This window comes from Streptomyces hygroscopicus subsp. hygroscopicus (assembly GCF_001553455.1).
GTDB classification, from domain to species: domain Bacteria; phylum Actinomycetota; class Actinomycetes; order Streptomycetales; family Streptomycetaceae; genus Streptomyces; species Streptomyces hygroscopicus.
This window is the reverse complement of sequence record NZ_BBOX01000042.1, coordinates 1-56,808: the sequence shown is the minus strand read 5'-3', so window position 1 is coordinate 56,808 and position 56,808 is coordinate 1. Positions and strand designations below refer to the sequence as shown.

Below are 56,808 nucleotides of genomic sequence, written 5' to 3'. Positions count from 1 at the left end.
TGGCCTTCAACACGCGTCGTCATAGCGACTCCTTTCGGGTTGGGGTACATGGAGCTGCGCCCGAGGAACGATCCAACACCTTCTCCCGGAATGACACACAGCTTTGTCAGTCTCTGGGGACATCTGAGGGATGGTCCAATGCCAACCGCCCTGTCTAGGGGCAACACCAGTGAGATATGTCAAGGTCATGACAACCCCGCCACCTCGACCGCGGTGTGCTCAGCGGGGGCGGCGGCCGGGCAGGGCCGGGCCGTCGTCGTGGCCCGCTCGCGGTGTGCCGCCGCCCGGCGGGGCGGACGCCGGAAGGTCCCGGGAGTGCCGGATGGGGGAGAAGAACAGGATCAGCCCGGCGAGCGGAATCCCCGCCGTGGTGATCCACATGGCGGTGCGGAGGCCCAGTGCGGTGCCGAGCGCACCGCCGAGCAGGGCGCCGAGGGGCAGTGTGCCGTAGCTGACGAACGATGAGGTGGCGGTGAGCCGGCCGAGGAGGTGCGGTGGGCAGTAGCGCTGCTGGAAGCCGGCCTTGAGTACATTGCCGGCCACCACGCCGGCGGTGACGCAGAAACCGCCCGCCGCGAAGAGCGCGACCCCGGGGCCGTCGGTGGTCATCGGCATGAGCAGGGCGGTTACCGCCAGCCCCAGTTCGAACAGGAGGGTGGCCCGGGCGTCGCCGACCCGGCCGGCGACGTGGCGGGCGCACAGCGCCCCGGCGACGCCTCCGAGGCTGACGGCCGCGAGGAGGCCACCGACCAGCCCGGGGGCAAGGCCGACGGTCCGGACCAGGAAGACCACCTGGATCGATTGATACCCCATCAGGGCCAGGTTGGAGGCGGCGGCGAAGAGTGTCAGGGTGCGCAGCCACCGGTCGCCGGCGATCAGCCGCAGCCCCTCGGCCACCTCGGCGGCCAGGGCGCGGGGCGGGCGTTCGGCCCGGGGGAGGCGCGGTTCGCGGAAGCGGATGCCGGTCAGGCACAGCAGGGAGACCAGGAACGTCGCGGCGTTGACGAACATCCCGTTGACCGCGCCCGCCAGCTGGGCGATCAGACCGCCGGAGCCCTGGCCGGCGATCTGCGCGGCGGACGCGCTGCCGTGGAGTTTGGCGTTGCCCTCGGGCTGGTCGGCGGGGTCCAGGAGGCCGGGGAGGTAGGCGCCGTAGGCGGTCTGGAAGAACACCGCCGCGGTGCCCGTCAGCAGGGCGACGGCCAGCAGCAGTCCGATGCTCAGCAGCCCGGCCCGGGCGGCCGCCGGGACGGCCGCGAACAGCGCCAGGGAGACCGCCGCGGCGGTCAGCATGACCGGCCTCCGGGGCAGCCGGTCCACCCAGGCCCCCGCGGGGAGGCCGATGACCAGCCACGGGGCCCAGCCCGCGGCGCTCAGCAGACCGATCGCGAAGGTGTCCGCGTGGAGTGTGGAGACGGCGATCAGCGGCATCGTCACCTGGGTGACGGCCGCACCGTACTTCCCGGCGGTCTCACCGCACCACAGCAGCCGGAAGTCGCGGTGGCGCCGCAGCAGGCCACCGGGGGGTGTGACGGGCATGGGTCAGGCTCCTTGGGCGGGGAGGAGGGCGGCCGCGTGGCGGAGCAGGGCGTGCAGGGCCGGGTTGTCGTTGTCCTCGCGCCACACCAGGTTGAGTTCCACCGGCTGCGGGGTGGTCAGTTCCACCGGTTTGAAGGCGATGCGCGGGTAGCGCAGCCGGGTGGCGGTCTCGGGGACCAGGGCCATCCCCCAGCCGCCGTTGACCAGCGCCAGGATGCTGTGGACCTGGCTCAGGTACTGGGAGAAGACCGGGGTGACATGGGCGGCGCGGAAGATGCTGATGAGCAGCTCGTTGAAGTAGCGCGCCTCGATGGGCGAGTACATCAGCAGGTCCTGCCCCTCGAAGTCGGCCACCTTCAGCGGCTCGTCGCCCGCCGCCAGCGGATGCCCCGTGGGCAGGGCGGCGAGCAGCCGCTCCCGGGCCGCCGGGCGGGACCGGAGGTCGGGGCCGGTGACCGAGGGCCGGCCCAGGCCCAGGTCCAGGCTCTTCTCGGCGATGGCCGCCAGCTGGTCCCGGGTGACCATCTCGCGCAGGGTGATCGCCGCGCCCGGCATGGCGGTTCGGGCGACCTCCAGGAGGGTGCCGAGTACGGAGTGGGCGCTGGCCGCCGTGAAGCCGATGGCGATGCTGCCCGCCTCGCCCGTCGCCACCTGCCGGGCGGCGAGGACCGCGTGTTCGGACTGGCGCAGGATGCGGCGGGCCTCGGTGAGGAAGGCGCGTCCGGCGGGGGTGAGCCGCACCGAGCGGTTGGTGCGCTCCAGCAGCTGGACCCGCAGTTCGGTCTCCAGCAGCTGGATCTGGCGGCTCAGCGGCGGCTGGGTCATCTTCAGCCGCTCCGCGGCCCGGGTGAAGTGCAGCTCCTCGGCGACCGTCACAAAGCTGGTGAGTTGCATGAGCGTGAACAACGATGCTCCCCCGGTATCAACGCATGCCAATTTTGAGTTAGACGTAGATCGTCTGGCGACCTTAGCTTGCACAGGAGTCCGTCGGCCGCCCCGGGGCGGATCCGGCGGCATCCACTCGCCCCGCACATCGGGCCCCACACACAGGGACAACACGTGGTGACCACATCGCAAACGGCAACGCACGTCGCACAGCAGGCGGGTGAGGCGACCCTGGACCGGGTCTCCTGGATCCGGGTGTCCTCGGTCGTCCTCCCGCTGGCCACTCCCATCAGCGACGCCAAGGTTCTCACCGGGCGCCAGAAGCCTATGACGGAGGTGGTCTTCCTCTTCGTCGAACTCGCCACCGAGGAGGGCCATCAGGGCATCGGCTTCAGCTACTCCAAGCGCGCGGGAGGGCCCGGACAGTTCGCCCACGCCCAGGAGATCGCGCCCGCCCTCCTGGGCGAGGACCCCAGTGACATCGGCAAGATCTGGACCAAACTGGTGTGGGCCGGGGCCTCGGTGGGCCGCAGCGGGCTGTCCACCCAGGCGGTGGCGGCCTTCGACATCGCCCTGTGGGACCTCAAGGCCAAGCGGGCCGGGCTGCCGCTGGCCAAGCTGCTGGGCGCGCACCGCGACACCGTGCGCTGTTACAACACCTCGGGCGGCTTTCTGCACACGCCGACCGAGCAGCTGCTGGAGAACGCGACGGCCTCCCTGGCCAGCGGGATCGGCGGCATCAAGATCAAGGTGGGCCAGCCGGACGGCAAGGAGGACCTGCGCCGGCTGACCGCCGTGCGCGAGCACCTGGGCGACGAGGTGCCGCTCATGGTCGACGCCAACCAGCAGTGGGACCGGCCCACCGCACAGCGCATGGGGCGCGCCTTGGAGGAGTTCGGCCTGGTCTGGATCGAGGAGCCGCTGGACGCCTATGACGCACCGGGCCACGCGGCGCTCGCCGCCTCGCTGGACACCCCCGTGGCCACGGGGGAGATGCTGGCCAGCGTCGCCGAACACTGGGAGCTGATACGCCACAACGCCGCGGACATCGTTCAGCCCGATGCACCGCGCATCGGTGGCATCACCCAGTTCCTCAAGCTGGCCACCCTCGCCGAGCAGCAGCATCTGCAGCTCGCCCCGCACTTCGCGATGGAGATCCACCTCCATCTCGCGGCCGCCTATCCGTACGAGCCGTGGGTGGAGCATTTCGACTGGCTGGAGCCGCTGTTCAACGAGCGGCTGGAGATCCGCGACGGGCGGATGCGGGTGTCCGCGCGGCCCGGTCTCGGCATCACCCTCAGCGAGCAGGCCCGTGCCTGGACGCGTGCGGAGGCCGAGTTCGGCATACGGTAAGTCCGGTTCCGTCCTCGGCCATTCGCGAATCCACAGGTCACATCCATTGACCCGTGGTGTTCACGCCTCTAACCTCCATCTGCATATATGGACGGAGTGCATGCATGTGGACTCCTTGGCCAGTCTGGCGATCCGTACGAGCTCCCAGCTCGCCGGCCGCAGTTCAAAGGGGAACTGAGACATGCCTCTAGTCGTCGTCGGAATCAGCGTGGTGATCCTGCTGTTCCTCATGACCAAGCTGAAGCTCAACGGCTTCATCGCCCTGCTTCTGGTGGCCGTCGGCGTCGCGCTGGTGCGGGGGGTCGGGATGGAGAAGATCCCCGATGTCCTCGGAGAGGGCGTCGGGGGTCAGATCGGCGACACCTTGCTCGTCGTCGGTCTGGGCGCCATGGTCGGCCGGGTCATGGGCGACGCCGGCGCCGCCCAGCGCATAGCCACCACCCTCATCGACACCTTCGGACTGCGCTGGGTCCAGGTGGCGATGGTGGTCACCGCCATGCTCATCGGCGTGACCATGTTCTACGAGGTCGCCTTCGTCATCATCGTGCCGGTGGCGTTCACCATCGTCCGGGTCACCCGGAAGAACCTGCTGTGGGTCGGGCTTCCGATGTCGATCGCGCTGTCCACCATGCACAGCTTCCTGCCGCCCCACCCCGGGCCCACCGCGGTGGCCGCCACCTTCCACGCCTCCGTCGGCCTGACCCTGTTCTACGGGCTGTTCATCGCCGTTCCGGCCGGTGCGCTGATCGCCCTGGTGTGGCCGCGCCTGTCGTTCGTCCGCCGGATGGACCCCGAGATCCCGGGGGGCCTGGTCACCGAGCGCACCTTCACCGAGGAGGAGATGCCGGGCCTCGGCTGGTCGCTGTCGGTGGCTCTGGTCCCGGTGGTGCTGATCGCCGGCGCCGCGGTGACCGACATGGCCGTGTCCGGCTCCGGCCCCGCACTGCGCTTCATCACCTTCATCGGCTCCGCGCCGGTCGCCCTGATGCTGACCCTGCTGCTGGCGGTGTGGGCGTTCGGCCCGCGGATCGGCCGGAGCCTGGCCGAGGTCAGCGCCTCCTGCACCTCGGCGGCCCAGGCCATGGCGATGATCCTGCTGGTCATCGGGGCCGGTGGCGCCTTCAAGGAGGTCCTGGTCGAGGGCGGGATCTCCGACTACATCAAGGACCTGATGAGCGACTGGCCCATCTCGCCGATCGTCCTCGCCTGGCTCATCGCCGTCATCCTGCGCGTGGCGCTCGGATCGGCCACCGTCGCCGTGGTCACCGCGGCCGGCGTGGTCCAGCCGCTGCTGGAGAGCAGCGGAGTCCACCCCGAGCTGATGGTCCTCGCCGTCTCCTGCGGATCCATCGCCTTCAGCCATGTGAACGACCCCGGCTTCTGGATGTTCAAGGAGTACTTCAACCTCTCCGTCATCGACGCCATCAAGGCGCGGACCACCTACACCACCGTGCTCGCGGTCCTCGGCCTCGGCGGCGTCCTGGCCGTCGAGTGGACCCTCGAAGCCCTGCATGTGTGACCGCCTCCCAACCAAGGACGCCACGATGAGCCAGCCCACCGTCACCTCCTTCTCCGTCTATCCGGTCGCCGGCCGGGACAGCATGGAGCTGAACCTCTCCGGTGCCCACGGCCCCTACTTCACCCGCAATGTGGTCGTCCTCGAGGACTCCGAGGGCCGCACCGGACTGGGGGAGGTCCCCGGTGGGGAGAAGATCACCCAGACCCTGCGGGACGCCGCGTCCCTCGTCGTCGGCGCGCGGGTGGGCGACTACAAACGGGTGCTGCGCGAGATCGGGCAGCGGTTCGGCGACCGCGACGCGCAGGGCCGGGGCGCCCAGACCTTCGACCTGCGCACCACCGTGCACGCCGTCACCGCCGTCGAGTCCGCCCTGCTGGACCTCCTGGGACAGCACCTGGAGGTGCCCGTCGCGGCGCTCCTGGGCGACGGCCGCCAGCGCGACTCGGTACGGGTCCTGGGCTATCTGTTCTACGTCGGCGACCCGGACCGGACCGACCTGGAGTACATCCGCGAACCCGGCGCCGAGGCGGAGTGGTACCGCATCCGCCACGAGGAGGCGCTGACCCCCGAGGCGATCGTCCGTCAGGCCGAGGCCACCTACGACCTCTACGGCTTCCGCGACTTCAAGCTCAAGGGCGGTGTGCTGGAGGGGAGCGAGGAGGTCAAGGCGGTACGGGCGCTCAAGGAACGCTTCCCCGAGGCCCGTATCACCCTCGACCCCAACGGCGCCTGGTCGCTGCGCGAGGCGATCGAGCTGTGCCGGCCGCTGACCGGCACGCTCGCCTACGCCGAGGACCCGTGCGGCGCCGAGGACGGCTACTCGGGCCGGGAGATCCTGGCGGAGTTCCGGCGCGCCACCGGACTGCCCACGGCCACCAACATGATCGCCACGGACTGGCGTCAGCTGACCCACGCGCTGGCGCTGCAGTCCGTCTCCATCCCGCTGGCCGACCCCCACTTCTGGACCCTGCGGGGGTCGGTGCGGGTGGCCCAGCTCTGTCATGAGATGGGGCTGACCTGGGGCTGTCACTCCAACAACCACTTCGACATCTCCCTGGCCATGGTGGTCCACTGCGGAGCCGCCGCCCCGGGCGCGTACAACGCCCTGGACACCCACTGGATCTGGCAGGAGGGACTGGAGCGGCTCACCGTCGATCCGCCGCGGATCGTCGGCGGTGAGATCGCCGTCCCGGACGCCCCCGGGCTGGGGGTCACGCTCGACCGGGACCGGCTCCTCGCCGCCCACGCCCTCTACCGGGAGAAGGCGCTGGGGGCGCGGGACGACGCGGTCGGCATGCGCTATCTCGTTCCGGGCTGGACCTTCGACAACAAGCGCCCCTGCCTGGTGCGCTGACCGGGCGGGGCGGGGCCGCCGGTCGGGACGGCCCCCGCCCCGCAGCGGCCGTCAGACCTCCAGGCCGGCCTCGATCCTGCGCAGCTGGTGCCGGGCCATCGCCAGATTGGCCCGGTTCTTGTCCAGCGCCAGATAGAGGAAGAGGCCCTGGCTGCCCCGGCTCTTGAGCAGCCGGATCAGGTGGTACTGGCTGCCGAGGGTGATCAGGATGTCCTCGATGGCGTCCTGCAGGCCGAGCTGTTCCATGGTGCGCACCTTGGCGCGGACCACATCGGTGTTGCCCGCCGCGGCCACCGTCAGGTCGAGGTCGTTGCCTCCGCCCACGGTGCCCAGCGCCATACCGCTGGTGTAGTCGACCAGCGCGGCGCCGAGGCAGCCCTCGATGGACGTCATCGCCTCTTTGAGCGCGGTCTGGGTGTTCGCCATGATCGTGACTGTTCCTTTCGATGGGGTGGTGCCGGTCGGTGCCGGTCGATGGGACGGTGCCGGTTCGGGTAACGGCGCGGTGTGCGCGCCGGGCGGGGAAGGCCGTGGGGGTCAGGGCTGCTCGGCCCTGCCGAGCGCGTCGGCCACCAGATCGGCGAGCCGGGTGCCCGAGCGGCGGGCCTCCAGGTGGAGCCGGCCGACGTTGGCGCGGTCACCGGCCAGAACGGTCAGAACGGCCATGGAGCCCGCGGCGTAGCTGGCGACGTAGCCGTCCTCGCCGCGGACCAGCAGTTCCCGGAAGGCGCCCCGCCCGGCGGCCTCCGCCAGCGACTGCGCCACTCCGAGGGCCGCGGCGGTCAGCGCCGCCACCCCCTCGGGCTCGAGGGCGGCCGTGTCATGGGCCAGCACCAGGCCGTCGCTGGTGGCGGCGAGGGCGCCGGTCACATGGGGCACCCGGGCCCGCAGCCGGCGCAGCTCCTCCAGCACTTCGGGTTCGGCGGCCGGCAGCCACTTCCGCTCCGTGCGCTGCCGCAGGGTCAGTCTCATGACGCCGCGCCTGGGGCGGGCGGGTCGGTCGGGGGAATCACAGGGTTGCCTCCAAAGCGTCGCGGAGCCGACGCAGCAGGTCGATATCGGGATCGGTGAAGCCGGCCGCGGTGGGGCCGCGGCCCGGGGGCAGCGGCGGACGGGCGCCGGACCGGGCGGGCAGGGCCGGATGGCCCGGAACTCCCGGCCGGGGGGAGGGCGGTGCGGCCGGACCGGTGGACCGTGGGGTCGCGATATGGCCCGCCGCCGCCAGCCGCCGTATGTCGATCAGTGTGTGGAAGGCGGGACGGCCCAGCTCACGGGCGATACGGGCGGGCGTGCGGACCCCGTCGGCCAGCGCCAGCACCGCACGCTGACGCGGGGTGACGGCCGGGGCGCGGCCATCGGGGCGGCGGGCTACCACCGGTTCGGTGTCCACCCGCGGATACGGCCACAGCGCGGCCAGCAGCTCGCCGCGCCGCCGGGTCTCGCGTTCGACGGCGGCGGCGCCCACCGGGCGTACCGGACCCAGCCAGTGGGCCGCGCCCCGCTGGAAGCCGCGGGGGCCGCTGCCGTGCCCCAGCGCGAAGTACGCCGCGTCGAACAGCGCGCCCAGATGGCAGATCTCCAGCTCCGCGCCGGACAGCCGGCCGCTGTCGACGAGGAACCGGCCGACCCCGCCCGCCGGGCCCGCCCGGCCCATCGCCTCCCGCCAGCTGTCGGCGGTCAGCCGGCCACCGGCGGTGAGCAGCACCTCGATCCCGGGGGACACCGGGCTCTCCGCGTGCACCACCTGGCCGCCCTGGAGATACACGGTGCCCGCGTCGCACAGCAGGGCACCGCTGGCCCGCTCGGCGGCGAGCTCGGTGAGACCGGGGGCGCGGCCGGTGCGCGCACCGGCCTTCCGGGGGGTGTTCATAGCAGCGCCAGCCCCCGGCACAGATCGCGCAGCCGCAACCGGGCGAGCGCCAGGTTCCCTTCCCGGCGGTCGAGCCACAGATAGAAGAAGACGCCGCTGTCGAAGGCCGTGTCGACGAAGCGCAGCAGGTGGTAGCAGGTGCGGGTGGTGATGATGACGTCTTCGACGGCGGGCTCCCGGTCCCTGCCGTCCCCGTTCCCGCCGCCGTTCGTACCGCCGTCCCCGCCGTTGTCCGTACCGTCGTCCGCGCCGCTCTTGCCGCCGCCGGGACCCAGCGCGGCGAACGCCCGCTGCTCGGCCGCCATCCGGGCCAGCTCCGCCGTCTCCGCGGCGGTGGCCTCGGGGTCCTCGTCGCGCACCTCGCCGGCCATGCCGAGCGCGAGTCCGCTGGTCCACTCGATCAGGGCGGCTCCCCGCGCGCCGTTCACGGTCATCGCTTCCAGCAAGCACTCGTCGATTCCGGGCATGCGTGCTCCCCTCCCTGCGTCGCCCGTGGCGGGCGCCCACCGGTGGCGCTTCGTCAGTGACGGTGAGGTTACGCAGGGTTCAGCCGTTAGGGGTCAGATCCGGTAATACTCGGAAATAGTGGGTGGCGTGTAGTAGGGTCCACCGCCCCCATGGGCCTCGTGTGCCCCGGAGGTTTCCGCCGGACGCCACGCCTGGCCCGGTCACCGGCCCCGTGTACGGATTCATAGCGCCTCCGGGACCGACCGGGCCACAGACGGGCGGACGCATGTTCCCCCGTCCTCTTGCAGACGTGGCGGATGGGCCAGTAGACGGTCGTGCGATGGTCGGTTACGCGTACGCGTGGAGCCGGGCCGCGGCGCGGCGGCCGACAGGGGCGCCCATCCGGCGTCCAGAGGGCGGTCCCGCACCCCCGCGGCGCGCGGAGTGGCGCGGAGTGGCGCGATCTGGCGGGACCCGATGTGGCGGAAACCGCCCGCGTTTCACCCGGCTTGTCCGCGCCGTGCTGACGGTGCGTTACGGCACGGCGGGGGTGGCGGGGGAGGCCGAGGGGGTGACGACCGGGGCCGGCGGTGAGGGAGTGGGCGCCTCACCCTTCCCGGCGAGCGAGGGCGGCGCCTTCAGGACGACCATGGGCTCACCGGGCCTGGGCATGACCGGCTTGGTGAAGTCCGGGCCCTGGGTCGGCGTCGCGGTGATCTGGCCGGGAAGGGACGCGTAGTCCACCATGCCGGTGTTCTCCATCTGCGTGATGTGGTCCAGCACCACCGTGTTGGCCTGGGTGGCGAGCTGCCGCACCAGCGTGTTCTTGCTGGTCGCCCGGATCTTGGCGATGGCACTGAAGATCTGGCCGTGGGTGATGCGCAGGATCTGCGCCATCCGGCTGTCGAAGTCCTTGCCGGTGGCGGCCGTCAGGGTGTCCAGGAACCCCTGCTGCTGCGGCGTGGGCTTGTTGGGCAGCTGGACCCCGAGCTTGGGCGCGATGTTCCGTACGGCGGCGTCGAGCTGCGCGTGCCCCACGATCAGATGCTCCCCCGCCGTCTTCACCGCCGATGTGGTGCCCTTCTTGAGCGCCAGCTCACCGGACGGGAACTCCCACAGCCCGGCCAGCCGCACCTTGACCACGAAGTCCTTGTCGGCCCCGGTGAGCGGCCCGTACGGCGTGGAGTCCGTCTTCGCCAGGTTCGCCTTGGTCTCCTGCTGCACGCCGGTCAGGGCGGGCGACATGATCACGCCGAGGGTGACCACCACGGAACCTATGAGGAGGGACGTACCTGTCACGAAGTACCGGGATCGCATAGAGCCTCCTGGCGGGAACGCCGGTCGTTGTCCGGAGCAGTGGCTGCCCGTGCTTGCACCGGCCAGTACGGACCGCGAAGGCTGTGTGCTCAACGGTGCGCCGCCTCTTCCCGCGCGTGCGAACCGTCACGTCGGCCGCGTATGGCCCGTCTCACAGCCGCCCTGCGGCGTGGTGCGCGGTCGGCCCCGTTCGTCCCGGCCCCGTTCGTCCCGGCCCCGTTCGTCCCGGCCGCGGACGGCCGGGACGGCAGCGCGGCGAGCGCCGCGCCTCGCGGCATCCGGTATCGGGAGGGGAGCGGCGGCACCCGCGACCGGGGGAGCGGCGGCACGCGCGCCCCCGCTTCCCCCGGCTCCTCCTCCCAGAGGCTCCCTACGGCGGGCCGCCCGGCTCCGGCCCCCGGTAACCCGCCCTGGACGACGCGTCGATGCCCACCTCGTAGCGGATACCGGGGTGCAGGGTGTTGCCGCCGACCCGGGCACCGGTCGAGTGGCAGGCGAGTCCGATGGCGTGGTCGGTGGCGGCGGCGAACACATTGCCGGTGATGGTGGCGTTCCGCACGTCCTCGAACATCAGGGCCTGGGAGGCGCGCAGCGTCTCGCAGTAGTTGCCCCTGATGGTGAAGTCGGCGGTGGTGCCCCGGCCGTCGCCCTCCCCGTCGTCCGGGCCCTCGGCCATCAGGCACATGTTGTCCACGTTCTCGCAGCGGTTGTCCTCGATGCGGACCCGGCGGCTGGCCGGGGTGCCGCTGGCGAAGGTCTGCATGCAGTCGGCGTGCCGGCCGTGGCCGTTGTCGGTGTCGCGGACCGTGTTGCGCGCGATGGTCAGATCGTCGCCGAAGAACCGGATACCGTCGCCGTCCCCGCCCCTCGGACCGATCACGGTGTTGTTCCGCACCGTGACGCGGTGGCCGGTCAGTTCGATCCCGGGCGCCGCGGGGCGGACGGACCGGAATCCCTCGACGATCACGTCGTCCGCCTCGATGGTGATGCCGGCCACGGCGTCCCCGTCCCCGGCGTAGGTGATCGGGTGCTCCCGGCTCCCGCCGGTGGTGATGACCAGCCGCCGCCGGGACAGATCGCCGTCGAAGCAGACGGTGTCCCCCGGCCGCGCCAGGCGCGCCGCCTCGCGCGGGGTGCCGGCGCGCACGGTGCAGCGCGCGGCCCTCTGTCCGGGGGAGGGGGCCGCGGCCGTGCCGGAGCCGCGGTCCGCACCGCCGTCCCGGGGCCACGACGGACCCGCCAGGGCGGCCAGGAGCGCGAGCACCGAGACGGCGAGAAAGCCGAGGACGAGCCTCCATGTGATGCGCATGGCGGGCACCGTAGGTCCGGGCCACGGGACCGGTCCCGTGGCCAACCGCGCATCGCTGTACTCCGGTTCACCCCACCGTCACCGTAGGCCCGTAGGTTCACACCGACACACGGAAGGGCGTGATCCCAAGATGGAGACGCACAGAGCGCACCGAAAGCGGCTCAGGAGCCGGTCGGCGCTGGTCGGCGGGGGAGTGGCGGTGGCCGTCGGCGCGCTGCTCGCCCCGCTCGCCGCGGCCCCCGCGGCGAGCGCGGCGCCACCGGCCGGCGAGGTACGCCACCCCGTCGACTACGTGGACCCGCTGATCGGTTCCGCGGGCGGCGGCAACACCTACCCCGGCGCCAACGTGCCGTTCGGCATGATCGCCTGGTCCCCGACCAGCACCGCCGGCGACCAGACCAACACCGCGGCGGCCAACGGGTACTCCTACCACACCACCCGCACCCGGGGCTTCAGCCTCACCCACGTCAACGGCGCGGGCTGCCACCCCGGAGCCGCGGGCGATGTGCCGATCATGCCGTTCGTGGGCCAGGTCGACACCTCGCCCACCGCGGACACCAAGGACCAGAAGTACGCCGCCGGCTTCTCGCACGACCAGGAGAAGGCCGAGCCCGGCCACTACCGGGTGGGGCTGGACTCGGGCGCGGTCGCCGATCTCGCGGTGAGCGAGCGGGCCGGTGTCGCCGACTTCTCCTTCCCCCGGGGCGCCCCGGCCCATCTGCTGTTCCGCACCTCCAACTCGCTCAACGGCAGCGAGAACGCCCACATCGAGATCGACGCCCGGCGGCGCAAGGTCACCGGCTGGGTCCTGACCGGCGCCTTCTGCGGACGGCGTGCGAACGGCGGCGAGAACAACCGCACGACGTACTACCGCCTCCACTTCAGCGCCTCCTTCGACCGCGCCTTCTCCACCGTCGGCACCTGGGAGAACGACCGGCTCGCAGCCGGCGCCACCACCGCCGACGGCGGCGAGGGGTACCTCACCGGCGCGGACCGGGCCGGGCGCGGCTCCGGCGGGTACGTCGGCTTCGACACCACACGCGACACCGACGTCCACATGCGGCTCGGCATCTCGTACGTGTCCCTGGCGGGCGCCGAGGCCAACCTCCGCGCCGAGATAGCGCCCCGGGCGAGCGTCGCCGAGGTGGCGGCGGACGGCCGGGCCGCCTGGGACCGGCAACTGCGCGCCGTCCGCATCAGCGGCGGCAGCGAGCCGCGCCGCACCGCGTTCTACACCGCCCTGTACCACGCGCTGCAACAGCCCAACCTGGTCAGTGACACCGACGGACGCTACCCGGGCATGGACGGCACACCGCACCGTCTGGAGCGCGGGCAGAAGGCGCAGTACAGCAACTTCTCCGGCTGGGACCAGTACCGCGCCCAGGTGCAGCTGCTCGCCCTGCTCCAGCCCCGGGTCGCCGGTGACTTCGCCCAGTCGCTGTTCAATTTCGCCCGGCAGAATGGCGGGGTGTGGGACCGCTGGGTGCACATCAGCGGCGCCACCCATGTGATGACCGGCGACCCCTCCGCGGCCACGCTCGCCACCTTCTACGCGATGGGGGTGCGCAACTTCGACGCCGAGGGCGCCTTCGACTCCCTCTACCGCCAGGCCACCGTCCCCCACCCGGACGGGCTCTCCGACAAGGGCTGCCCGGGGCAGTGCGAGGGCCAGCGCCCGAACCTCGCCCAGTACCTGGCCTCGGGGTACGCGGCGCAGGACGTCTGCCACTGCTGGGGCGGCGCCGCGGAGACCCTGGAGGACTCCGTCGCCGATGACGCGCTCGCCCGCTGGGCCCGGCTGCTCGGCCGCGCCGAGGAGGCCGAGGAGCTCGGCGCCCGCGGCGGCTACTGGCGCAATGTGTTCAACCCGGACGCCACCGCCACGGCGGGCTCCGTCCAGGCCAGGAACCGGGACGGCTCCTGGGTGACCCCGTTCGACCCGGCCTCCGACCGGGGCTTCGCGCAGGGCAGCGCGGCCACGTACACCTGGATGGTGCCGCAGGACGTCCAGGGGCTCGCCGAGGCCATGGGCGGACGCGAGACGGCGGCGGCCCGGCTGGACGGCTTCTTCCACAAGCCCGACGGCTCATGGTCGGTCCGTGGCGGCGACCCGCTGCGCTACGACCCCACCAATGAGCCGGGCATCCACGCCCCCTGGCTCTACAACGCGCTCGGGCAGCCGTGGAAGACCCAGGAGACGGTGCGCCAGATCGTGGACACCGTGTACGGGACCGGCCCGTCGGGGCTGCCCGGCAACGACGACCTGGGCACCATGTCCGCGTGGTACGTGTTCGCGGCGCTGGGCATCTACCCGCAGGCCCCGGGGCGTGCCGAGGCCCTGCTCACCGGCCCGCTCTTCCCTCGCGCGGTGATCGCCCCGGCGGGGCGGCGGCGCGCCCTCACCATCGCCGCCCCGGAGGCGTCCGACGGTGCCTTCTACGTGGCCGGGGTGCGGGTGAACGGCAAGCCGCACGACACCTCGTGGCTGGACGGCTCGTTCCTGCGCGGTGGCGGCTCGCTCTCCTTCGACCTGGCCGGCCGGCCCGCCACCGGATGGGCCACCGCCCGACCGGCTGCCCCGCTGACGCGCCGGGCGTGCTGCCCGGGGAGCGCGTCGTCCGCGGACCGCATGCCTAGGCCGCGGCGTCGGTGAACGCGTCCGCGCGGATGTGGCGCATGGGCCGGCCCACCACCCGGTACCGTCCGTTGGGCACCCGGTCCGACCGGGAGACCCGTACGGCGAGCGGGCCGGCCCACTCATAGCCCTTGTCCTCGGCGTGGCGCATCAGACGGTCCGTCAGCACCTGTCCCACGCGACAGCCACGCCGGGTCAGCTCCTCGTACACCGCGTCGGCGAGCTCGACGTCGTAGACGTTGGGCACCACCACCCGGGTCGGCCCGCACACCACGGCGTGGCTGTCGCATTCACGTTTCAGGGCGTCGAGGAGTTCGACCGGCTCGCTGCGTGCCACCTTGGCGAGCAGCGATGCCTCCCAGCGCTCTATCGCCCGTTCCCACCGGTTCAGCGTCTGCATGCCCTCGCGGGTTCCCGGTCTGCCGCACCTCATGCCCGGCGACGCCGCCGGCCGGCCGCCCGGTGACGGGCCGCGCTGGGCGGCCGGTGCCTTCCTCACGGCGATGGGGCCGGCGCTGACGGTCCTCGCGGCCGTGGCCGCGGCCGGTGCGCTGCCGGTCACCGGGCTGCCGGGCGGTACGCCAGGCGCCGCCACCGAGAACCCCTGCCCCGAGGGTCCGGGGACCGGTGGCGGCGGCCCGTCACCGCCGTCCTTCTCAGGTGAGCGCGACCAGCAGATCGCCGCCTTCCACCTGCTGGATCGCGCTGATGGCGATGCGCGACACCGTCCCGCTCCGCGGGGCCGCGATGGTGGCCTCCATCTTCATCGCCTCGATCGTCGCCACGGTGGCGCCCGCCTCCACCTGGTCGCCCTCGGACACCGCCAGCGTCACCACCCCCGCGAAGGGCGCCGCCACATGGCCGGGGTCGCTCCGGTCGGCCTTCTCGGTGGCCGGTACATCGGAGGCCACCGAGGTGTCCCGCACCTGGATCGGGCGGAGCTGGCCGTTCAGCGAGGCCATCACCGTGCGCATGCCGCGCTCGTCGGCGTCGCCGATGGCCTCCAGCTCGAACAGCAGCCGGACACCGGGCTCGAGGTCCACCGGGTACTCCTGGCGGGGCCGCAGCCCGTAGAAGAAGTCCCTGCTGTCCAGCACGCTGGTGTCGCCGTGGGCCTGCCGGTGCGCCTCGAACTCCTTGGTCGGACCGGGGAACAGCAGCCGGTTCAGCGTCGCCCGCGGATCCTTCTCCAACTGCTCACGGTCCTCGGCGGACAGCTCCCCGGCCGGCTGCCGGGCGGTGGCGCGGCCCTCCAGCGCCTTGCTGCGGAACGGCTCGGGCCAGCCGCCCGGCGGATTGCCCAGCTCGCCGCGGAGGAAGCCGATCACCGAGTCCGGGATGTCGTACCGGCCCGGCTCCGCCTCGAAGTCCTCCGGTGACACCCCGGCCCCCACCAGGTGCAGCGCGAGATCGCCGACCACCTTGGAGGACGGGGTGACCTTCACCAGATGGCCCAGGATCCGGTCCGCGGCGGTGTACATCGCCTCGATCTCCTCGAAGCGGTCGCCGAGGCCGAGCGCGATGGCCTGGGTGCGCAGATTGGACAGCTGACCGCCGGGGATCTCGTGGTGGTACACCCGCCCGGTCGGCGAGGCGAGGCCCGCCTCGAACGGCGCGTAGATCTTGCGCACCGCCTCCCAGTACGGCTCCAGGCCGCCGATCGCCTCCAGATCCAGCCCGGTCGGCCGGTCGGAGTGGTCGGTGGCGGCCACGATCGCCGACAGCGACGGCTGGGAGGTGGTGCCCGCCATGGAGGCCACCGCGCCGTCCACCGCGTCCGCACCGGCCTGGACCGCCGCGAGATAGGTGGCCAGCTGACCGCCCGCGGTGTCATGCGTGTGGATGTGCACCGGCAGGTCGAACTCCCTGCGCAGCGCCGAGACCAGCTTCGCCGCGGCCGGGGCGCGCAGCAGCCCCGCCATGTCCTTGATGGCCAGCACATGCGCGCCCGCGGCCACGATCTGCTCGGCGAGCCGCAGGTAGTAGTCCAGGGTGTAGAGCTTCTCCGACGGATCGGACAGGTCGGAGGTGTAGCAGAGCGCCACCTCGGCAACCGCCGTGCCCGTCTCCCGTACCGCGTCGATCGCGGGCCGCATCTGCCCGATGTCGTTGAGCGCGTCGAAGATCCGGAAGATGTCGATCCCGGTGGCCGCCGCCTCCCGTACGAAGGCGTTGGTCACCTCGGTGGGATACGGCGTGTAGCCCACGGTGTTGCGGCCGCGCAGCAGCATCTGCAGACAGATGTTCGGCACCGCCTCGCGCAGCTTGGCGAGCCGCTCCCACGGGTCCTCGGCGAGGAAGCGCAGTGCCACGTCGTAGGTGGCCCCGCCCCAGCACTCCAGCGACAGCAGCTGGGGCACGGTCCGCGCCACCACCGGGGCCACGGCCAGCAGGTCCTTGGTGCGGACCCGGGTGGCCAGCAGCGACTGGTGGGCGTCCCGGAAGGTGGTGTCGGTGACGCCGATCGTCGGCGACTCGCGCAGCCAACGCGCGAAACCGTCCGGGCCGAGTTCGGTGAGCCGCTGCTTGGAGCCGGCGGGCGGCGCGGTGTCCGGCACCGGAGGCAGCTTGGTGGCCGCGTCGATCAGATGCGGCCGCTCGCCATGCGGCTTGTTCACCGTGACGTCGGCGAGATAGGTGAGCAGCTTGGTGCCGCGGTCGGCGGAGTGCCGCGAGGTCAGCAGGTGCGGCCGCTGCTCGATGAACGAGGTGGTGACCTGCCCGGCCCGGAAGTCCGGATCGTCCAGCACGGCCTGGAGGAAGGGGATGTTCGTGGACACGCCCCGGATGCGGAACTCCGCCAGCGCGCGCCGGGCCCGGCCGACCGCGGCGGTGAAGTCCCGCCCCCGGCAGGTCAGCTTGACCAGCATCGAGTCGAAGTGGGCGCTGATCTCGGCACCGGCGTGGGTGGTGCCACCGTCCAGCCGGATGCCCGAGCCGCCCGGGGAGCGGTAGGCACTGATCATCCCGGTGTCCGGGCGGAAGCCGTTGGCCGGGTCCTCGGTGGTGATCCGGCACTGCAGCGCCGCGCCCCGCAGATACACCGTGTCCTGTGCCAGGCCGAGGTCGGCCAGCGTCTGGCCGGCGGCGATCCGCAACTGCGCCTGCACCAGATCGACATCGGTGATCTCCTCGGTCACCGTGTGCTCGACCTGGATCCGCGGGTTCATCTCGATGAACACATGGCGGCCGTCGCGGTCGAGCAGGAACTCCACCGTGCCCGCGTTGCGATAGCCGATCTGCCGGGCGAACCTCACCGCGTCCGCGCAGATGCGCGACCGCAGCTCGGGATCGAGGTTGGGCGCGGGCGCCAGCTCGATCACCTTCTGGTGGCGCCGCTGCACCGAACAGTCACGCTCGAACAGGTGGATGACATCGCCCTGTCTGTCGGCGAGGATCTGCACCTCGATATGGCGGGGTTCCACCACGGCCTTCTCCAGGAAGACCGTGGGGTCGCCGAAGGCGGACTCGGCCTCCCGCGCCGCCGCCTCGATGGACTCGCGCAGCGCCTCCCGGGTCTCGACCCGGCGCATTCCGCGCCCGCCGCCACCGGCGACGGCCTTGACGAACACCGGGAAGCCCAGCTCGTCCGCGGCCCGGACCAGCTCCTCCACATCGGTCGACGGCTCGGAGGAGCCGAGCACCGGCACCCCGGCCGCGCGGGCGGCGGCCACCGCACGCGCCTTGTTCCCCGTCAGCTCCAGGGTCTGCGCGCTGGGGCCGACGAACGTGATCCCCGCCTCCTCGCACGCGCGGGCGAGGTCGGGGTTCTCCGACAGGAAGCCGTATCCGGGATACACCGCGTCGGCGCCCGCCCTGCGCGCCGCGCCGACGATCTCCTCCACGGAGAGGTAGGCCCGCACCGGATGGCCCGGCGCACCGATCTCGTACGCCTCGTCGGCCTTCAGCCGGTGCAGTGAGTTGCGGTCCTCGTGCGGGAACACGGCGACGGTTCTCGCGCCCAGCTCATATCCGGCGCGGAAGGCGCGAATGGCGATTTCTCCACGATTGGCGACCAGCACCTTGCGGAACATGCCCGATCCCTTCTACCTGCCCGGTACCAACACACGCTTGTCGGCGAACCCTACTGCCGCTCACCAGGAAGGGTGCCCGGTGTGTGATCGAGTTCTCCCGGACGGCGCGCGGTACCGCACCCGGCCTCATCATCCATGGTGGCGTGGATACGCGGCGAGTCCGGGTGGCCGCGCCAGGAGAAACGGACGCTCGGCGGGAACGGCGTCCGGGGGAACGGCGCTCGGCGGGAACGGTGTCCGGCGGGAACGGTGCTCAGCGAGAACGGCACCCGCACACGGGGCGGGGAGCCGGTCGGGCGCGCGGCCACCGCCGGTCCCCATGGGCCCGCCGGTCCCGAGCACCCGGACGGCCGCGCACCGTGGCCGTAGCCGCGCCGGCACGCTGAACCGGGAGCCTTCCGGTGCCCTGCCCGGCTCACCGGGCCGGGCACCGGGCACTCGGCGGTCCGGGCTCACCACTCGGCGGTCCGGACTCACCACTCGGCGAGCGAGCCGTCCGGGTGGCGCCAGACCGGATTGCGCCAGGCGTGGCCACGGCGGTCGGCGGCGCGCACCGCTTCCTCGTCCACCTCGATGCCCAGCCCCGGGCGGTCGGTGCGCGACAGCTGCCCGGCCGTGAACCGGAAGGGCTCCGGATCGGTCACGTAGTCGAGGAGCTCGGCACCCCGGTTGTAGTGGATGCCGATGCTCTGCTCCTGGATCAGGAAGTTCGGGGTGGTGAAGGCGATCTGCAGACTGGCGGCCAGCGCCACCGGGCCGAGCGGGCAGTGCGGGGCGAGCTGGGCACCGTGGGTCTCGGCGAGGGCGGCGATGCGCCGCAGCTCGGAGATGCCGCCCGCATGCGAGATATCGGGCTGGAGGATGGCCACCCCGGCCCGCAGCGGGGCGATGAACTCGCGCCGGGAGTACAGGCGCTCACCGAGCGCGAGCGGGATCGGGGAGGCGTTCACCAGGTCCGGGACGGTGTCCATGTGCTCGGAGAGCACCGGCTCCTCGACGAACATCGGCGCCGCCTCGGCGAGCAGCGGCAGCAGCCGGCGGGCGTTGGCGGGGGAGACCCGGCCGTGGAAGTCCAGGCCGAAGTCGCGGTCGTCGCCGAGGACCTCGCGGGCGGTCTCGGCGCGCCGCACCGCGGCACGTATCTCCGCGCGGGTGGCGACCGGGGTCATCCGGCCGCAGCCGTTCATCTTCACGGCGGTGAACCCCGCCTCGCTCTGCGCGGTGAGCGCGTCCCGGATCTCCTCGGGTTCATCGCCCCCGATCCAGGCGTACGCGCGGACCCGCTCCCGCACCGGACCGCCGAGCAACTGGTACACCGGTACGCCGTAGTGCTTGCCCTTGATGTCCCACAGCGCCTGGTCGAGCCCGGCGACGGCGCTGGAGAGGACCGGCCCGCCGCGGTAGAAGCCACCCTTGGTCATCACCTGCCAGTGGTCCTCGATCCGCATCGGGTCCTGGCCGATCAGATACTCGGCGAGCACCTCGACGGCGGCGCGGACCGGCTCGGCCCGCCCCTCGACCACCGGCTCGCCCCAGCCGGCCACCCCCTCGTCGGTGTCCACCCGGACGAACATCCAGCGCGACGGGGCCAGGAATGTCTCGATACGAGTGATTTTCACGGGCGGTGTCCTTCCCTGGGATGAGCGCGGCCGCGACAATAATTGATAAATAACGAGAACTCGCGCAAGCCTTCGAAGCCGAAAAGACCGTGAGGACAGGTCATCTCAACGTGGGGAAGCCGTCATCACGCCGCCGTGTCCGTATACCTGACGCACCGTCAGGCGGTTGGGCGCGTCCCGCGGGAGGGTGAGCCAGGGGCTCTCCGGGCCGGTGGTCAGGACGCGGTGCCGGTCGATCCACGGCGGATCCCCGGGCCCTCACCCCTGGGCGAACCGCCCCAGGGAGCAGCCGGGGCAGCCGGTTTCCGGATGGGGCGCGGGGAGGACGCCCTCCGCGAAGACGGGCAGGCGGCCGGGCCGCACCGAGTCGCACCGGACCGGCCCCGGCCTGTCCTCCGTGCGCCGCCCGTGGTCAGCCCAGGGCCCGGTCCAGGTTGAACGCGGCGCTGATGAGCGAGAGATGGGTGAACGCCTGCGGGAAGTTGCCGATCTGCTCACCGGTGTGGCCGATCTCCTCCGCGTACAGCCCGACATGGTTGGCGTACGTGAGCATCTTCTCGAACGCCAGCCGCGCCTCGTCCACCCGGCCGGCCCGGGACAGCGCCTCGACGTACCAGAACGAGCAGATGGAGAAGGTGCCCTCCTCCCCGCGCAGCCCGTCCGGGCTGACCGTGGGGTCGTAGCGGTAGACCAGCGAATCGGCCACCAGCTCCTCGCCCAGCGCGTCCAGCGTGGACAGCCACTTGGGGTCGGTCGGGGAGATGAACTTCGCCAGCGGCATCATCAGCACCGACGCGTCGAGCACCTCCTCGCCCTCGCGCTGTACGAAGGCCCGCCGCCGTGGCGACCAGCCGGAGCGCATGATCCGGCGGTAGATGTCATCGCGCGCCCGCGACCAGCGGGGCATGTCCGCGGGCAGTCCGCGGTGGCGGGCGATGCGCATCGCCCGCTCGATCGCGACCCAGCACATCAGCCGCGAGTACAGGAAACGTCCGGGCCCGGCGCGGGTCTCCCACACGCTCATGTCCGGCCGGTCCCAGTTGTCGCAGACCCAGCCGACCAGTTCGCAGACGGTGTCCCAGTGGTCGCTGGCCAGGGGCCGGCCCCACTTGTCGTAGAGGTAGAGGGAGTCCACCAGCGCCCCGTAGATGTCCAGCTGGAGCTGGTCGACCGCGGCGTTGCCGACCCGGACCGGGGAGGAGCCCAGATGGCCCCGCAGATGGGAGAGGATCTCCTCGGGGATGTCGCTGCGGCCGTCGATGCCGTACATGATCTGCAACGGGCCGCCGGGGCCGCTCTTCAGGCAGATGTCCTCCGACAGGAAGCGCACGAACGCCTCGGCCTCCTGGGTGAAGCCCAGCCTCAGCAGCGCGTAGATGCAGAACGCGGCATCGCGGATCCACACGTACCGGTAGTCCCAGTTGCGCTCGCCGCCGAGCTGCTCGGGCAGGCTGGTCGTCGGGGCGGCCACGATGGCGCCGGTCGGCGCGTAGGTGAGCAGCTTGAGGGTGAGCGCCGAGCGGTGCACCATCTCCCGCCACCGCCCGCGGTAGCGGGACTGCGAGAGCCAGCGGCGCCAGTAGCGCACGGTCGCGTCGAACAGCTGCTCCGCCTCCGCCAGCGGACAGCTCCGCGGCTGCACCGCACCGCCGATCCGGTCGAGTGCGAACACCGCGGCCTCGCCCTCGACCAGCTTGAACGAGGACACCGCGTCGGGCCCGTCGATCTCCGTGGTGACGCTGGAGGTCAGCGCCAGCGACAGCTCCGGCGACGCGAAGACCGTGAGCCCCTCCGCGGTGTGCACCGTATGCGACTGCCGGGCGTAGTCGAACCGGGGCGCCACCCGCGCGGTGAAGGGCAGCGATCCGCGTACGCACAGCACCCGGCGGATCAGCCGGTGCCGGTCCGCCTCGCGCGAGTCGTCCACGATCGGCATGAAGTCCTGCACCTCGGCGACCCCGTCGTCCGCGAAGAAACGGGTGATGAGGATGTTGGTGTCGGGGAAGTAGAACTGCTTGGTCCGGGCGGGCACCTCCGGTGTGAGCCGGAACGCACCGCCGCGGTCGGTGTCCAGGATCGAGGCGAACACACTGGGCGCGTCGAAGCGGGCCGGGCAGTACCAGTCGATGGTGCCGCCCGTGTCGACGAGCGCAGCGGTACGCAGATCGCCGATCAGGCCGTGCTCGGCGATCGGCACACAGCCGGACGTGTCCCCCCGGTGGGGGCGGATGTTCTCGGCGACGGTCATCGGAACCTCCCGCGCTGAGGGGAGGGGTCGGCGACCCGGTGGGCACAGTCCGCGTCGTCAGCGTCGTCAGCGCGTCAGTGCTGTCAGCGTCGGCGCGGCGGTGCGGCACCCCTCGGGTGGCGCACGCCCTCGCTTCAGCATACGACCGGCGGGCCGCTCCGGCGCAGCGCCCGGCCCACCGGGCGCCTGCCGCCCCCACGCGGACCGGCGCCTGCGGGTAGCCGGCCGCCACGGACTGTGACGGCCGGGCCCGGATACCCGGTGGGGGTACCGGAGGCGATGCCGACGAGGCCCGGTGGCGTGCCCGCGGCCCGCCGTCGGCTCCGGCACCGGTCCCGCCACCGGCTTCGGCCCTGTCGCCGGCTCCGGTCCCGCCACCGGCTCCGGTCCCGCCACCGGCTTCGGCCCTGTCGCCGACTCCGGCACCGACCCCGCCGCCCGCTCCCGCACCGGCGCCGCGACCGGCCCCGCCGCCGCGCGGGCGCGGGTGTCCCGGCGGCGGCAGTGCCACGGATCAATGCGGTTGTTCGCGGCGGCAGCGCCACGGATCAATGGGGCTGTTCCCTCCGCAGATGCGGTCGGCCGACGGCGGGGCGGTCCTCGGGGCCGTCCACCGGGGAGGCGCCGTGGGGCGGGCGGACGGTGTGGGGCGCCGCCAGCCAGGACGCGATCGCGGCCGCGATGGGCTGACCGGTCTCCAGCTCGACGAAGCCGAATTGGCCGCCCTGGTTGCACTCCAGGAACCACCAGACGCCATCGGCGTCCTCGGCGAAGTCGAACGCCCCGTAGGCGAGACCGGTGAGGGCCATGTACGTGTGCACGGAGTGCAGGATCCCGGCGGGTGCCTCCACGGCCTCCCAGCGGTGGCCATGACAGCCGAAGCGGCCGTCCACCTGGCCGGCCGCGGCGGTCTTGCGCGCGGCGAACACCTCCTGGCCGACACAGATCAGCCGGATGTCGGCCCGTTTGGGAACGTACCGCTGGAGAAGGGTGGCCCCGGCCGCGACATCGGAGAAATCCGTGTCCGGTCCGATGCGGGTCGTGGGCAGCGAGACCGGGGGATCGACGGACGGGGGACCGGAGGCGGATTTCACCACGATGTCCGCGCACCGGACGGCGAAATCGTGCGCCGCTCGCGGATAGGTGGTGACGAGGGTCGAGGGCACGGCGAAACCGCTGCGCTGGGCGACCCGTAACTGGAAGGGTTTGTGGCGGGCCGGTTCGGCGGCCCCGGGATGGTTCATCCAGCGCGCCGTCGTCGCGTAGAGCATCCCGTACAGGGCCTGTCCGCACTCGGCCGTCAGCCACTCCGACGCATTCGCCGCGTGGGCCGCGGGCCGGCCCGGTCTTCGCACCCAGATGGACCGCAATCCATGGATGCTGACAAGGCGTCCCCCGGTCGACAGATATCCCGTGAAGTCACCACGGTCGTATTCGGTCGACAGGGCGGCCCGGTCCGGAAGGTCCGCCGGATCGAAACGCACCAGGGGGACGCCCAGTTCGCGCAGCTCAGCCACCACCAGGTCGGCCGTGACATCCTGGTGACAGGTCAGGATGAGTACCGTCATCGACGCTGCGCGGGTCAGTCGTCGAAGTGCGTCTTGGAGCCGGCGGTGGATGTGGTGGTGCCGGTCGCCAGCAGCACCGCCCGGTCGGCGATGGCCGGACGGCCGTCGGAGAGGACATTCAACTGCAGGGCGGCGTTATAGGCGTAGGGAACACTGGCCGGCGACCGCTCGGCGGGGATTGCGTGCTTCAGTACGAAGGGCTGCATGAGTGACCTCTTGGGGCTCCATGTATTCGTCTATCCACCACGCAACAGTACGTACTTAAAAGTCTACGGCACTCACTAGCGGCGATTTTGTCCTGTGTGTTGCGATATGAAGTGTGTCACACAATCCTGGGGAACATCTATGGAGTGGTCGAACACCAACATATGCCCGGGGTAATGCGTCACCGTATAGTCGGCCGCCGCCGCGGGGAGCACCAGCTGTGGGGTGACGCCACAGGCCCAGAACACCGGGACGTCGCCCGGCTCCACGACCGGCGGCGGCCCGAAGTCCGGCCGGTCGAGGTCGGCGATGCCGAGCGCCGCCGGGTCCCCGATATGCACGGGCGCGCCGTGTCCGGTCGGATAACGCGAGGTGACCTCGACCGCTCTGGCGACCAACGGCCCGGGAACGGCTCGCATGCTGACGACCAGTGGGCCGCAGAGCGGGCCGGCCGGCCGGGTCGGCACATCGGTCACATACACCGCGGGGGCCGCGGACGAGGTGGCGTACCGTACCGGGACCCCGGCCCGGCGCAGCGGCCCCTCGAAGGTGTGGCTGCACCCCAGCAGGAAACCGACCGCGTCCTCGCGCCAGTAGGCGGTGATGTCATGGGGCTCGTCGACCAGTTGGCCGCGGCGCCACACGCGGTAGCGGGGCAGTTCGGTGCGCAGATCCGCCGTGGTGTCCCCGAGGCGCACCACCGGGTCGCCCGGTTCGGTGACCGCGATGACCGGGCAGGGCTTGGGGTTGCGGACGCAGTAGAGCAGGAAGTCGAAGGCCAGGGCGTGCGGAACGACCACCAGATTGGCCTGCTGGTAGCCGTCCAGGAGACCGGCCGTGGGGCCGGTCCACTCGCCGCGCGCCGCGAGCTCGCGCAGCGCGGCGGCGGTGGACGGCACGGGGGTGCCCGGGGTCATGCCAGCGCCTCCCGGCTGGACTCCTGGACCGTGCGCAGGGTGAGCAGCGCGATCACCACGGCCCCCATCAGCAGGAAGCCCGGTGCCAGCAGGTTGCCGGTGCCGTCGATCAGCCAGGTGGCCAGGTAGGGGCTCAGCCCGCCACCGAGGATGGTGCCGATGTTGAAGCTGAACGACAGCCCGGTGTAGCGCACTTCGGTGGGGAACAGCTCGGCGTAGGTGGGGTACGTCACCGACTGGACGATCGGCATCGGCACCGCCAGGACCACCATCGCGAGGATGGCCAGCGGGAAGTTGCCGAGCCCCATCACCAGCATGGCCGGGACGACCAGGATCCCGTACCCGGCGAATCCCAGGGTGATGACCTTCTTGCGGCCCAGGCGGTCGGAGAGCGCCCCGAAGAGGGGCATGAGACAGGCCACGAACAGCCCGATCCCACCCATGATCCAGAAGGTGGAGGACTTCGGATAGCCCAGGTTGGAGGTGAGATAGATGTTCATGAAGATCAGGCCCACCCAGTAGCCGCAGTTGGACCCGGTGGCCAGCAGCGTCACCTTGAGCACCGGTCCGCGGTGGCGGGTCAGCACCTCGCGCAGCGGCGCCTTGGCCGTGGCGCGCTCCCGCTTCTTCTCCAGGAACGCCTCGGAGTCGGCCAGGTGGCGGCGGGCCGCCAGCGCCACCAGGATCAGCGGGAAGGACAGCAGGAACGGGATCCGCCAGCCGTACGCCTCCAGCTGGCGCTCGCTCAGCACCGTCGAGACCACCCCCGCCACCAGCGCGGCCGCGCCACCGCCGAGGGCCACCCCGACCGGGGTGAACGCGCCGAAGAAGCCCCGCCTGCCGGGGGGCGCGGCCTCGGCGAGATAGGTGGCCGAACCGGTCACCTCGCCGCCCGCGAAGAACCCCTGGGCCAGCCGCACCACCAGCAGCGCGCAGGGAGCGGCCACCCCGACGGTGTCGGCGGTCGGCAGCAGTCCGACGGCCATGGTGGCGGTGCCCATGCCCACGACCGTGAGGATCAGCACCGGCTTGCGGCCGACGCGGTCCCCGAGCCGGCCGAGGAGGACACCGCCGAGCGGCCGCATCAGGAAGGCGCTGCCGAAGACCGCCAGCGTGGCCAGCAGCGCGGCGGTGGGGTCGTCGCCGGGGAAGAAGTGCGGTCCGAGCACGACGGCCAGATAGCCGTAGACACCGAACTCGTAGTATTCGATGGCGGTTCCCGCCGCGGCGGCCAGCGCCGCCTTGCGGGGGCCGGGCGCGGGCCGGTCCGGGCCCGCCGCGGTGGTTCCTGTGGTGTTCACTGACGTTGGTACGCTCGCCATGGAGCCCTCCGGGTCTGACCTGTCCTGTGGCCGGGATGTGATGGCAGACGGGTGATGCGCGTCCGCGTTGCCGCGCGGACGAGAACGGTTCATCGCGCCGGGGGTCCGCACGACGGTCATCCGCAGGACCAGTCCTCCTGCCGATGACCGTCGTCCACCGGGCCGGCGCGGTGTTCGGCTCAGACGGCGAAGAGCTGCCCGAGGTCGGCGAACGCCTTGAACTCCAGGGCGTTTCCGGCCGGGTCGAGGAAGAACATCGTCCACTGCTCGCCCGGCTCACCCTCGAAGCGGACGTACGGCTCGATCACGAAGTCCGTGCCCACCGCCTTGAGCCGCTCCGCCAGCTCCTGGAACTCCGGCACCGGGAGCACCAGGCCGAAGTGCGGTACGGGCACCTGGTGGCCGTCGACCGGGTTGGTCCCGGCGATGCCGTCGCGCGGGGTCTTCGAGGGGCCGTCGCCCACCTGGTGGGTGACCACCTGGTGGCCGCGGAAGTTCCAGTCGATCCACTTGGTGTCCGAGCGGCCCTCGGAGAAGCCGAGGACCTTGCCGTAGAACTCCCGGGCGGCGGCGATGTCGTCGACGGGGATGGCCAGGTGGAAGGGGACGAGGCCGGAGGACTGTGCGGACATGGTGGGTTTCCTTTACGGGGAGAAGGGACGGGAAGGGACAGATGGTTCAGGGGATCCGGCGCGGCCCGCCGGACGACGCGGGCACCAGCCGCAGCTCGTCCCCCGGGACGGCCTGGCCGAGGAGGTCGCAGTCGGCGTCCGTGAGCACACCGATGACGGGGTAGCCGCCGGTGACCGGGTGGTCGGACAGGAAGATGATCGGCTCTCCGGAGGGCGGCACCTGAATGGCGCCGCGTACGGTCCCCTCGCTGGGCAGATCGACCGAGCCGATCGCCAGCGGCGGGCCGGTCAGCCGCGCGCCCACCCGGTCGCACTGCGCGGAGACCCGCCAGGCGGTCGTGGTCAGCCGCCGCCGGTCGGCGGCGCAGAACAGATCGTGCCGCGGCCCCCAGTGGAACCGGGCGGTCATCGCACCGCCCCCGGGCACCGGGCTGAACGCCAGCTCCAGCGGGACCGCCGGGACCGGACGCGCGGGGCCGACGCCGAGCACCGTCCCGGCGCGGACCGGATCGGGGCCGAGCCCGGTGAGCGAGTCACGCGAGGCCGAGCCGAGCACCCGGTCCGCCTCGAGGCCGCCGGAGACGGCCAGATAGGTCCGGCAGCCGGCCCAGGGGCGGCCGATCGCCAGCCGGGCGCCGGCGGGCAGACGGACCAAAGCCGGTGCGCGCACCGGCACCCCGTCCACCGTGACCGGGGCGGGTGCGCCGGTGACCGACACATACCGGGAGCGGGACAGCGTGACGGCCAGTCCGCCGAGCGTGATCTCCAGGGCCGGGGTGTTCTCCGGGTTCCCGACCAGCCGGTTGGCGAGGGTGAAGCCACGCCGGTCGGCGGGGCCCGCGGTGGGCACGCCCAGATGGGCCAGACCCGGGCGGCCCAGGTCCTGGACGCTGGTGCCTAGCCCCGCGTCGGCCACGGTCAGCAGGGCGCCGGCGATCGGGGAACCCGCCGGGATCCGGGGGCTTTCCGTCGCGGCGGCCGTCACGGGGCGACCGCCCGGAAGACGACGCGGTCCCCGACCGAGAGCCGGTTCGGCGGATCGGCGGTCACATCCCACAGCCGGGTCGTGGTGGTGCCGATCTGGTGCCAGCCGCCGGGGGTGCCGCCGGGGTAGACGACCGACTGACCCCCGGCGATGGCCACCACTCCGGCGGGCACCCGGGCCCGGGGGCTGGTCAGCCGGGGCAGCCGCAGCGGTTCGGGCAGGCCGTCCAGATAGGCGAAACCGGGCGCGAAGCCGAAGAACGCCACCGTGTGCTCGCCCTCGGAGTGGAGCCGGGCGACCTCCTCGGGGGAGATCCCGGCGCGCTCGGCCACCGCCGCCAGATCCGGTCCGTCATAGCGCACGGGGATCACCACCGTCCGCGGCGCGGTGGCGGAACCGGTGCCGCCGGAGCCGTCCGCCCCGGTCCGCCCGGTCCCTTCCGCCCCTTCAGCCCTCTCGTCCAGCAGTGCGCGCAGCCGCGCGGCCAGCTCGTCCATCCCGGCCCGGTCCTCGGCCACCACCAGGACGGTCCTGGCGGCGGGGACGACCTCCCGCAGCTCCCGCGCCCAGCGCCGCTCCCGGATCGCGACGGCCAGCTGGGCGGGGCGCAGCGCGTGGCAGTCGATCAGCCAGCCCCGGTCGCCCGCCCGCCGCAGCACCGCCCGGTCCGCGGATGCCGTGGGCGCTGTGGATGCCATGGGCCTTGCGGACGCCGTGGCCGTCGTGGGCGCTGTGGACGCCGTGGCCGTCGCGGGCGTTGTGGATGCCGTGGACGCTGTGGATGGCGTGAATGCCGTGGGCGCTGTGGCCGCCGTGGCCGGGCCCGCCGCCGATATGCCGGTCATGGCCGCACCGTGGCGTCGGCCAGGGCACGGCTCCCGGCGGCGGGCGCGGACGGCACACCGACCTCGATCCCGGCGGACGTCAGCCCCGTGCGCACCGCCTCGGCGATGGCCACCGCACCGGGGGTGTCGCTGTGCACACACACCGCCGCCACCGCCCCGCCGTCCGGGGCGATCCGCACCGTACGGCCGGTCACCGAGACCACCGTCCCCGACTCGGCCATGCGCACCGCGCGCCGGGCCGCCTCCTCGGGATCGGTGATCAGCGCACCCGGCTGCGAGCGCGCCACCAGCAGCCCCTCGTCCGTGTAGCCGCGGTCCGCGAATCCCTCGGCCAGCGGGCACAGCCCCGCCTCGACGGCGCGGGACCAGACCTCCGTACGGGGCTGGCACAGCAGCGGCAGGCTCCGGTCGTACCGGGCCACCGCCTCGACGAGGGCGCCCGCGTGGCCGCCGTGGCGCGCCGCCGTGTTGTAGAGCGCGCCATGGGCCTTCACATAGCCGACCCGGCTTCCGGCCAGCCGGGCGAACACCTCCAACGCGCCCATCTGGTACAGCAGGTCATTGACCAGCGTGGCCGGTGGCACGTCGATGAAGCGCCGTCCGAAGCCCGCCAGATCGCGGTACGAGACCTGGGCGCCGATCGCCACCCCGCGCGCCGCGCTCGCCTCACAGGTGCGCCGCAGGATGTCGGGGTCGCCCGCGTGGAAGCCGCAGGCCACATTGGCGGCCGTGACCTGGTCCAGCAGGGGGCCCTCATCGACCGGGCCCCAGGCGCCGAACCCCTCGCCGACATCGCTGTTGATGGCCACCGTCATCGCGTCGACTCCGCCCAGTACGCCCGGATGGTGTCGCTGCTGTTCTCCCACGCGGCGTGCAACCCCCGCTGACCGCCGTCGATGTGCGCGACGATCTGCCGGGCCAGCTCCTCCGCGTCGCCGTCGGCCAGCGCCCGGACCATCGCCGAGTGCTCGCACTGGACCCGCCCGTACGCCGAGGTGCCGTGCACATAGAACCGTGAGTACGGCTCCAGCCGGTGGTACATCTGCGCGATGATCTCGTACCGCAAGGGCAGCCGGGCGAGCCGGTACATGTCGAGATGGAATGCGAGATTGGTCCGCGACCAGGAATCCGCGCCGACCTCCTCGACGCGGTCCATATGCGCGACCATCGCCTCGAACCTGCTGATGTCGCGCCGGGAAACCCGATCGGTGACATGCTCGGCGAAACTCGGCTCGATCAGCCGCCGGAGATTGTAGATTTCATCGATCTCGTCCAGGTCGAGCTGGGTCACAAAGGTGCCCTGGCCGGGCTTGGTGACCAGCAGCCCCTCGCTGCTGAGGGTCCGGATGGCCTCGCGGAGCGGAATGCGGCTCACGCCGAAACGGTCCGCGAGTTCTTCCTGGATAAGACGGTGACCCGGCGGATAAACGCCGCTGACAATCAGCCTGCGCAACTCGTCGGTGAGCGTGCCGGCGCCTCCGGCATCGCCGTGAGGACCTCGATCATCTCGACTCATATACCGTGTATACAGTGCATGCACTGCCGGGACAAGAGAGTCGACCAGAGGAAACCGGAGATTTACCCGGGCGAGACACGGGCCCCGGCCGGACGCGGTTCAGGGCGTCTGCCCCTCCTCCCGGTGGGTGACCCGGATCTTCGACTGGCCGTGCGGCAGTTCCTCCCAGTCCGCCATGAACCGGGCCGACAGCCCGTGCTTCTCCGCCAGGGCGATGAGCGTCTCGGTGCGGTAGTAGAAGTCCTCCCGCAGCACCTGGTGTTCGACCCCCTCGGTGCGGTCGAAGGTGAAGTCGAACCAGCCGCCCGGCGCCATGACGCGGCCGACATGGGCCAGGCACTCCTCGATGACCGGCAGCGGCGAGTGCGAGAAGACGCTGTGCGCGTGGACCACGTCGAAATGCGCGTCGGGCAGGAACCGCAGCGTCAGGTCCCGCACCGGGGTGAGGGTGGGCAGGCGGTTCTGCAACCCTTGGCGCACCAGCGTGTCCTGGGCCGCCGCGAGGATCTCGGGCGAGATGTCGATGCCGTAGTAGTGGCCCGGCTCCAGATGGCTGATGAACCGCCAGCCCGCCCGCAGATTGCCGCAGCCGATCTCCAGCATCCGGTGTTCCGGCCGCAGACCGTGGCCGAGGAGGTAATCGAACTGCATGGCGCCCAGCGCCAGCCAGCGCTCATGGCTGCGGCTGCCGACCGCTGCCTCCGGGCTGGTGCGGGTGTCGGACCGCATCACCGCGCGGTAGTAGGAGACGTGGTCCGGGTAGCGGTAGCGCAGCCAGGCGTCCCGGGTGGCGCGGACCAGATGGCGCGGTACGCGATGCGGATGGCGCAGCGCGTAGGAGACCCGGTGACCGAGGGCGGAGCGGTTGACGGCGAGGTTCTTGGCGGGCATGTGAACCCTCTCGTGCTCGAAGTGCTGATGCGGGATGCGGGATGTCGACGCGGCGGTCCATGCGTTCCCGCGTCGTCGCTGTCGCTACCAGCCTCGGCGCCGCGGCGGCGGTAAGGATCCCCGGTCCGGCCCCGGTCCTGGAGCGGTCCGGGTGATCTCCGTATCAACCGATCGGATGATGCGGCGCCCGGTCCGGCGCGTTAGGACTGGCTGAGGAGTGAACCGACGTCAGCCGGAGACGGCGGAAGCGAGCCCGGGGCAGCCGGGCAGCCGTGAAGGAACCGGGAAAACCGGAAGGACCGGCAGGAACCGGGTTAACCGGGTGAACCGGGAAGAGCCGGGAAGAAGGGGAGGGGCCGGGGTGCGGTCGGTGGTCAGCGCGGTCGGGTGGTCCGGGCGGTCGGGGCGGTCGGGGCGGACGCCGTGGCCGGTGTGGTCGGCATGGTCGGCGTGGTCCGGGCGGTCCGGGACCGACGGGCCGGACGATCCCGATGAGCGGTGGCTCACGGCGGTCCTGCACATCGCGTTCTTCCTGCTGCTGGGCTCCTCGCTGGTCCGCTATCTGACCCGGGACACCGGCAGCGCGCCGAACGGCTGGGTCATCGCCCTCTTCGTGGTCTTCGGCGCGCTCTATCTGCCCGGCCGGTGGCCGGCGCCCGCGGCGAGCCCCGGCGGCCGGCCCTCCGGCCGGTATCTGCTCTGGCTGGGGGCGGTGCTGGCCGCGTGGGTCGCGCTGCTGGTCCTTGCGCCGAGCGCGGCATGGTGTGCCATGCCGCTGTTCTTCACCGGACTGCACACCCTGCCCACCCGGTTCGCGGTGCCGCTGGCGGCCGTGCTCACCGCGCTGGTCGTCGCCTCCAAACTGCGGTTCATGCACGGCGGTTTCGACCCCAACGCGCTGATCGCGCCGCCCGCCATCGCCGCCGTGGCCGCCGCCGTCCTCATCCATCTGCGGCGCCAGTCCGCCCGGCAGCGGACGCTGATCGACGATCTGGTCCGCACCCGCCGCGATCTGGCCGCGACCGAGCGGCGGGCGGGCATCCTGGCCGAGCGTCAGCGGCTGTCCACGGAGATCCACGACACCCTGGCCCAGGGCCTGTCCAGCCAGCGGATGCTGTTGCAGGCCGCCGACCGCACCTGGGAGACGGATCCGCGGGCGGCCCGGGGGCATATGAGGGACGCGGCGGAGATTGCCTCGCGCAGCCTCACCGAGGCCCGCCGGTTCGTCCAGGACCTGGCCCCGGCCGATCTCGCCGAGCGCTCGCTGGCCGACGCGCTCGGCGCGCTCGCCGAGCGGGAGAGCGCTGCCGGGCCGGCGGTGGACTTCCGGCTCGACGGCCCCCTCGGCCCGCTGCCCGAGCGGGTGGAGGCGGCGCTGCTGCGCATCGCCCAGGGCGCCCTGGCCAATGTGCGCGAGCACGCCGGGGCGGGGCGGGCCGCGCTCACCCTGACCTGCATGGGCGACCAGATCTGTCTGGACATCGCCGATGACGGCCGCGGCTTCGACACCGACGCGGTCCCGGCCCCCGGACCGGACCGGTCGCGCGGCCACGGGCTGCCGGCCATGCGGGTCCGGGTGCGGCAGCTGGGCGGCACGCTCACCGTGGAGTCCGCGCCGGGGGAGGGGACCGTCGTCTCGGCCGCGATCCCCCTGGAGCCCGCTCCCGCCCTCGTCCCCGACCGCTCCGTGGAGGCCACCCCATGAGCCCGTCCCCGTCCCCGTCCCCCTCCGCCCCCGCCATCCGGCTGCTGCTCTGCGACGACCACGCCGTGGTGCGGGCCGGGCTGCGTGCGCTGCTGGCCAGCACCGACGGCATCGAGGTGGTCGGCGAGGCGGGCAGCGGCGAGGAGGCCCTCGCCCTGGCCGCCCGGCTCCGGCCCGATGTGGTGCTGATGGATCTGCAACTCGGGGAGGGCATGGACGGTGTGACCGCCACCCGGCGGCTGGCCTCCGGCGAGCCGCCCGCGCCCCGTGTCCTGGTGCTCACCATGTTCGACACCGACGCCGATATCGCCCGTGCCATCGAGGCCGGGGCCACCGGCTATCTGCTCAAGGCCGAGCGGCCGGAGGAGCTGTTCGCGGCGATCCGGAACGCCGCCTCCGGCCGTACCGCGCTGTCGGCCCCGGTCGCCGACCGGGTGCTGGCCCGGATGCGCAGCCCGCGTCCCGGACTGTCCGAGCGGGAGCGCGACATCCTCCGGCAGCTGGCCCGTGGACTGGGCAACCGGGACATCGCCCGGGCCCTGTTCATCAGCGAGGCCACGGTCAAGACCCATCTGGGGCGGATCTACGGGAAGTTGGGGGTCGAGACCCGGGCCGGGGCGGTCGCGGTGGCCACCGAGCGGCGGCTGCTGCCCTGAGACGTACCCAGCCGTCTCCGGCCGTCCCCGGCGCGTCAGACCACCGGCCGGTCCGGCAGCGGCGTCCGGTCCTGGCCGGGCAGGACGAGGGTGCGGGTGGGCAGCGGGATCTCGATGCCCTCGGCGCGGAACCGGCGGTGCAGTTCCTTCATGAACTCGTGTTTGATGAGGTACTGGTTGCTGAACTCCAGGGCCCGCAGGAACACCGAGAAGTCGATGCCGGACTCTCCGAAAGTGTGGAAGCGCACGCTCGTCTCGTGGTCGACGACCCCGCCCTCGACGCCGGACATCACCTTCCCGGCGACCTCGATGGTGACCCGCTCGACGTGGTCCAGATCGCTTCCGTAGCCCACCCTGGCCTGCACCATGACCGACATCTGCCGCTCGGGCTGGTGGAAGTTGGTCATGATGGTGTTGCCCAGTTTGGCGTTCGGGATGATGACGAGGTTGTCCGACAGCTGCCGTACCGCCGTGTTGCGCCAGTTGATGTCCACCACGTACCCCTCCTCCCCGCTGCTGAGCCGGATGTAGTGGCCGGGCTGCACCGTCTTGGAGGCGAGGATGTGTATCCCCGCGAAGAGATTGGCCAGGGTGTCCTGGAGGGCCAGGGCGACCGCCAGACCCCCCACGCCCAGGGCGGTGAGCAGCGGAGCGATCGAGACGCCCAGCGTCTCCAGCAGGATCAGCACGCCCATCGCCAGCACGGCGATCCGCGTGATGTTGACGAAAATGGTGGCCGTTCCCGCCACCCCGGAGCGGGACAGCGCCAGCGAGCGCACCAGATCGGCCACCACCCGCGCCGCCGTGACCGTGGTGACCAGGATCAGCACCGCCACCAGCACCTGATTGACGTCATGGCCGACCGTGGGGGTCAGCGGCAGCGCGGCGGCCGCGGCGGCGACACCGGCGGCCATCGCCGCCCACGGCGCCAGGGTGCGCAGCGTGTCCACGATGATGTCGTCGCCGCTCCACCGGGTGGTCCGGGCCCGCTCGCCCAGCCAGCGCAGTGCGACGCGCAGCAGCGCGCCCGCCGCCGCGGCGCAGAGCAGCGCCGCACCGACGACGATCACGTCATGCGGGGTGAGGGTCCGGGTCATCGGTCACCACCCGGTATGCCGGAGGGCGCGTCAGAACCGGCCGCGCTGCCCGCCGTCGCCGGTGGGCCGTCCGGTCTGGAGTTCTGCTGGGTCACGTTGTCACCTGCTCGTGCCTGGTTTGTACGGGAGGCGCCGGGGTACATGTGTACGGCTCCGGCGCAAGGTGCCATCCTGCCGCATGCGGTGACGGCCTCAGGGCGGGATGCGCCGCCACCGCAGGTAACCCGCCAGGGCGAGTGGCGGCGCGTCACCCCGGTTGACGCGCATCCGATATGTGGTGGAATCGGGCCGCATGGGAATGCGCCGTAACGACGTGGACAGGGAATGGCCGTTCCTCGTGGCCGCCTACGCCTTCGTCATCACGATGTGCGGTACGACGCTGCCCACCCCGCTGTACTCCCTCTACCAGCGGGAGTTCGGCTTCTCGTCGCTCATGGTCACGGTGATCTTCGCCGTGTACGCGATGGGGGTCATCGCCGCACTGCTGCTGTTCGGCCATGTGTCCGACTTCATCGGACGCCGGCCGGTCCTGCTGGCCGCGCTGGTGCTGTCGGCGGCGAGCGCGGTGTGCTTCCTCCTCGCCGACGGGCTGCCGCAGCTGTTCACCGGCCGCGTCCTGTCGGGGCTGTCCGCCGGACTCGCCACCGGGGCCGCGACCGTGACGGTGATCGAGCTGGCGCCCCCGCACCGCCGCCGTGGCGCCACCCTCCTCGCGACCGCCGCCAACCTCGGCGGCCTCGGCCTCGGCCCGCTGCTGGCGGGCGTGCTGGCGCAGTACGCCCCGGCGCCGCTGCGGCTGGTGTTCGTGGTGGACCTGGCGCTGGTGGCGGTGGCCGCCGCCGGGGTGCTCGCCCTCCCGGAGACCGTACGGATGCGGCACCGCCCGCCGCTGAGGCCGCAGCGGATGCGGGTGCCCAGGGAGATGCGCTCGACGTTCACGGCCGCGGCCATGGCGGGGTTCGCGGGCTTCGCCACGCTGGGCCTGTTCACCTCGGTCTCCCCCACGTTCCTGAGCGAGGTGGAGGGGGAGCGCGATCACGCGGTCGCCGGTGCCGTGGTGTTCTCCGTGTTCGCCGCGTCGATCGCGGGCCAGACGCTGGGGCGGCGGCTGGGACCGGAGTGGTCGCTGCCCGGAGGGTGCGCGGTGCTGGTGGCCGGTATGGCGGCCATCGCGGCCTCACTGGCCACCGCGTCGCTGGCGCTGCTGGTGCTGGGCGCCGTGGTCGCGGGGGCGGGCCAGGGGCTGTCCTTCCACGCGGCCGTACGGGTGGTCACCGGGAGCAGCCCGGCCGACCGGCGCGCCGAGGTCACCTCCGCCCTGTTCGTGCTCATGTATCTGGCGATCTCGATCCCGGTGATCGGTGTGGGAGCGCTGTCGGTCGCGGTTGGGCTGCGGCCCGCGGGGCTCGTCTTCACGGGCTGTGTGGCCCTGCTGGCCGCGGCGACGCTGCTGCGGCTGCGGCTGCGCCCCGCCGGGCCGTCGGACGGCTGAGCCCGCGCCCGCCGACCCGCCAACCGGTGCGATCCGCCACCCGGTCCATCCGGCTCATCCGGCCCATCCGGTGCCCCGGCGCTGGAGGGACCACCGGCCCGCGCCCGCGAGCCGCTTTCCGCGCCGTGTGCGCCGTGCGGTGTCGTGTTGTGACGCGCCGTGCCACAAGACGGCCTGGCACGGCCTGGCACGGCCGCTGATGACGGCTCGCCAGCGGACGGCGAGAGTGCCGCGGTCGCACGCGGCGGCGGGGCGGCCCGCGTTCGACGGGCCGCCGGAAGCGCGTACAACGCCGTACAACCATCCACGACCTCCGCATGTCTCCCTAGTCAGACGCAAACAGCGCCTACGCCCATGAAGAAGCATCAAGGGGGGCAAATGAATCTTTCTCGCCGTATGGCCGCCACCGCCGTCCTCGCCACCGCCATCGCGGGCACCGTGGCCCTGACACCGCAGGCATCGGCCGCCACCAAGGCCGCGTACAACGGGGTGTGCGGCAGCGGGTACAAGGTGGTGAACTCGGCGCCCATCGGCTCCAAGGGCACCGTCTTCCTCACCTACAACTCCGCCAAGGGCCGGAACTGCGTGGTCACCGTCCGGAACACCACGGGCAAGGCGGTTCCGATGTTCGCCTATCTGTATGTGCAGGGCTCCGACGAGTCGGCCGAGGACGGCGGCGCGTACACCTCGTACGCGGGTCCCGTGTACGGCACCGGGCGCGGGAAGTGCGTGGACTGGGCCGGGGGCATCGACAACCAGTCCACCTGGACCTACGGATCGAACTGCGGATCCCTGAAGGCACACCGCGTGACCAAGGGCTGGTGAGCCCGGACGCCACGCGCCGGCGCGGCTGACGGGGGAGCGCCCGGGAGAGAACACGGGGGAAGCGGCGGCCACCTCTCGGGGTGGCCGCCGCGAACGTCTTCCGGTCCAGCGCTCGGTGCTCGGTGAGGGCCACCGCATGGGGTCGCCAGATGGGGTCGCCAGTACGAGATGGACCTCCGCGCGACGGTACGCGGCACCGCCGATGACACCCGGGCAGGTCCCGGACGGCGCGGGCGGTCCGCGCCGCGTTCACCTGCCGTGGGGCCGCCGGGGTGGAGAACGGCGCCGCCGAGGCGCCGTCAGCCCCGACGCGGGCGGCGGGTTCGCCGCGGGCGCCCCGCGGGTCTCGCCCTCGGGGCCTTCACGGGGAGCCGGATCCGGCCCTGGCGCGCCGGTGGGCGGCCACCCGCTCGCGGGTCGCGCACCGGCGTGAGCAGTAGCGGCGCTCCGGTCCGCTGCCCAGGGTGAGGAAGACGGAGTCGCAGCTGGGGGAGGAGCACAGGCCGCCGGGCGGGCGCTGACCGTCCCAGAGCAGCACGGTCAGCGCCATGCAGGACGAGGCGAGGAACCATTCGCCCCAGGGCGCCTCGTCGTCGCTGTCGAGGTGCGGATGCCAGGGGGAGCGGCCGTCGTGCGAGCTGAGCCGGAGCGGCCCGGTGCCCTCCCGCAGCAGCTCGTTCAGCGCCCGGGCGGCGCCGTCGACGTGACCGGCGGCGAACACCTCGCGCAGCCGCACGGCGGCGGCGCGCATGCCCGCGACGTCGTCGGCGGTGAGTTCGAGCGGACCGGGCTCACCGTGGTCGAGCAGGATCCCGGCGATCGCGCCGGGATCCGGACGCGACCGCGCGGTCAGGGCGTTGACGAGGGCCGCGGTGCGCCGGGCGGTGGCCCGCACCGAATGCCGGGTGGACCAGTCGTCGTTCGAGGGCGGTGACACCAGGGCAATGTAACGCACCTGGCGAGTTTTTGCGTGAGCCCCGTAACGTGCTGTGCATGATGGGGCGTTACGCGATGGGGTGCTATCTGGGCGGGGCGGCCGCCGCTCGCGCGGGGGACGAGATGTCGGGGCCCGCGCTGCTGCTGGCCGGGCCGGCGCTCACCGGTTCGCCCTCCTCGGGCTCGACGCTGCTGGCGGGCATCATGGTCACGGCGGCGGCCGGCGGACCCCTCTTCGGAGTGCTGCTCGACCGCTCCGCCCGGCCGGGCCGGCCGCTGGCCGCCGCGCTGGCCCTCTACGCGGCGGCGCTGACCGCGATCCTCCTGTGCCTGGGACGGCTGCCGTTCGCCCTCGCGGTCCTCCTCGCGGTGGGCGCGGGGCTGCTGGGGCCCGCCCTGTCCGGCGGGTGGACCTCCCAACTGCCCCGGGTGGCACCGCCGGGGGCCCTGCCCCGCGCCACCGCGCTCGACGCGATGACCTTCAGCCTCGCCGCGCTGGTGGGGCCCGCGCTCGCCGGTGCCGTCGCGGGAGCGGCCGGGGCACCGGCCGCCGTGGCGGTCTCCATCGCGCTGATCGGCCTCGCGCTGCCCGCCGCTTGGACGCTCCCCGTGCCCGCGCCGCGGCCCGGCCCGGTCCCGCCGGCGGCACGGAGCCTCCCGGCGGACCCGTCCGCGTCGCGGTGCCCGTCCGCGTCGGCGTCCCCGTCCGCGCCGCCGTCCCCGTCCGCGCCGCGAAGCCCCACCTCCGTCCCGCCACCGGGGCCCTCGGTCCTCGCCGACCTCACCGCCGGACTGCGCGCCATCGTCCGCAACCGGCCCCTGGCCCGTGCCACCGCCACCTCCGTCGTCTCCTGCGTCGGCCAAGGCGCGCTGCTCACCTGCTGCCCGCCGCTCGGCACGGCCGTCCTCGGCGGCCCCGACCGCGGCGCCCTGCTGCTGTCCGCCACCGCCGCGTCGGCCCTGGTGGCCAACGCGGCGCTCGCCCGCCGCCGCCGTGCGCCACGCCCGGACACCGTGCTGCTCGGCTCCACCCTGCTGCTCGTCCTCGCGCCTCTGCTCGCGGCCACCGGTCGCCCGGTCCCGCTGATCGCCGCCGTGCTGCTCGCCGGCGCCGCCGAGGGTCCCCAGCTCACCGCGCTGTTCGCGGTGCGCCACCGGGAGGCCCCCGAGCGGCTGCGCGGCCAGGTCTTCACCACCGGCGCCAGCTTGAAGATCACCGGCTTCGCCCTCGGCGCGGCCTTCGCCGGTCCGCTCGCCACCTGGTCGCTCCCCGGCGCCCTGGTGGCTGCCGCGGGGTGCGAGGCGCTCGCAACGCTGGTCTTCGTATGCTTGCCGGACACCGCGGTGGCCACCGCTTCACCCCGGCCCCCGGGCGCAGTGTGACGGTGCCATGTCAGTCATGATGACCAGCATGAAAGACCTGAAAGACCTGCTCCCGGTCGAGGCCGTCCGGCTCGACGTCCGGGCGGCCGACTGGCGTTCGGCGATAGCCGTCGCCGGGCGTCTCATGGTGGAGACAGGCGTCACCACCGAGGAGTACACCCGCGAGATGGTCGCCAACGTCGAGGAGAACGGGCCGTACATCGTCATCGCGCCGGGGGTGGCCTTCGCCCACTCCCGGCCGTCCCCGGCGGTGCTCACCACCGGGATGTCCTGGGTCCGGCTCGCCGAGCCCGTGGAATTCGGGCATGAGTCCAACGACCCCGTCACCCTCGTCGTCGCCCTCGCCGCCCAGGACTCCGCCGCGCACACCTCCGCGATGGCCGCCCTGGCGCGGCTCCTGGGCGACTCCGCCACCGCGGCCGCCCTCGCGACCGCGCCCACCCCGGAGGCCCTGCACGCCGTGCTCGCCGGGGAGCGGGCGGAGAGCGGCCCCGAGGCCCCCGAGCCGCCCGCCTCCGCCGAGCCGCTGGCTACCGCCGGGCCTTCCGCTTCCGCCGAGTCGTCCGCCACCGCCCCCTCGTCCGCCGCCCCGGAGCCGTCCTCGTTCCCCGAGCCGTCCCCCGAGTCGTCCCCCGAACCGTCCGCCGCCGAGCCCCGGGCTGCCTCGCTGCACAAGATCCTCACCGTCTGCGGCAACGGCGTGGGCACCAGCCTGTTCCTCAAGAACACGCTGGAGCAGGTGCTGGACCGCTGGGGCTGGTCCAGGTTCGTCACCGTGGAGGCCACCGACACCATCTCCGCGAAGGGCAAGGCGTCCGAGGCGGTGGCCCTGTTCACCTCCCGTGAGATCGCCAGGACCCTGGGGGACGTGGGACGGCCGGTGAAGGTCGTCCAGGACTTCACCAGCACCGCCGAGGTGGACTCGGTGCTGCGGGACACCTACGACGTCTGACGACGGGGACACAGAGGAAACACCATGAGCTGGTTCGTCACCCTCGCCACGTTTCTCGTCAACGAGATTCTGAGCGAACCCGCGTATCTGATCGGCATCATCACCGCCGTCGGACTCATCGCGATGAGGAAGAGCGCCGGGCAGATCATCGGTGGCGCCATCAAGGCGACACTCGGTTTTCTGCTGATCGGCGCGGGAGCGGGGCTGGTCACCGACTCCCTCGCCCCGCTGGGCACCATGATCCAGGGTGTCACCGGCGCCCACGGCGTCATCCCCACGAACGAGGCCATCGTCGGCATCGCCCAGGACCGGTTCGGCTCCCGGGTCGCCTGGCTGATGATCCTGGGCTTCCTGGTCAGCCTGGCGCTGGCCCGGTTCACCCCGCTCCGCTACGTCTTTTTGACCGGGCACCACATGCTCTTCATGGCCACGCTGCTGACCATGGTCCTGGCGGGCGACGGCCGCTCCACCGTCGCCGCGGTGGCCATCGGCGGGGTGCTGCTGGGCATCATGCTGGTCGCGATGCCCGCCTTCGCGCACCCCTGGACCAAGCGCGTCACCGGCAGCGACACCGTCGCCATCGGCCACTTCGGCACGGCCGGGTACATCGTGGCGGGCGCGGCCGGAAAGGTGGTGGGCAAGCGCAGCCGCTCCACCGAGGAGATGAAGCTGCCCGAGGGGCTGCGCTTCCTGCGCGACTCGATGGTGGCCACCGCCCTGTCGATGCTGCTGATCTACCTGGTCATGGCCGTCCTCCACCTCGTCAAGGAGGGGCAGAAGACCGCCTTCAAGGCGTTCGCCACCGGCACCGGCGGGGCGGCCACCGGCACCGGCAACTACCTGATGCAGTCCGTGATGCAGGGACTCCAGTTCGGCATCGCGGTCGCGGTGATCCTCTTCGGTGTCCGCACGATCCTCGGTGAGCTCGTCCCCGCCTTCCAGGGAATCGCGCGGAAGGTGGTCCCCGGCGCGCTGCCCGCGCTGGACGCGCCCATCGTCTTCCCGTACGCGCAGAACGCGGTGCTGATCGGCTTCATCTCCAGCTTCACCGGCGGACTGATCGGCCTGGCCCTGCTCACCTGGGTCTTCAATCCGGCCTTCGGCCTCGCCCTGGTGCTGCCCGGTCTGGTGCCGCACTTCTTCACCGGCGGGGCGGCCGGGGTCTACGGCAACGCGACCGGCGGCCGGCGCGGCGCGGTGGTGGGGGCGTTCCTCAACGGCCTGCTCATCACCTTCCTCCCCGCGCTGCTGCTCAAGGTGCTCGGTGCGTTCGGCGACCAGAACACCACCTTCGGCGACGCCGACTTCGGCTGGCTGGGCGCGCTCATCGGCAACGCCGGCAAGGCCGGTGGCGCCGCCGGGCTCGTGGTCGTCCTGCTGCTCGGCCTCGCGGTCCTCGGGGCCGCGATCCTGGTGCAGAAGCGGGTGGTCGAGACCGGCTGGGACCCGGGCGCGGCGCGCGACGCCCTGATGCCGCGCGAGAGCGCGGCGGTGCCCGCCGAGACCGGCACCGCCCCCGCCGCCTACGCCAAGATCCCGCCGCCCGCGGGCGCTCCCGCACCGCCGCCCGCCCCCTGACGCCCCGCGGCGCCCCGGTGGTCCGCCCCGGGCCCCGCCCGGGACGGCACCTCCGCCCGGGACGGGACCGAGGGCGGGACCACGGAACGGGAACGTGGAGCGGGGCCACGGGACGGGAACGGGCAGCGGGACCACGGCACGGGAACGGGGAGCGGCGCCACGGGACGGCACCATGGCCCGGCTCCACGGGGCCGGGCCGCCGGGACGGGACGACCGGGCCGAGAGGTCTCACGCCTGCTTGACGTAGTCGCGCAGGTGGGCGGCGGTGAGGGAGCCACCGGTGTCCACCAGTTCGGCGGGCGTTCCGGTGAACACCACCTGACCGCCGTCATGGCCCGCCCCCGGACCCATATCGATGATCCAGTCGGCGTGGGCCATCACGGCCTGGTGGTGCTCGATGACCACGACCGTGTTGCCCGCGTCCACCAGGCGGTCGAGCAGGGCGAGCAGCTGGTCCACATCGGCGAGGTGCAGTCCGGTGGTCGGTTCGTCCAGCACGTAGGTCGAGCCATTGCGGGCCATGTGGACGGCCAGCTTCAGCCGTTGGCGCTCGCCCCCGGAGAGCGTGGTGAGCGGCTGGCCGAGCCCCAGATAGCCCAGTCCCACCGCGGCCAGCCGGTCCAGGACCAGCCGGGCCTGACCGGTGGTGAAGAACTCCCGCGCCTCGGCCACCGACATGCCCAGGACATCGCTGATGTTCCGGCCGCGCAGCCGGTACGCCAGCACCTCGGGCCGGAACCGCCTCCCCTCGCAGCCCTCGCACACCGAGGCCACCTCGGCCATCATGGCGAGGTCGGTGTACGTCAGCCCGATCCCCTTGCAGCGGGGGCAGGCCCCCTCGGAATTGGCGCTGAACAGCCCCGGTTTGACGTGGTTGGCCCGGGCGAACGCGGCCCGGATCGGATCGAGCAGCCCCGTGTAGGTGGCCGGGTTGCTGCGGCGGGAGCCACGGATCGCCGACTGGTCGGCGACGATCACGTCCTCCCGCCCGGACAGCGACCCGTGGATCAGGGAGCTCTTGCCCGATCCGGCGACACCGGTGACGACGGTGAGCACACCGAGCGGGATGTCCACGCTCACGTCCCGCAGATTGTGCAGCCGCGCGCCCCGGACCGGCAGCTGCCCCCTGGGCCGCCGCACCTTCTCCCGCAGCGGCACCCGGTGGTCCAGATAGCGCCCGGTCAGGGTGGCGGAGGCGCGCAGCCCGGCCAGATCGCCCGCGTAGCAGATCCGCCCGCCCGCCGCCCCCGCTCCGGGCCCCAGGTCCACCACATGGTCGGCGATCCGGATGGTCTCGGGCTTGTGCTCCACGACCAGCACCGTGTTGCCCTTGTCCCGCAGCTGGAGCAGCAGCCGGTTCATGCGCTCGATGTCGTGCGGATGCAGGCCCACCGTGGGTTCGTCGAAGACATAGGTGACATCGGTCAGGCTGGAGCCGAGGTGACGGACCATCCGCACCCGCTGGGCCTCGCCGCCGGACAGGGTGGAGGACTCCCGGTCCAGGCTCAGATATCCCAGACCGATCTCGACCAGTGAGTCGAGGGTCGCGCGCAGCCCCTCCAGAACCGGTCCGACGGAATCGTCCCGGATACCGCGTACGAACCGGGCCAGGTCGCTGATCTGCAGGGCCGAGCACTCCGCGATGGTACGGCCGTCGACCCGGCAGGACCGGGCCGCCTCGCAGAGCCGGGCGCCCTCACACGCGGGGCACTCGGTCAGGGTCACCGCCCGGTCGGCGAAGGCGCGCGTCCGCGGCTGCATCGTCTCCCGGTCCTTGGTCAGATACAGCCGGCGGACCTTGGTCACCAGGCCCTCGTAGGTGAGGTTGCTCTTCCCCGCCTTGATCTTGGTGGCGGGTTTGTGCAGGAAGTCCTCCCACTGGGCGGGGGTGTAGTCCCGGAGCCGGACATCGGGGTCGAAAAGGCCGGAGACCGCCATAACCCGCCAGTACCAGCTGTCCACCTCGAATCCGGGGACGGTGATGGCCCCCTCGCGCAACGACTTGTCCCGGTCGACGAGTTGGCCGATGTCGATCTCGGAGACCCTGCCGAGCCCCTCGCACCGCGGGCACATGCCCTCGGCGGTGTTGAAGCTGAAGGCGAGGGGTGGACCGACGTAGGGGCTGCCGATCCGGCTGAACAGGATCCGCAGCAGGGTGTGGGCATCGGTGGCCGTGCCCACGGTGGAACGCGAGTTGGCGCCCATCGGCTCCTGGTCCACGATGATCGCCGCACTCAGATGGTGCAGCGAGTCGACGTCCGGACGGCCGAGCGTCGGCATGAAGTTCTGGACGAACGCCGTATAGGTCTCATTGATCAGCCGCCTCGACTCCGCGGCGATGGTGTCGAAGACGAGCGAGGACTTGCCGGAGCCGGAGACACCGGTGAACACCGTGAGCCGCCGCTTGGGAATGTCCACACAGACGTTGTCCAGGTTGTTCTCCCTGGCGCCACGGACCTTGATTTCGCTGACATCCATGGCTTCAAGTGTTTCATTGAACTGCGACGTTGAGACTTTTCACGGTTTTCTCCGGGCACCGCACCGGATATGACGCGGCGGACTCGGCGCTAACCTTCAACTCGCCCGTAGGCCCTTACCGGAAAGGTGCGAACCCGTGAGCCGTACCCGCGCCGCGCTGCGCCCCGTCGATCTGGCGCGCATGGCGGGTGTCTCCACCCAGCAGATCCGCAACTACGTCGACGCCGGCATCCTGCCCCCGGCGGCCCGCACCCCCGCCGGATACCGCAGGCTCGACGACCGCCACCGCGGAGCCCTGGTCACCTACCGCGCCCTGGTGCCGGGATACGGCCCGGAGACCGCCCGGGGCATCATGCGGGCCGTCCACGCGGGGGACGTCTCCCTCGCGCTCACCCTGGTCAACTCCGCTCATGCCGCGCTCCATGACCAGCGGCTCTCCCTCCGGGCGGCAGGCGAGGCGCTCGAAGCGGTCGCCGGGCAGCCCCCGGAGACATCGGCTCCGTCACGGTCGGGGCCGCTGCGCATCGGCGAGGTGGCCGCCCGGATCGGGGTGCGCACCTCGGCCCTCCGGGTGTGGGAGTCCGCAGGCCTGCTGAAACCGAGGCGGGACGCGGGCACCGGCTACCGGGTCTACGGCCCGTCCGACGTCCGGGACGCCCGGATGATCGACCTGCTGCGCCGGGTCCGCTACCCGCTGCCCCAGATCCGGCCCGTCCTCGACGGGCTGCGCCGCACCGGCGGCAGCGAGGCCCTGCGCACGGTCATCGCCCGACGGCACGAGGGGCTCGCCCAGCGCGCCGCGGCCATGCTCGAGGGCTCCTGCCGGCTGCACCACTACCTCACGGAGAATCAGCCGGCCGAGGACCGATGAGTTCCCGGGGCGGGAGCGGTCGGTAGGGGAGAACACTCCACCAGCGCAGGAGGTACCGATGGCCACTGACGGATTCACCACATGCCTGTGGTTCGACGGCCAGGCCGAGGAGGCGGCCCGGACGTACGTCTCCATCTTCAAGAACTCCAGGATCGGACGGATCGCCCGCTACACCGGGGTCGAGCCCGGCGGCCCGGCGGGGACCGTGATGACCGTCGAGTTCGAAGCCAACGGACAGAAGTTCGTGGGGCTCAACGGCGGACCGGAGTTCACCTTCAGCGAGGCCATCTCCTTCCAGATCCACTGCGCGGACCAGGAGGAGGTGGACTACTACTGGGCCAGGCTCTCCGAGGGCGGCGAGGAGGGTCCCTGCGGCTGGGTGAAGGACAAGTTCGGGGTGTCGTGGCAGGTCGTCCCCGCCGAGTTCATCGACATGGTGAGCGACCCCGACCTGGAGAAGGCCAAGCGGGCCACCGAGGCGATGATGTCGATGAGCAAGCTCGACATCGCCACGCTGCGCACGGCGTACGAGGGCCGGTAGCGGCGGCCGCGGGCCGGTCCCGTACGGCATCCGGCGCCGCCGGCGCCGTACGGGATCCGCGCCGCTGCCACCGCTACCGGCGGTGGGCCAGATCCGCGGGGTCGGTGTTGGCCCCGCAGAGGACCACCGCGACCTTCTCCCCGGGCCGCGGCCGGTGCGCACCGGAGGTGACGGCCGCGAGCGCGGTGGCCGCGGCGTGCTCCACCGCGATCCTGCGGTCGTCCCACAGGGCCTGCCGTGCCGCGACGATCTCCTCGTCGGACACCAGGACCGACCGCACCCCGTCCCTGCGGGCCCACTCCAGCGCGGTCGAGGACGCCTGGCGTGCCCCCAGCGAGTCCGCCGCGACCGAGTCCACCGGGACGTCGACCACCGCGCCCGCCTCCAGCGCGGCGTTCAGGGCGCGGCTTCCGCGCGGCTCCACGGCGACGACCCCGACGCCGTGCTCCAGCGCGGAGGCCGCGACACCGGAGAACAGCCCGCCGCCCCCGACCGCCACGACCACCGTGTCCAGGTCCGGCCGGACCGCGAGAACCTCCTCCATGAGGGTGCCCGCCCCGGCCGCGATCAGCGGGTGGTCGTACGCGTGCGACCGCAGGGCGCCGGTTTCGGCGGCGTACTCCTCCGAGGCCGCGAGCGCGTCGGCGTACTCGGTGCCCACCTGGTGCACATCGGCCCCGAGCCGGCGCAGCCGGTCGACCTTGACCACGGGCGCGGTCTCGGGGACGAACACCGCGGCGGGCGCGGAGTGCCGCGCCGCCGCCCACGCGCAGGCCAGCCCGGCGTTCCCACCGGAGGCGATCACGACCCCCGCGTCCGGCATGGCGCCCGCCGCGACATGGCTGCTGATGAAGTTGAACGCGCCGCGCGCCTTGAACGAGCCGGTGTGCTGCAGGTACTCCAGCGCCAGCCAGCCCTCCGCGGCGCCCCACGCCCCCGGGTCCACCGGGGCGAGCGCCACCGGCCGGATATGCCCCGCGACCCGCTGGGCCGCGGTCTGTACGTCCTGGTAGGTCATCACCGATACACCGTAACAACCAGCGGATACGCTGTAACAACCACTGTTACGCTGACCTCCGTGAGAAGCGAACGCGCGGAAGCCGACCAGCCCTCCCTGGACGCCATCGCCGAGGCGGCCCTGTCGATCGTCGACGAGGAGGGCCCCCAGGCGCTGAGCTTCCGGAGGGTGGCCCAGAGCCTGGGGGTCTCACACGCCACGGTCTTCCGCCGCTGCGGCGACTTCGACGGTCTGCTCACCGCGTGCGCCGACCAGCTGGCCGGGCGGGTGCCGCTGGTGGGGCGGGACACCGACTGGGCGACGGCCACCGAAGCCCGCTTCACCGGCTTCTATCAGGTGCTCATCGAGCACCCCGGGCTGGTGGCGCTGCGGGCGGGCCGGTCCTGGTTCGGCCCCCAACTGCTCGGCCGGCTCGTCGAGCCACAACTGGCGCACAGCGTCGCCGCCGGAATGACACCGCGGGCGGCGGTCGAGGTCTACCGGCGGCTGTATCTGCTGACGCTCGGCGCCGTAGCCTTCGTCGACCACCGGGACAGGAAGCGGGCGACGGCCTCCGCGCGCACCGCGCTGGCCGTACTGGACCCCGAGGACTTCCCGGTCCTCACCGGCCACCTCGACGTCGTCCTGCCCGCGCTGGCCGACCACGAGGTGTACTACGGAGCGCTGCGGCAGCTGATCGACGCCTCCGCGTCGGCCTTCCTGGGACGGTGACCAGCGCGCCCGCGGGGTGGGCGGGTGCCCGCGGGGGAGCGTCCACGGGGTGAGCCCGTGTCCGCGGGCCACAGTGTCCGTGGGCCATAGCGTCCGCGGGCCGCAGCGCCCGCGGGGCGGGCCCCGTGTGGGCCCGCCCCGCCTCGCGCCCCGGCGCGGCTACAGCGTCTGCTGCACCCGCTCCGCCACCAGCTTGATGAAGCGCGACGGATCGCTCAGCTCACCGCCCTCGGCGAGCAGCGCCATGCTGTACAGCAGCTCGGCCGTCTCCGCGAGACCGCTGTCGTCCTTGCGCTCACCGTGGGCCTTGCGCAACCCGCTGACCAGCGGATGGGTGGGGTTCAGCTCCAGGATGCGCTTGGTCTCGGGCAGCTCCTGGCCCATGGAGCGGTAGATGTTCGCCAGGGCCGGGGTGATGTCGAAGGTGTCACCCACGATGCAGGCCGGGGAGGTGGTCAGCCGCGAGGACAGCCGCACCTCCTTGACCTGCTCGCTCAGCGTCGTCGTCATCCAGGAGAGCAGCTCGGCGAAGTCCTTCTTCCGCTGCTCCCGCTCGGCCTCCGCCTCCTCGTCCTTCTCGTCCGTTGAGTCGAGGTCGACCTGCCCCTTGGCGATGGAACGCAGCTGCTTGCCGTCGAACTCCCGCACGGCGTCGACCCACAGCTCGTCGATGGGGTCGGTGAGGACGAGCACCTCGAAGCCCTTGTCCCGGAACGCCTCCATATGGGGCGAGCTCTCCACGATCGACCGGGACTCGCCGGTCATGTAGTAGATGTGCTCCTGCCCCTCCTTCATGCGCTCGGTGTAACCGCGCAGGGTGGTCGGCTGCTCGGCGTCATGGGTCGAGGCGAACGAACACACCTCGAGAATCGCGTCGCGGTTCTCCAGGTCGCTGAGCAGACCTTCCTTGAGAACGCGGCCGAATTCCTTCCAGAAGGTCGCGTAGCGCTCGGCGTCGGAGGACATGATGTCCTTCACCGTCGAGAGCACCTTCTTCACCAGCCGCCGCCGCATCAGCTGGATCTGGCGGTCCTGCTGAAGGGTTTCCCGCGAAACGTTCAGCGACAGGTCCGCCGCGTCCACCACGCCCTTGACGAAGCGGAGGTATTCCGGCATCAGCGCTTCGCAGTCGTCCATGATGAAGACGCGCTTCACATAGAGCTGCACACCCCGCTTGCGGTCCTGCATGTACAGGTCCTGCGGGGCGCGGGCCGGAATGAACAGCAGCGACTGGTATTCGAACGTGCCCTCCGCCTGCATGCGGATGGTCTCGAGCGGATTGTTCCAGTCGTGGCTGATGTGCTTGTAGAACTCGTGGTACTCGTCCTCGGTGACCTCGTCCTTGGGACGGGCCCACAGCGCCTTCATCGAGTTGACGGTCTCGAGTTCGGGCGCCTTCTCCTCGCTCCCCTCGGACGCGTCCGGCTCGTCCGACGCGTCCGGCCGGGCCGGGGGCTGGACGGCGGCCATCCTGATGGGCCAGGTGATGAAGTCCGAGTGCTGCTTGATGATTTCCCGGATCTTCCAGGGCGAGGCGTAGTCGTAGAGATGGTCCTCGGTGTCCTCCGGCTTGAGCTTCAGCGTGACGGAGGTGCCCTGGGGAGCGTCGTCGACCGGCTCGATGGTGTAGGTGCCCTCGCCGGTGGACACCCAGCGGGTGCCCTGGGTCTCCCCGGCGTGGCGAGTCACCATGGTCACCTCGTCGGCCACCATGAAGCTGGAGTAGAAGCCCACCCCGAACTGCCCGATGAGGTCCGCGGAGGCGGCCGCGTCCTTCGACTCCCGCAGCTCCTTGAGGAATGTGGCGGTGCCGGAGTTCGCGATCGTGCCGATGAGCTCCACGACTCCGTCGTGCGACATGCCGATGCCATTGTCGCGGACGGTCAGGGTGCGCGACTCCTTGTCGATCTCGATGGCGATATGGAGATCAGAGGTGTCCGCCTGAAGGTTCTCGTCGCGGAGCGATTCAAGGCGCAGCCTGTCCAGCGCGTCCGAAGCGTTGGAGATCAGCTCGCGCAGGAAGACGTCCTTGTTCGAGTAGATCGAATGGATCATCAACTGCAGAAGCTGCCGCGCCTCGACCTGAAACTCGAAAGTCTCGACCCCTGTAGTCACCTGTTTCCCCTCGTGAGATGCGTGTCGACGCCATCAAGCACAGGACGTCATCGGCAGTTTATCGAAGGTGAGGGGGCGCGGAGCGGCCTTCCGGGCGGATGACGGACGGCCGCTCTCGGGACGGTCATGGCCGCTCACGGGACACGGCCACGGTCGCGCGGGGGATGGTGCCGGGCCGCGTCAGTCGTCGCGGCGCACCGTACTCCAGTCCAGCGCCTCGGCGGCCTCACGCCGGATTTCCTCGGCCGCCTCCCGGGTCTCGGCGGGCACGTCGCCCTGCTCGGCCACGAGGCTGTCGTAGATCGGCGCGAAGCCGGCTTTGTCTGTCGCGGTCATGTTGGCGCACTTCCTTGGGTACGGATTCCGGGTCACGCTCCCGGCTACCCGATCCATCCAACAGGCATGCCGCGGTGTCGGTCACACGGGGGGCCCGCGGACCACCCACGACGGCGGTGGCCCGGGGCGGTCCGCAGGGGTCCGGCGCGGTGGCGCGCGCCGGACCCGTCGGTTCAGTGCCCGGCGGGCACCGGCTCCAGGACGAAGACCGGGATCTGGCGGTCGGTCTTCGCCTGGTACTCGGCGTAGTCCGGGAACGCCGCCACCGCGCGCTCCCACCACAGGGCCTTCTCCTCGCCCGTGACCTCGCGCGCCGTCATGTCCTGCCGCAGCGGGCCGTCCTGCAGCTCCACCCGCGGGTCGGCCAGGAGGTTGTGGTACCAGACCGGGTGCCTGGGCGAGCCGCCGAGCGAGGCGACGACGGCGTAGGTGCCGTTGTGCTCCACCCGCATCAGCGGGGTCTTGCGGATCTTTCCGCTCTTCGCGCCCCGCGTGGTGAGGACGACCACGGGCAGACCCCGCAAGGTCGTTCCCTCGGTGCCGCCGGACCGCTCGATCAGCTCGACCTGATCGCGTACGAACTTTTCCGGGCTCGGTTCGTACTCGCCTTGCAATGGCATGGTGTCCGTCCCCTTGTCGCTTTGTCGCTTGTGCGAAGTCTCGCCTGGCGTCTGTCTGTGCTCATCCTCAACACAGGGCGCCCGGGAGATCATTCCGACGGGCTCGGGCCGTCGGGCGGCGACGCGGGGGCGACGAGGAGGCGGCGAGGGGGGCGTCACGCCGCCAGGCGGCGTGGACCGGGGGAGGGGGTGGAGGGGCGGGATGAGGGGGTTTCCTTGTCGCCGTTCCGCTCCGCCGTGCGCTTCGGCTCATCGGAGGGCCGTCCCCGGGCGGGGAAGGTCAGGTCCGGTACGTCGACGACCGGCGGCAGATCGGGCGTGAGCGGAGAGTGCTCATTTCTGTCCATGGCGATCGGGTACCCAGCTGCGGCGCCCTCACCGCGCGAGACCGGTCACGGCCGGACACGGCGGACGGATCGCCGGTTCACGTCAGCGTTTGTCAGCGTTCCGGCCGGTCGGGGAGGGGCGGGGCGGCCGGTCGCGGACACTTCGGCGCCGGGCGTAGTGTCCACACCCCAGTGCCGTCTCGGTTCCGTCCCCCACGCACCGTGGGGGACGGAACCGAGACGGCACAACGGGAACACCGCGCGCTCGCCGCCCGTGGCGACACCGTCACGGCCGGTCCCGTCCCCGCCCGGCGGGTCATGACGCGGGCGAGGCGCGGATGTCGTGTCCGTCCGAGGTCAGACAGCGGCCCGTGGACAGGTCGTAGCGCCAGCCGTGCAGCGTGCAGGTGAGCACCTCGCCCTCGATCTGCCCGAACCGGCTCAGGTCCGCGCGCAGATGGGGACAGCGCCGCTGCACCCGCCAGCCGTCCAGCACGATGTCCTGGCCGTCGTCCTGGCAGGAGTCGTAGTAGTTCTCCACGTACTCGATGCGCTCCATGGACAGGCACTTGAAGAACACGTACAGGAACTCGTTGTAGGGCCCGATCCGGCTGGCGGTGAACCGCATCGACAGCAGCAGGCTGTTGGACCAGTCCACCTCGCGCCGCGCGATATTGGTGGCCACCAGGTCGGCCGAGGTGGACAGCGTGTAGCGGCAGCGTTCACCGTCCCAGAGGCGGACCTCCCGCGCGGGGAAGTCGATCACGATCGGCACCTCGCCCACATCCAGCCGCGCCGGGCCGCCGACGCCCGCGCAGATCCGGTCGGCCCTGGTCAGCAGCGGTTCCCACCACCGTTTCAGCTCGGTCAGCAGCCGCTCGCGGGGCAGCGCCGGGGCACGGGAGGCGCGCTCGGCGGCGAGCGCCGGCCGCTGCCGGCGGGCGAAGTCGCGCAGATACGCGCGCTTGTCGCCGAAGATGCGCTCGATCTCGTTGCCGGTGTAGCGGTGGGTGAGCTTGCACGCCGTGCTGTCCGGCTCCGCCACCGTGCCCGGCAGCAGCAGATGCGCCGCCACCTCCGGGCGGGCTCGGCCCAGTTCGCGCAGGAACTCCAGCTGGTCGACGAAGATGCTCTCGCCGTCCCGGCCGGTGCCGTTGTGGTCGAAGAGCTCGTCGTCGAGGAAGCACGGCGGGCCCGCGTTGGGGAACACGTGCTTGGCCCCCACCGCGTCGATGTAGCGCAGCGCCCGGTCGAACTGGCCCTGCCGCTTCCGGGCGGCGAACTCCTTCTTGGCGGACTCCGGAAGCTGGTACACCATCGGATACCAGATCGCGCCGGAGAACTGGACGAAGTACGCGTCCACCTCGCCGAACTCCCGGATCGCCGCGATGTCCAGCGGATGGGCGTCGTTCTGGTTGAGCAGCACGCTGTGGCCGTCGTCCAGCGAGAGCGCCGAGTCGCCGATGGGTCCGTCCCCGGGGCCGGTCAGCGCAGTGATCATGATGCGCAGGCCGTCGCGCTCGACCGGTGTGCCGGAGCGGGTGTGGAGGAAGTCGGTGAAACCGAGCGCCCTCAGCTCGCGTTCCAGCTCGTCGGTGGCGAAGGCCGGAAGCAGCACCGTGAGGTCCTTGCGCACGTTCCGGCGCAGGTTCTCCGCGTCGAAGTGGTCGCGGTGCAGATGGGAGACGTAGAGGTAGTCCGCCGCGCGCCCGTAGTGCGCCCAGTCCAGGTCGGTGTTGTCCGGGAACGGAAACCACGAGCCGAAGAAGGCGGGGTTGACCCATGGGTCGCAGAGCACCGACCCCGCCGCGGTTTCGATGAACAGCCCAGCATGCCCAAGTCCGGTCACGCGCATACCACAGCACCTCAACCCGGTCGGTGATGTCCGATGTCTCCACCGTGTCGGGGGTCGCGGCCGGGTGCATCCGCAACTGCGCTCGCCGGGTGGCGGACTGCGCCACCCGGGTCACGCGGGGGTGATCAGGGCCTGTGGGCCGTGGCCGGACCGGTGGCGCCGGTGGCCGCCGCCCGGCTTGCCGCCGTGGCACCCGGCACCCGTGCACGCTCTCGGCCTGTCCGCGCCGGTGTTCTGACGGCTGGACGTGGCCCCGCCGACCGCGACGGGGCTCGGCGGCCGTACCGGCCGGTGGAACCTGCGCCGCGGACGTCCGTCGGCGGGGGAGCCGGCCGTAACGAAATGATCTCTCCCTCTGGCGCCTGCGCACCGGATGCGCTGTCGTGGCGTGATGTCATCTCGCACCACCGGGCTCCGCCCCGCCACCGCCGCCCTCTGCGCCACCGCGCTGGCGCTGCTCACCGCGTGCGGCGGTGGCGGCGGGGACGAGGAGAGGAAGGGCCGCGGCGGGGCCGGCCGGAGCACCGGCTCACCCGTCGTCACCCCCACCGCGACCGCTCCCGTCGCCCGTGGCAGGGGCAGCGCGCTCCCCGACGACCTCAACGGCGACGGCCGCCCCGAGCTCGGCATCCCGCTCCCCTCCGACGAGACGCTCGGCGGCCTGCGCCGGATCGCCTTCGTGTACGGCTCGGCGAAGGGCGTCGACCCCGCCGTCCGCACCGTGCTCGGCCGCGCGGACCTCGGCCTGCCCACCGGCGCCGGGTGGGTGGACCGCGACACGGGCGAGATGCGCTCGGTGACCACCGCCGACCTCGACGGCGACGGCTTCGCCGATGTGCTCGCCACCGCCACCAAGGAACGCGATCCGGCCGGTGCCGACCGCGTCCACATCGCCACCCAGACGCTGCCCTACATCACCTGGGGCGGCCCGGAGGGGCCGCGCCGCGGGGCCCCGGCCACCGCGCTGCGGCTCACCGATGCCGACGACGGCCTGGCAGGGCCCCGGCCGCTGACGGTAGGTGACTTCAACGGGGACGGCCACCACGACGTGGCCGCCGTGCGCCAGGGCGGCAAGGACTTCCACGTGCTGTACGGCCCGTTCGGCCGCGACGGCAGGGCCGCCCGCACCGCGACGTACGCCGATCCGCTCGGTCCGAGCGGCCAGATCGAGGGGCTGTACGCCGACACGATCGACGGCGACCGGCCCACCGATCTGGTGGTGCACGCGCAGGGCGACGACGACCAGATGGAGTCCGCGCTCCTCAGGGCGGGCCCGGACGGCCTCGCCACCACCGGCCGCACCCTCCGCAAGGGCAACGCGATCGCCTTCGGCGACTTCGACGGCGACGGGAAGCGGGATGTGGCCGTCGCCGACACCGGCACTCGCAACGACGAACCGGGCTACGGGACCGAGCCCCCGGACGTCGACCACTCGGTGAGCGTGTACACCGGGCGCGCGGCCGGAACGGCCCCTTCGCCGATCAGGATCCCCGCGCTGGGCGGCGAGGTCCTCGCCGCGGCCGACACCGACGGCGACGGCACCGACGAACTGGCGGTCCCGCTCAGCACCGGCGGCATCCAGCTGCTGACGATCCGCCCGGACGCCCCCGGGGAGATCGCCCACCGCCGCACCCTGGACCGCACCGTGCCGGCCCGGGTGGACGGCCTCGAGGTGCCGGGGAAGCAGCGCGCCGTCAAGCTCTTCGGCGCGGGCGACTACGACCACGACGGCACGGACGAAGTGGTGCTGGCCTGGGGGCCGGGCCCGCTCTTCGCGCGCTACGGGGAGAAGCCGCGGCGGTTCTGGGTGACCGACGGCACCGACGACGAGGTGGTGTTCACCAGCGCGCCCTACGGCGACGGCGCACCCTGACGCGCGGCGCGCCGCCGGACCCGTTCCGTTCGTCGCGGCCCCCTCCACCGAGCCCGGCCGACGCCCTACTGTGGGCGTGAGCCGGCTGGTGAGGGGGTGGCGGATGACGGCGGGGGAAACCTCCGGCGGCGATCGGCACGGGCACGGTCCGGGGCGGGGAGCGCCCGGGGGGCGGACCATCGGCGGCCGGTACGAGCTGCGCGGACGCCTGGGCGCGGGCGGCATGGGCCTGGTGTGGGACGCCCACGACCTGAGCCTGGACCGCCCGGTCGTCCTCAAGGAGCTGCGCGTGGGCGCCGATCCGGACCCGCAGGCGCGGGCGCGGTGGACCGCACGCATGCGCCGCGAGATCCGCGCCCTCGCCGGGGCCGGGAACGCGCATCTGGGCGCCGTCCACGACCTGGCCGTGGACGGCGACCGGATCTGGATCGTCATGGAACGCCTCGAACCGCGTTCGCTGGCGGCCCGGCTCGACGAGGGGGACGGGCGGCTGTCCGTGCCCGAGGCGGCCCGGACCGGCCTGGAGGTCCTGCGCGGACTGCGCGCGATGTACGCGGCGGGAGTGGCGCACCGGGACGTCAAACCGCGCAACATCCTCTTCCGTCCGGACGGCGGTGCGGTCCTGGTGGATCCGCTCGGCCTGAACTTCGTGGCCACCGGCCGGCTGATGGAGGAGGACGCGCTGGTCGGCACACCCGCCTACATGGCGCCGGAACGCCTCACACATGCGTCCGCCCCGGCGACCGGGGAGGAGATGCTGAAGGCCGACCTGTGGTCACTGGGCGTGACCCTGTACGAGGCCGTCGAAGGCGTCGCACCGTTCCGCGGGGCGACGGTGGGCGAGACGGTCGGCGCGGTCCTGCGCGCCTCGCCGCCGCCCATGCGGTACGCGGGCCCGCTGCGGCCGCTGATCGAGGCGCTGCTGGCCAGGGACCCGGAACGGCGGCCGACGGCCGAGGAGGCCGAGGCGCTGCTGGACGCCGTGGCGCGGGCGGACCACGAGCCGGTCCGTGCCGCCCCGGGGGCCGCGGCGGAGGCCGCGGCGGTGACCGGGACGGTGACGATCGGGGCGGCGGCCACGCGGGCGCGGGCCGTGGGCGTCGTCGGGGCGCTCGCCCCGGTCGCCGTCGTGCTGGGGGTCCTCCTCGCCGTGTCGGGGGCGGTGGTCCTGCCGTCGCTGCGCCCGGGTTCCCTGGAGGACCTGCCCGGATGGCTGGTGCCGGGATGTCTCGGCGCGCTGTGGCTGGGGCTCGCGGCGCGCGGCTTCGCGTCGGCCAGGCGACGGGACCGGCGGGCCCGATGGCTCGACGCCCTGAGCGCGGATGCCGGGGAGACGGCCGGCCACCGGCCCGCCGGGCCCTGGCGGGCGCTGCGCGAGGGGTACCTGGCGGCGCTGGCGGTCCCTCGGCCCCCGGCGCGGCGGATCCGGCTGCCGGTGGAGCGTGAGATGGAACGGGACATGGCCGGCCTCCTCGCCGCGCTCGGCCCGCCTCCGCCACGGACCGCGGCAGCGGACCCCGCACCCCGTCCGGACCGCCCGGGGGAGGCCCCGTGACCGAGAACGCGAACGAGGACCCCACGCTGGGCGGCCCCCAGGACACGGTGGTGCCCTGGGGCGACCGGCTGCCGGTGGAACAGGCCAAGGAGTGGGAGGCGGTCCGACCCGGCACGGTGGACTGGATCCTCACCGAGCTCCAGCGGGAACGGGAGCACCGCCGCCGGATGGAGTGGGTGCACACCGGACTCCAGGCGTTCGGCTCGCTGCTGGGCGCCGGAACGGTCGTCGGGTACATCTGGGTGGCCACCTACTTCCTCGCCCATGACGCCGCCACGCAGGGTGCGGCGATCCTTGGCGGGGGTACGGCCGCTCTGGTCGGGGGGTTTCTCGGTAAGCGTTACGGTGACCGGCGCTGATCCGTGCCGGTGGCCGCGGGTCGTCCGGGGCGCGCGCCGCGTTCACTACGCGGTGCGGGGTGTGAGCCGGACGCCGCCGCCCCCGGGAGCGGCGGCGGCGTCTCGACGCCCGACCACGTCGTGGCGTACGCCCGGAGCTTCGGACCCGGTCTGGCGGTCGTCGTGGTGGGGTTCGCCGGGCTGCTGTCCACGCTGACCGTCCGGCCGCTGCGCCGGCGCCGCCGAGGCTACTCCACCGGGTGGGGATGAGCCGGCGGCGTGATGTCCCCGGGCGGCAGCGCGCACACCGCGACGCCCCGTTCGAGGAGGCTGCCCAGTACCAGCAGGCCGCCGGAGACACACGCGCTCGTGGCCATCCGGTACCGGGCCCGGCGCCGCACCAGATGGCGGACGACCCGGCCGTCGGGCCCGATGGCCAGGGCGCGCACCGTGGGCCGCGGACGCGGACGGAGCCCCGCGACGACAGGCGCCGCCGCCCCGCGGAGCGCGGCGGGCGCGCGGTGCAGCAGATCCACGG

At 72.4% G+C, this 56,808-nt stretch carries 49 protein-coding genes and 1 pseudogene (1 of these 50 only partly in view); 17 read left to right on the top strand and 33 right to left on the bottom strand.

Features of this window, described 5'->3' with window-relative positions; translation table 11 throughout:
* The 3 genes from AXW62_RS05815 to AXW62_RS05805 form a co-directional block, all read right to left on the bottom strand.
* A protein-coding gene (locus tag AXW62_RS05815; protein WP_060943544.1) for a hypothetical protein crosses the window boundary here: on the bottom strand, positions 1 to 23 show its 5' portion. It extends 160 nt beyond the left edge of the window; only the first 23 of its 183 coding nucleotides appear in the window; its start codon is at positions 21 to 23; its stop codon lies beyond the left edge, outside the window.
* Between the two features lie 196 nt (positions 24 to 219).
* On the bottom strand, positions 220 to 1,539 hold the full coding sequence (locus AXW62_RS05810; protein WP_060943543.1) for an MFS transporter: 1,320 nt from the start codon (positions 1,537 to 1,539) through the stop codon (positions 220 to 222).
* Between the two features lie 3 nt (positions 1,540 to 1,542).
* Positions 1,543 to 2,445 (bottom strand): LysR family transcriptional regulator, encoded by a 903-nt coding sequence (locus tag AXW62_RS05805; RefSeq protein WP_060943542.1) that lies wholly within the window; start codon positions 2,443 to 2,445, stop codon positions 1,543 to 1,545.
* Between the two features lie 153 nt (positions 2,446 to 2,598).
* On the opposite strand from AXW62_RS05805, the gene AXW62_RS05800 reads away from it, so the two are divergent.
* The 3 genes from AXW62_RS05800 to AXW62_RS05790 all read left to right on the top strand — a co-directional run bounded on the left by AXW62_RS05800 (position 2,599) and on the right by AXW62_RS05790 (position 6,650).
* Positions 2,599 to 3,777 carry an L-talarate/galactarate dehydratase gene (locus AXW62_RS05800; protein ID WP_060943541.1) on the top strand — a complete coding sequence of 393 codons (1,179 nt, stop codon included), beginning with the start codon at positions 2,599 to 2,601 and terminating at the stop codon, positions 3,775 to 3,777.
* A gap of 181 nt (positions 3,778 to 3,958) precedes the next feature.
* Positions 3,959 to 5,296, top strand: a complete 1,338-nt coding sequence (locus AXW62_RS05795) for a gluconate:H+ symporter (protein ID WP_060943540.1) — start codon at positions 3,959 to 3,961, stop codon at positions 5,294 to 5,296.
* 25 nt (positions 5,297 to 5,321) lie between these two features.
* The gene (locus AXW62_RS05790) at positions 5,322 to 6,650 is read left to right on the top strand and encodes an enolase C-terminal domain-like protein (protein ID WP_060943539.1); all 1,329 of its coding nucleotides are present in this window, start codon (positions 5,322 to 5,324) and stop codon (positions 6,648 to 6,650) included.
* 51 nt (positions 6,651 to 6,701) lie between these two features.
* Here AXW62_RS05790 and AXW62_RS05785 read toward each other — a convergent pair whose 3' ends face one another.
* The 6 genes from AXW62_RS05785 to AXW62_RS05760 form a co-directional block, all read right to left on the bottom strand.
* Complete coding sequence (locus tag AXW62_RS05785; RefSeq protein WP_060943538.1) at positions 6,702 to 7,076, bottom strand: hypothetical protein; 375 nt, start codon at positions 7,074 to 7,076, stop codon at positions 6,702 to 6,704.
* A gap of 111 nt (positions 7,077 to 7,187) precedes the next feature.
* The gene (locus AXW62_RS05780) at positions 7,188 to 7,622 is read right to left on the bottom strand and encodes a roadblock/LC7 domain-containing protein (protein ID WP_060943537.1); all 435 of its coding nucleotides are present in this window, start codon (positions 7,620 to 7,622) and stop codon (positions 7,188 to 7,190) included.
* Positions 7,623 to 7,659: 37 nt separating this feature from the next.
* On the bottom strand, positions 7,660 to 8,520 hold the full coding sequence (locus AXW62_RS05775; protein ID WP_060943536.1) for a hypothetical protein: 861 nt from the start codon (positions 8,518 to 8,520) through the stop codon (positions 7,660 to 7,662).
* A complete protein-coding gene (locus AXW62_RS05770; RefSeq protein ID WP_060943535.1) occupies positions 8,517 to 8,987 on the bottom strand; it encodes a hypothetical protein in 471 nt (156 codons plus the stop codon). Before AXW62_RS05770 ends, AXW62_RS05775 begins: the two co-directional genes overlap by 4 nt.
* Before the next feature lie 514 nt (positions 8,988 to 9,501).
* Positions 9,502 to 10,284, bottom strand: a complete 783-nt coding sequence (locus AXW62_RS05765; protein ID WP_060943534.1) for a DUF4142 domain-containing protein — start codon at positions 10,282 to 10,284, stop codon at positions 9,502 to 9,504.
* A gap of 370 nt (positions 10,285 to 10,654) precedes the next feature.
* Complete coding sequence (locus AXW62_RS05760; RefSeq protein ID WP_060943533.1) at positions 10,655 to 11,593, bottom strand: right-handed parallel beta-helix repeat-containing protein; 939 nt, start codon at positions 11,591 to 11,593, stop codon at positions 10,655 to 10,657.
* A 130-nt stretch (positions 11,594 to 11,723) separates the two neighbouring features.
* Here AXW62_RS05760 and AXW62_RS05755 point away from each other — a divergent pair, with 130 nt between their 5' ends.
* A complete protein-coding gene (locus AXW62_RS05755; protein ID WP_079115494.1) occupies positions 11,724 to 14,246 on the top strand; it encodes a GH92 family glycosyl hydrolase in 2,523 nt (840 codons plus the stop codon).
* On the opposite strand, the gene AXW62_RS05750 is transcribed toward AXW62_RS05755, so the two are convergent.
* From AXW62_RS05750 to AXW62_RS05685, 14 genes are all read right to left on the bottom strand, one after another.
* Positions 14,227 to 14,628 carry a DUF3662 domain-containing protein gene (locus AXW62_RS05750; protein WP_030824892.1) on the bottom strand — a complete coding sequence of 134 codons (402 nt, stop codon included), beginning with the start codon at positions 14,626 to 14,628 and terminating at the stop codon, positions 14,227 to 14,229. The two genes, AXW62_RS05755 and AXW62_RS05750, sit on opposite strands and share 20 nt — an antisense overlap.
* A 256-nt stretch (positions 14,629 to 14,884) precedes the next feature.
* Positions 14,885 to 18,262 carry a pyruvate carboxylase gene (locus AXW62_RS05745; RefSeq protein WP_060943532.1) on the bottom strand — a complete coding sequence of 1,126 codons (3,378 nt, stop codon included), beginning with the start codon at positions 18,260 to 18,262 and terminating at the stop codon, positions 14,885 to 14,887.
* 473 nt (positions 18,263 to 18,735) lie between these two features.
* On the bottom strand, positions 18,736 to 19,881 hold the full coding sequence (gene dgoD / locus AXW62_RS05740) for a galactonate dehydratase (RefSeq protein WP_060943531.1): 1,146 nt from the start codon (positions 19,879 to 19,881) through the stop codon (positions 18,736 to 18,738).
* A gap of 412 nt (positions 19,882 to 20,293) precedes the next feature.
* Complete coding sequence (locus AXW62_RS05735) at positions 20,294 to 22,129, bottom strand: glycoside hydrolase family 15 protein (RefSeq protein ID WP_060943530.1); 1,836 nt, start codon at positions 22,127 to 22,129, stop codon at positions 20,294 to 20,296.
* A gap of 548 nt (positions 22,130 to 22,677) precedes the next feature.
* On the bottom strand, positions 22,678 to 23,697 hold the full coding sequence (gene tgmB / locus AXW62_RS05730; protein WP_079105545.1) for an ATP-grasp ribosomal peptide maturase: 1,020 nt from the start codon (positions 23,695 to 23,697) through the stop codon (positions 22,678 to 22,680).
* A 14-nt stretch (positions 23,698 to 23,711) separates the two neighbouring features.
* The gene (gene tgmA / locus AXW62_RS05725) at positions 23,712 to 23,903 is read right to left on the bottom strand and encodes a putative ATP-grasp-modified RiPP (RefSeq protein WP_030824907.1); all 192 of its coding nucleotides are present in this window, start codon (positions 23,901 to 23,903) and stop codon (positions 23,712 to 23,714) included.
* A 75-nt stretch (positions 23,904 to 23,978) separates the two neighbouring features.
* A complete protein-coding gene (locus AXW62_RS05720) occupies positions 23,979 to 24,818 on the bottom strand; it encodes a putative hydro-lyase (protein ID WP_060943529.1) in 840 nt (279 codons plus the stop codon).
* Entirely contained in the window at positions 24,815 to 26,119 is a 1,305-nt protein-coding gene (locus tag AXW62_RS05715) for an MFS transporter (RefSeq protein ID WP_063817527.1), read from the bottom strand. The genes AXW62_RS05720 and AXW62_RS05715 overlap by 4 nt, the downstream gene beginning before the upstream one ends.
* A 200-nt stretch (positions 26,120 to 26,319) precedes the next feature.
* Positions 26,320 to 26,772, bottom strand: a complete 453-nt coding sequence (locus AXW62_RS05710; RefSeq protein WP_060943528.1) for a VOC family protein — start codon at positions 26,770 to 26,772, stop codon at positions 26,320 to 26,322.
* A gap of 46 nt (positions 26,773 to 26,818) precedes the next feature.
* On the bottom strand, positions 26,819 to 27,757 hold the full coding sequence (locus AXW62_RS05705) for a 5-oxoprolinase subunit C family protein (RefSeq protein WP_244502857.1): 939 nt from the start codon (positions 27,755 to 27,757) through the stop codon (positions 26,819 to 26,821).
* Complete coding sequence (locus AXW62_RS05700) at positions 27,754 to 28,455, bottom strand: 5-oxoprolinase subunit B family protein (protein ID WP_063817526.1); 702 nt, start codon at positions 28,453 to 28,455, stop codon at positions 27,754 to 27,756. The genes AXW62_RS05705 and AXW62_RS05700 overlap by 4 nt, the downstream gene beginning before the upstream one ends.
* Before the next feature lie 143 nt (positions 28,456 to 28,598).
* On the bottom strand, positions 28,599 to 29,417 hold the full coding sequence (locus AXW62_RS05695; protein WP_060943526.1) for a LamB/YcsF family protein: 819 nt from the start codon (positions 29,415 to 29,417) through the stop codon (positions 28,599 to 28,601).
* Positions 29,414 to 30,118, bottom strand: a complete 705-nt coding sequence (locus tag AXW62_RS05690) for a GntR family transcriptional regulator (RefSeq protein ID WP_078961773.1) — start codon at positions 30,116 to 30,118, stop codon at positions 29,414 to 29,416. Before AXW62_RS05690 ends, AXW62_RS05695 begins: the two co-directional genes overlap by 4 nt.
* Positions 30,119 to 30,217: 99 nt before the next feature.
* Positions 30,218 to 31,009, bottom strand: a complete 792-nt coding sequence (locus AXW62_RS05685; protein ID WP_060943525.1) for a class I SAM-dependent methyltransferase — start codon at positions 31,007 to 31,009, stop codon at positions 30,218 to 30,220.
* A 430-nt stretch (positions 31,010 to 31,439) separates the two neighbouring features.
* Between AXW62_RS05685 and AXW62_RS05680 the strand changes: the two genes are divergently transcribed.
* Together AXW62_RS05680 and AXW62_RS05675 are read left to right on the top strand one after the other, a co-directional pair.
* A complete protein-coding gene (locus AXW62_RS05680) occupies positions 31,440 to 32,714 on the top strand; it encodes a sensor histidine kinase (protein WP_060943524.1) in 1,275 nt (424 codons plus the stop codon).
* Positions 32,711 to 33,370, top strand: a complete 660-nt coding sequence (locus tag AXW62_RS05675; protein WP_060943523.1) for a response regulator — start codon at positions 32,711 to 32,713, stop codon at positions 33,368 to 33,370. The genes AXW62_RS05680 and AXW62_RS05675 overlap by 4 nt, the downstream gene beginning before the upstream one ends.
* Positions 33,371 to 33,405: 35 nt before the next feature.
* Here AXW62_RS05675 and AXW62_RS05670 read toward each other — a convergent pair whose 3' ends face one another.
* Complete coding sequence (locus tag AXW62_RS05670; protein WP_060943522.1) at positions 33,406 to 34,467, bottom strand: mechanosensitive ion channel family protein; 1,062 nt, start codon at positions 34,465 to 34,467, stop codon at positions 33,406 to 33,408.
* A gap of 292 nt (positions 34,468 to 34,759) precedes the next feature.
* On the opposite strand from AXW62_RS05670, the gene AXW62_RS05665 reads away from it, so the two are divergent.
* Both AXW62_RS05665 and AXW62_RS05660 read left to right on the top strand, forming a co-directional pair.
* Positions 34,760 to 35,959, top strand: a complete 1,200-nt coding sequence (locus AXW62_RS05665; RefSeq protein ID WP_060943521.1) for an MFS transporter — start codon at positions 34,760 to 34,762, stop codon at positions 35,957 to 35,959.
* Positions 35,960 to 36,355: 396 nt separating this feature from the next.
* A complete protein-coding gene (locus AXW62_RS05660; protein WP_370682890.1) occupies positions 36,356 to 36,784 on the top strand; it encodes a spore-associated protein A in 429 nt (142 codons plus the stop codon).
* Between the two features lie 361 nt (positions 36,785 to 37,145).
* Here the strand turns inward: AXW62_RS05660 and AXW62_RS05655 are convergent, their stop codons facing one another.
* Entirely contained in the window at positions 37,146 to 37,739 is a 594-nt protein-coding gene (locus AXW62_RS05655) for a CGNR zinc finger domain-containing protein (RefSeq protein WP_037645029.1), read from the bottom strand.
* Positions 37,740 to 37,795: 56 nt separating this feature from the next.
* Here AXW62_RS05655 and AXW62_RS05650 point away from each other — a divergent pair, with 56 nt between their 5' ends.
* The 3 genes from AXW62_RS05650 to ulaA are packed head-to-tail and all read left to right on the top strand — an operon-like array spanning position 37,796 to position 41,633.
* Entirely contained in the window at positions 37,796 to 39,103 is a 1,308-nt protein-coding gene (locus AXW62_RS05650; protein WP_060943519.1) for an MFS transporter, read from the top strand.
* Positions 39,104 to 39,131: 28 nt separating this feature from the next.
* On the top strand, positions 39,132 to 40,055 hold the full coding sequence (locus AXW62_RS05645) for a PTS sugar transporter subunit IIAB (RefSeq protein ID WP_060943557.1): 924 nt from the start codon (positions 39,132 to 39,134) through the stop codon (positions 40,053 to 40,055).
* Between the two features lie 24 nt (positions 40,056 to 40,079).
* The gene (gene ulaA / locus AXW62_RS05640) at positions 40,080 to 41,633 is read left to right on the top strand and encodes a PTS ascorbate transporter subunit IIC (protein WP_060943518.1); all 1,554 of its coding nucleotides are present in this window, start codon (positions 40,080 to 40,082) and stop codon (positions 41,631 to 41,633) included.
* 228 nt (positions 41,634 to 41,861) lie between these two features.
* On the opposite strand, the gene AXW62_RS05635 is transcribed toward ulaA, so the two are convergent.
* Entirely contained in the window at positions 41,862 to 44,111 is a 2,250-nt protein-coding gene (locus AXW62_RS05635) for an ATP-binding cassette domain-containing protein (RefSeq protein ID WP_060943517.1), read from the bottom strand.
* A gap of 136 nt (positions 44,112 to 44,247) precedes the next feature.
* Here AXW62_RS05635 and AXW62_RS05630 point away from each other — a divergent pair, with 136 nt between their 5' ends.
* Both AXW62_RS05630 and AXW62_RS05625 read left to right on the top strand, forming a co-directional pair.
* Positions 44,248 to 44,982: a MerR family transcriptional regulator gene (locus AXW62_RS05630; RefSeq protein ID WP_060943516.1), complete on the top strand. Its 735-nt coding sequence runs from the start codon at positions 44,248 to 44,250 to the stop codon at positions 44,980 to 44,982.
* A 58-nt stretch (positions 44,983 to 45,040) separates the two neighbouring features.
* Positions 45,041 to 45,523: a VOC family protein gene (locus tag AXW62_RS05625; protein WP_060943515.1), complete on the top strand. Its 483-nt coding sequence runs from the start codon at positions 45,041 to 45,043 to the stop codon at positions 45,521 to 45,523.
* Positions 45,524 to 45,596: 73 nt separating this feature from the next.
* Here the strand turns inward: AXW62_RS05625 and AXW62_RS05620 are convergent, their stop codons facing one another.
* Positions 45,597 to 46,541 (bottom strand): serine/threonine dehydratase, encoded by a 945-nt coding sequence (locus AXW62_RS05620; protein ID WP_060943514.1) that lies wholly within the window; start codon positions 46,539 to 46,541, stop codon positions 45,597 to 45,599.
* Positions 46,542 to 46,601: 60 nt separating this feature from the next.
* On the opposite strand from AXW62_RS05620, the gene AXW62_RS05615 reads away from it, so the two are divergent.
* Positions 46,602 to 47,252 (top strand): TetR/AcrR family transcriptional regulator, encoded by a 651-nt coding sequence (locus AXW62_RS05615; protein ID WP_060943513.1) that lies wholly within the window; start codon positions 46,602 to 46,604, stop codon positions 47,250 to 47,252.
* A gap of 159 nt (positions 47,253 to 47,411) precedes the next feature.
* Here the strand turns inward: AXW62_RS05615 and htpG are convergent, their stop codons facing one another.
* The 5 genes from htpG to AXW62_RS05600 form a co-directional block, all read right to left on the bottom strand.
* Positions 47,412 to 49,307, bottom strand: a complete 1,896-nt coding sequence (gene htpG, locus AXW62_RS05610) for a molecular chaperone HtpG (RefSeq protein WP_244502852.1) — start codon at positions 49,305 to 49,307, stop codon at positions 47,412 to 47,414.
* A 240-nt stretch (positions 49,308 to 49,547) separates the two neighbouring features.
* Entirely contained in the window at positions 49,548 to 49,703 is a 156-nt protein-coding gene (locus tag AXW62_RS44365; protein ID WP_164502473.1) for a hypothetical protein, read from the bottom strand.
* Positions 49,704 to 49,876: 173 nt separating this feature from the next.
* Positions 49,877 to 50,323, bottom strand: a complete 447-nt coding sequence (locus tag AXW62_RS05605) for a nitroreductase family deazaflavin-dependent oxidoreductase (protein WP_060943511.1) — start codon at positions 50,321 to 50,323, stop codon at positions 49,877 to 49,879.
* Positions 50,324 to 50,478: 155 nt separating this feature from the next.
* Positions 50,479 to 50,670 (bottom strand): hypothetical protein, encoded by a 192-nt coding sequence (locus tag AXW62_RS43775; RefSeq protein WP_159060818.1) that lies wholly within the window; start codon positions 50,668 to 50,670, stop codon positions 50,479 to 50,481.
* Positions 50,671 to 50,965: 295 nt separating this feature from the next.
* A complete protein-coding gene (locus AXW62_RS05600) occupies positions 50,966 to 52,504 on the bottom strand; it encodes a Rieske 2Fe-2S domain-containing protein (protein WP_060943510.1) in 1,539 nt (512 codons plus the stop codon).
* A gap of 391 nt (positions 52,505 to 52,895) precedes the next feature.
* Here AXW62_RS05600 and AXW62_RS05595 point away from each other — a divergent pair, with 391 nt between their 5' ends.
* The 3 genes from AXW62_RS05595 (at position 52,896) to AXW62_RS05585 (ending at position 56,291) form a co-directional block, all read left to right on the top strand.
* Positions 52,896 to 54,377 carry an FG-GAP repeat domain-containing protein gene (locus tag AXW62_RS05595; RefSeq protein ID WP_252368508.1) on the top strand — a complete coding sequence of 494 codons (1,482 nt, stop codon included), beginning with the start codon at positions 52,896 to 52,898 and terminating at the stop codon, positions 54,375 to 54,377.
* 103 nt (positions 54,378 to 54,480) lie between these two features.
* Positions 54,481 to 55,932, top strand: coding sequence for a serine/threonine-protein kinase (locus AXW62_RS05590; RefSeq protein WP_060943508.1), 1,452 nt, complete (start codon positions 54,481 to 54,483; stop codon positions 55,930 to 55,932).
* Complete coding sequence (locus AXW62_RS05585) at positions 55,929 to 56,291, top strand: hypothetical protein (protein WP_060943507.1); 363 nt, start codon at positions 55,929 to 55,931, stop codon at positions 56,289 to 56,291. The genes AXW62_RS05590 and AXW62_RS05585 overlap by 4 nt, the downstream gene beginning before the upstream one ends.
* A 227-nt stretch (positions 56,292 to 56,518) precedes the next feature.
* On the opposite strand, the pseudogene AXW62_RS05580 reads toward AXW62_RS05585, so the two are convergent.
* Positions 56,519 to 56,808: pseudogene (locus AXW62_RS05580) on the bottom strand (SMP-30/gluconolactonase/LRE family protein); the annotation flags it as partial.

Coding starts and splice junctions, on each gene's coding strand:
- AXW62_RS05810 (WP_060943543.1), bottom strand. CDS start 1,539: ATGCCCGTCACACCCCCCGGTGGCCTGCTGCGGCGCCACCGCGACTTC.
- AXW62_RS05795 (WP_060943540.1), top strand. CDS start 3,959: ATGCCTCTAGTCGTCGTCGGAATCAGCGTGGTGATCCTGCTGTTCCTC.
- AXW62_RS05790 (WP_060943539.1), top strand. CDS start 5,322: ATGAGCCAGCCCACCGTCACCTCCTTCTCCGTCTATCCGGTCGCCGGC.
- AXW62_RS05785 (WP_060943538.1), bottom strand. CDS start 7,076: ATGGCGAACACCCAGACCGCGCTCAAAGAGGCGATGACGTCCATCGAG.
- AXW62_RS05780 (WP_060943537.1), bottom strand. CDS start 7,622: ATGAGACTGACCCTGCGGCAGCGCACGGAGCGGAAGTGGCTGCCGGCC.
- AXW62_RS05775 (WP_060943536.1), bottom strand. CDS start 8,520: ATGAACACCCCCCGGAAGGCCGGTGCGCGCACCGGCCGCGCCCCCGGT.
- AXW62_RS05770 (WP_060943535.1), bottom strand. CDS start 8,987: ATGCCCGGAATCGACGAGTGCTTGCTGGAAGCGATGACCGTGAACGGC.
- AXW62_RS05765 (WP_060943534.1), bottom strand. CDS start 10,284: ATGCGATCCCGGTACTTCGTGACAGGTACGTCCCTCCTCATAGGTTCC.
- AXW62_RS05760 (WP_060943533.1), bottom strand. CDS start 11,593: ATGCGCATCACATGGAGGCTCGTCCTCGGCTTTCTCGCCGTCTCGGTG.
- AXW62_RS05755 (WP_079115494.1), top strand. CDS start 11,724: ATGGAGACGCACAGAGCGCACCGAAAGCGGCTCAGGAGCCGGTCGGCG.
- AXW62_RS05750 (WP_030824892.1), bottom strand. CDS start 14,628: ATGCAGACGCTGAACCGGTGGGAACGGGCGATAGAGCGCTGGGAGGCA.
- AXW62_RS05745 (WP_060943532.1), bottom strand. CDS start 18,262: ATGTTCCGCAAGGTGCTGGTCGCCAATCGTGGAGAAATCGCCATTCGC.
- AXW62_RS05735 (WP_060943530.1), bottom strand. CDS start 22,129: ATGACCGTCGCCGAGAACATCCGCCCCCACCGGGGGGACACGTCCGGC.
- tgmB (WP_079105545.1), bottom strand. CDS start 23,697: ATGACGGTACTCATCCTGACCTGTCACCAGGATGTCACGGCCGACCTG.
- tgmA (WP_030824907.1), bottom strand. CDS start 23,903: ATGCAGCCCTTCGTACTGAAGCACGCAATCCCCGCCGAGCGGTCGCCG.
- AXW62_RS05720 (WP_060943529.1), bottom strand. CDS start 24,818: ATGACCCCGGGCACCCCCGTGCCGTCCACCGCCGCCGCGCTGCGCGAG.
- AXW62_RS05710 (WP_060943528.1), bottom strand. CDS start 26,772: ATGTCCGCACAGTCCTCCGGCCTCGTCCCCTTCCACCTGGCCATCCCC.
- AXW62_RS05700 (WP_063817526.1), bottom strand. CDS start 28,455: ATGGCATCCACAGCGCCCACGGCATCCGCGGACCGGGCGGTGCTGCGG.
- AXW62_RS05695 (WP_060943526.1), bottom strand. CDS start 29,417: ATGACGGTGGCCATCAACAGCGATGTCGGCGAGGGGTTCGGCGCCTGG.
- AXW62_RS05690 (WP_078961773.1), bottom strand. CDS start 30,118: ATGAGTCGAGATGATCGAGGTCCTCACGGCGATGCCGGAGGCGCCGGC.
- AXW62_RS05685 (WP_060943525.1), bottom strand. CDS start 31,009: ATGCCCGCCAAGAACCTCGCCGTCAACCGCTCCGCCCTCGGTCACCGG.
- AXW62_RS05675 (WP_060943523.1), top strand. CDS start 32,711: ATGAGCCCGTCCCCGTCCCCGTCCCCCTCCGCCCCCGCCATCCGGCTG.
- AXW62_RS05670 (WP_060943522.1), bottom strand. CDS start 34,467: ATGACCCGGACCCTCACCCCGCATGACGTGATCGTCGTCGGTGCGGCG.
- AXW62_RS05665 (WP_060943521.1), top strand. CDS start 34,760: ATGGGAATGCGCCGTAACGACGTGGACAGGGAATGGCCGTTCCTCGTG.
- AXW62_RS05660 (WP_370682890.1), top strand. CDS start 36,356: ATGGCCGCCACCGCCGTCCTCGCCACCGCCATCGCGGGCACCGTGGCC.
- AXW62_RS05650 (WP_060943519.1), top strand. CDS start 37,796: ATGGGGTGCTATCTGGGCGGGGCGGCCGCCGCTCGCGCGGGGGACGAG.
- AXW62_RS05645 (WP_060943557.1), top strand. CDS start 39,132: ATGAAAGACCTGAAAGACCTGCTCCCGGTCGAGGCCGTCCGGCTCGAC.
- ulaA (WP_060943518.1), top strand. CDS start 40,080: ATGAGCTGGTTCGTCACCCTCGCCACGTTTCTCGTCAACGAGATTCTG.
- AXW62_RS05635 (WP_060943517.1), bottom strand. CDS start 44,111: ATGGATGTCAGCGAAATCAAGGTCCGTGGCGCCAGGGAGAACAACCTG.
- AXW62_RS05625 (WP_060943515.1), top strand. CDS start 45,041: ATGGCCACTGACGGATTCACCACATGCCTGTGGTTCGACGGCCAGGCC.
- AXW62_RS05620 (WP_060943514.1), bottom strand. CDS start 46,541: ATGACCTACCAGGACGTACAGACCGCGGCCCAGCGGGTCGCGGGGCAT.
- htpG (WP_244502852.1), bottom strand. CDS start 49,307: ATGATCCATTCGATCTACTCGAACAAGGACGTCTTCCTGCGCGAGCTG.
- AXW62_RS44365 (WP_164502473.1), bottom strand. CDS start 49,703: ATGACCGCGACAGACAAAGCCGGCTTCGCGCCGATCTACGACAGCCTC.
- AXW62_RS05605 (WP_060943511.1), bottom strand. CDS start 50,323: ATGCCATTGCAAGGCGAGTACGAACCGAGCCCGGAAAAGTTCGTACGC.
- AXW62_RS43775 (WP_159060818.1), bottom strand. CDS start 50,670: ATGGACAGAAATGAGCACTCTCCGCTCACGCCCGATCTGCCGCCGGTC.
- AXW62_RS05600 (WP_060943510.1), bottom strand. CDS start 52,504: ATGCGCGTGACCGGACTTGGGCATGCTGGGCTGTTCATCGAAACCGCG.
- AXW62_RS05595 (WP_252368508.1), top strand. CDS start 52,896: ATGTCATCTCGCACCACCGGGCTCCGCCCCGCCACCGCCGCCCTCTGC.
- AXW62_RS05590 (WP_060943508.1), top strand. CDS start 54,481: ATGACGGCGGGGGAAACCTCCGGCGGCGATCGGCACGGGCACGGTCCG.